Source organism: Paenibacillus sedimenti (assembly GCF_014534655.1).
Lineage (GTDB): Bacteria > Bacillota > Bacilli > Paenibacillales > NBRC-103111 > Paenibacillus_E > Paenibacillus_E sedimenti.
Genome location: NZ_JACVVD010000006.1, coordinates 230,687 through 288,357 on the forward strand (window position 1 = coordinate 230,687; position 57,671 = coordinate 288,357).

The 57,671-nt window shown below is 49.1% G+C and carries 56 protein-coding genes and 1 pseudogene (2 of these 57 running past the window's edge); 19 read left to right on the forward strand and 38 right to left on the reverse strand.

Features of this window, described 5'->3' with window-relative positions; all coding sequences use genetic code 11:
• The 4 genes in view from ICC18_RS18495 to ICC18_RS18510 are tightly spaced (at most 36 nt apart) and all read right to left on the reverse strand, a layout consistent with a single transcriptional unit that may run on beyond the window.
• Positions 1–153 carry the beginning of an ABC transporter permease gene (locus ICC18_RS18495; RefSeq protein ID WP_188175915.1) on the reverse strand. The gene continues 2,586 nt to the left of window position 1, outside the view, so the window shows 153 of its 2,739 coding nt (coding positions 1–153); the start codon lies at positions 151–153; its stop codon lies off the left edge, out of view.
• Entirely contained in the window at positions 150–890 is a 741-nt protein-coding gene (locus ICC18_RS18500) for an ABC transporter ATP-binding protein (protein ID WP_188175916.1), read from the reverse strand. The genes ICC18_RS18495 and ICC18_RS18500 overlap by 4 nt, the downstream gene beginning before the upstream one ends.
• 36 nt (positions 891–926) lie before the next feature.
• Positions 927–1,940 (reverse strand): sensor histidine kinase, encoded by a 1,014-nt coding sequence (locus tag ICC18_RS18505; protein ID WP_188175917.1) that lies wholly within the window; start codon positions 1,938–1,940, stop codon positions 927–929.
• Positions 1,937–2,665, reverse strand: a complete 729-nt coding sequence (locus ICC18_RS18510; protein ID WP_188175918.1) for a response regulator transcription factor — start codon at positions 2,663–2,665, stop codon at positions 1,937–1,939. The genes ICC18_RS18505 and ICC18_RS18510 overlap by 4 nt, the downstream gene beginning before the upstream one ends.
• Positions 2,666–2,868: 203 nt before the next feature.
• Between ICC18_RS18510 and ICC18_RS18515 the strand changes: the two genes are divergently transcribed.
• The gene (locus ICC18_RS18515) at positions 2,869–3,432 is read left to right on the forward strand and encodes a hypothetical protein (protein WP_188175919.1); all 564 of its coding nucleotides are present in this window, start codon (positions 2,869–2,871) and stop codon (positions 3,430–3,432) included.
• A 112-nt stretch (positions 3,433–3,544) separates the two neighbouring features.
• Positions 3,545–4,282 (forward strand): superoxide dismutase family protein, encoded by a 738-nt coding sequence (locus ICC18_RS18520; protein ID WP_188175920.1) that lies wholly within the window; start codon positions 3,545–3,547, stop codon positions 4,280–4,282.
• A gap of 120 nt (positions 4,283–4,402) precedes the next feature.
• Here the strand turns inward: ICC18_RS18520 and ICC18_RS18525 are convergent, their stop codons facing one another.
• Complete coding sequence (locus tag ICC18_RS18525) at positions 4,403–4,780, reverse strand: PH domain-containing protein (RefSeq protein WP_188175921.1); 378 nt, start codon at positions 4,778–4,780, stop codon at positions 4,403–4,405.
• Positions 4,781–4,837: 57 nt separating this feature from the next.
• Positions 4,838–5,962: an amidohydrolase family protein gene (locus ICC18_RS18530; protein WP_223192681.1), complete on the reverse strand. Its 1,125-nt coding sequence runs from the start codon at positions 5,960–5,962 to the stop codon at positions 4,838–4,840.
• 163 nt (positions 5,963–6,125) lie between these two features.
• Here ICC18_RS18530 and ICC18_RS18535 point away from each other — a divergent pair, with 163 nt between their 5' ends.
• Positions 6,126–7,184, forward strand: a complete 1,059-nt coding sequence (locus ICC18_RS18535; protein ID WP_188175923.1) for a YncE family protein — start codon at positions 6,126–6,128, stop codon at positions 7,182–7,184.
• Between the two features lie 19 nt (positions 7,185–7,203).
• Here ICC18_RS18535 and ICC18_RS18540 read toward each other — a convergent pair whose 3' ends face one another.
• A complete protein-coding gene (locus ICC18_RS18540; RefSeq protein WP_188175924.1) occupies positions 7,204–7,587 on the reverse strand; it encodes a winged helix-turn-helix transcriptional regulator in 384 nt (127 codons plus the stop codon).
• 120 nt (positions 7,588–7,707) lie between these two features.
• Between ICC18_RS18540 and ICC18_RS34355 the strand changes: the two genes are divergently transcribed.
• Positions 7,708–7,839, forward strand: a complete 132-nt coding sequence (locus ICC18_RS34355; protein ID WP_262495878.1) for a hypothetical protein — start codon at positions 7,708–7,710, stop codon at positions 7,837–7,839.
• 30 nt (positions 7,840–7,869) lie between these two features.
• Here ICC18_RS34355 and ICC18_RS18545 read toward each other — a convergent pair whose 3' ends face one another.
• From ICC18_RS18545 to ICC18_RS18580, 8 genes are all read right to left on the reverse strand, one after another.
• Entirely contained in the window at positions 7,870–8,658 is a 789-nt protein-coding gene (locus ICC18_RS18545) for a hypothetical protein (protein ID WP_188175925.1), read from the reverse strand.
• Positions 8,659–8,703: 45 nt separating this feature from the next.
• The gene (locus tag ICC18_RS18550; protein ID WP_188175926.1) at positions 8,704–9,621 is read right to left on the reverse strand and encodes an FTR1 family iron permease; all 918 of its coding nucleotides are present in this window, start codon (positions 9,619–9,621) and stop codon (positions 8,704–8,706) included.
• Positions 9,622–9,707: 86 nt separating this feature from the next.
• On the reverse strand, positions 9,708–11,189 hold the full coding sequence (locus ICC18_RS18555; RefSeq protein WP_188175927.1) for a copper amine oxidase N-terminal domain-containing protein: 1,482 nt from the start codon (positions 11,187–11,189) through the stop codon (positions 9,708–9,710).
• A gap of 49 nt (positions 11,190–11,238) precedes the next feature.
• Positions 11,239–12,279: a hypothetical protein gene (locus tag ICC18_RS18560; RefSeq protein ID WP_188175928.1), complete on the reverse strand. Its 1,041-nt coding sequence runs from the start codon at positions 12,277–12,279 to the stop codon at positions 11,239–11,241.
• Positions 12,280–12,393: 114 nt separating this feature from the next.
• On the reverse strand, positions 12,394–13,947 hold the full coding sequence (locus ICC18_RS18565) for a nucleoporin-interacting protein (protein ID WP_188175929.1): 1,554 nt from the start codon (positions 13,945–13,947) through the stop codon (positions 12,394–12,396).
• On the reverse strand, positions 13,937–14,704 hold the full coding sequence (locus tag ICC18_RS18570; protein ID WP_188175930.1) for a glycosyltransferase family 2 protein: 768 nt from the start codon (positions 14,702–14,704) through the stop codon (positions 13,937–13,939). Before ICC18_RS18570 ends, ICC18_RS18565 begins: the two co-directional genes overlap by 11 nt.
• Positions 14,697–16,157, reverse strand: a complete 1,461-nt coding sequence (locus ICC18_RS18575; protein ID WP_188175931.1) for an alkaline phosphatase family protein — start codon at positions 16,155–16,157, stop codon at positions 14,697–14,699. Before ICC18_RS18575 ends, ICC18_RS18570 begins: the two co-directional genes overlap by 8 nt.
• 7 nt (positions 16,158–16,164) lie before the next feature.
• Positions 16,165–17,136 carry a lysylphosphatidylglycerol synthase transmembrane domain-containing protein gene (locus ICC18_RS18580; protein ID WP_188175932.1) on the reverse strand — a complete coding sequence of 324 codons (972 nt, stop codon included), beginning with the start codon at positions 17,134–17,136 and terminating at the stop codon, positions 16,165–16,167.
• Between the two features lie 245 nt (positions 17,137–17,381).
• On the opposite strand from ICC18_RS18580, the gene ICC18_RS18585 reads away from it, so the two are divergent.
• Positions 17,382–18,092: a TetR/AcrR family transcriptional regulator gene (locus ICC18_RS18585; RefSeq protein ID WP_312029556.1), complete on the forward strand. Its 711-nt coding sequence runs from the start codon at positions 17,382–17,384 to the stop codon at positions 18,090–18,092.
• Positions 18,093–18,095: 3 nt separating this feature from the next.
• Here the strand turns inward: ICC18_RS18585 and ICC18_RS18590 are convergent, their stop codons facing one another.
• Positions 18,096–18,314: a helix-turn-helix domain-containing protein gene (locus ICC18_RS18590; RefSeq protein ID WP_188175933.1), complete on the reverse strand. Its 219-nt coding sequence runs from the start codon at positions 18,312–18,314 to the stop codon at positions 18,096–18,098.
• Positions 18,315–18,905: 591 nt separating this feature from the next.
• Between ICC18_RS18590 and ICC18_RS18595 the strand changes: the two genes are divergently transcribed.
• From ICC18_RS18595 to ICC18_RS18610, 4 genes and pseudogenes are all read left to right on the forward strand, one after another.
• Complete coding sequence (locus tag ICC18_RS18595; protein ID WP_188175934.1) at positions 18,906–19,415, forward strand: MerR family transcriptional regulator; 510 nt, start codon at positions 18,906–18,908, stop codon at positions 19,413–19,415.
• Complete coding sequence (locus tag ICC18_RS18600; RefSeq protein WP_188175935.1) at positions 19,408–19,848, forward strand: SRPBCC family protein; 441 nt, start codon at positions 19,408–19,410, stop codon at positions 19,846–19,848. Before ICC18_RS18595 ends, ICC18_RS18600 begins: the two co-directional genes overlap by 8 nt.
• Positions 19,849–19,964: 116 nt before the next feature.
• Complete coding sequence (locus ICC18_RS18605; RefSeq protein WP_188175936.1) at positions 19,965–20,438, forward strand: SRPBCC family protein; 474 nt, start codon at positions 19,965–19,967, stop codon at positions 20,436–20,438.
• Between the two features lie 119 nt (positions 20,439–20,557).
• Positions 20,558–20,707, forward strand: a pseudogene (locus tag ICC18_RS18610) (IS5/IS1182 family transposase); the annotation flags it as partial.
• A gap of 195 nt (positions 20,708–20,902) precedes the next feature.
• Here ICC18_RS18610 and ICC18_RS18615 read toward each other — a convergent pair.
• The 3 genes from ICC18_RS18615 to ICC18_RS18625 form a co-directional block, all read right to left on the reverse strand.
• Positions 20,903–23,467 carry a LamG-like jellyroll fold domain-containing protein gene (locus tag ICC18_RS18615; protein ID WP_188175937.1) on the reverse strand — a complete coding sequence of 855 codons (2,565 nt, stop codon included), beginning with the start codon at positions 23,465–23,467 and terminating at the stop codon, positions 20,903–20,905.
• 249 nt (positions 23,468–23,716) lie between these two features.
• Complete coding sequence (locus ICC18_RS18620; protein ID WP_188175938.1) at positions 23,717–24,661, reverse strand: DMT family transporter; 945 nt, start codon at positions 24,659–24,661, stop codon at positions 23,717–23,719.
• A 163-nt stretch (positions 24,662–24,824) separates the two neighbouring features.
• Entirely contained in the window at positions 24,825–25,361 is a 537-nt protein-coding gene (locus tag ICC18_RS18625; RefSeq protein WP_188175939.1) for a C40 family peptidase, read from the reverse strand.
• 336 nt (positions 25,362–25,697) lie between these two features.
• Here ICC18_RS18625 and ICC18_RS18630 point away from each other — a divergent pair, with 336 nt between their 5' ends.
• Together ICC18_RS18630 and ICC18_RS18635 are read left to right on the forward strand one after the other, a co-directional pair.
• Complete coding sequence (locus tag ICC18_RS18630) at positions 25,698–26,357, forward strand: SIMPL domain-containing protein (RefSeq protein WP_188175940.1); 660 nt, start codon at positions 25,698–25,700, stop codon at positions 26,355–26,357.
• Between the two features lie 1,050 nt (positions 26,358–27,407).
• Positions 27,408–28,019 (forward strand): flavin reductase family protein, encoded by a 612-nt coding sequence (locus ICC18_RS18635; RefSeq protein ID WP_188175941.1) that lies wholly within the window; start codon positions 27,408–27,410, stop codon positions 28,017–28,019.
• Positions 28,020–28,202: 183 nt separating this feature from the next.
• On the opposite strand, the gene desA is transcribed toward ICC18_RS18635, so the two are convergent.
• A complete protein-coding gene (desA, locus tag ICC18_RS18640) occupies positions 28,203–29,246 on the reverse strand; it encodes a Delta(5) desaturase DesA (protein WP_188175942.1) in 1,044 nt (347 codons plus the stop codon).
• 376 nt (positions 29,247–29,622) lie between these two features.
• On the opposite strand from desA, the gene ICC18_RS18645 reads away from it, so the two are divergent.
• The 3 genes from ICC18_RS18645 (at position 29,623) to ICC18_RS18655 (ending at position 31,764) form a co-directional block, all read left to right on the forward strand.
• Positions 29,623–30,483 carry a DUF421 domain-containing protein gene (locus ICC18_RS18645; protein WP_188175943.1) on the forward strand — a complete coding sequence of 287 codons (861 nt, stop codon included), beginning with the start codon at positions 29,623–29,625 and terminating at the stop codon, positions 30,481–30,483.
• Positions 30,484–30,560: 77 nt separating this feature from the next.
• Positions 30,561–31,079 (forward strand): YhcN/YlaJ family sporulation lipoprotein, encoded by a 519-nt coding sequence (locus ICC18_RS18650; protein ID WP_188175944.1) that lies wholly within the window; start codon positions 30,561–30,563, stop codon positions 31,077–31,079.
• 106 nt (positions 31,080–31,185) lie between these two features.
• Positions 31,186–31,764 carry a YitT family protein gene (locus tag ICC18_RS18655; RefSeq protein WP_188175945.1) on the forward strand — a complete coding sequence of 193 codons (579 nt, stop codon included), beginning with the start codon at positions 31,186–31,188 and terminating at the stop codon, positions 31,762–31,764.
• An 85-nt stretch (positions 31,765–31,849) separates the two neighbouring features.
• Here ICC18_RS18655 and ICC18_RS18660 read toward each other — a convergent pair whose 3' ends face one another.
• Positions 31,850–32,146: a hypothetical protein gene (locus tag ICC18_RS18660; RefSeq protein WP_188175946.1), complete on the reverse strand. Its 297-nt coding sequence runs from the start codon at positions 32,144–32,146 to the stop codon at positions 31,850–31,852.
• Between the two features lie 114 nt (positions 32,147–32,260).
• On the opposite strand from ICC18_RS18660, the gene ICC18_RS18665 reads away from it, so the two are divergent.
• Entirely contained in the window at positions 32,261–33,223 is a 963-nt protein-coding gene (locus ICC18_RS18665) for a helix-turn-helix transcriptional regulator (RefSeq protein ID WP_188175947.1), read from the forward strand.
• A 10-nt stretch (positions 33,224–33,233) separates the two neighbouring features.
• Positions 33,234–33,479 carry a TfoX/Sxy family DNA transformation protein gene (locus tag ICC18_RS18670; RefSeq protein WP_188175948.1) on the forward strand — a complete coding sequence of 82 codons (246 nt, stop codon included), beginning with the start codon at positions 33,234–33,236 and terminating at the stop codon, positions 33,477–33,479.
• Between the two features lie 316 nt (positions 33,480–33,795).
• Here ICC18_RS18670 and ICC18_RS18675 read toward each other — a convergent pair whose 3' ends face one another.
• The 8 genes from ICC18_RS18675 to ICC18_RS18710 form a co-directional block, all read right to left on the reverse strand.
• Positions 33,796–34,923, reverse strand: a complete 1,128-nt coding sequence (locus tag ICC18_RS18675; protein WP_188175949.1) for a glycoside hydrolase family 88 protein — start codon at positions 34,921–34,923, stop codon at positions 33,796–33,798.
• A 628-nt stretch (positions 34,924–35,551) separates the two neighbouring features.
• Positions 35,552–37,438, reverse strand: a complete 1,887-nt coding sequence (locus ICC18_RS18680) for a heparinase II/III domain-containing protein (protein ID WP_188175950.1) — start codon at positions 37,436–37,438, stop codon at positions 35,552–35,554.
• Positions 37,439–37,441: 3 nt separating this feature from the next.
• Positions 37,442–39,463 carry a beta-galactosidase gene (locus ICC18_RS18685; protein ID WP_188176057.1) on the reverse strand — a complete coding sequence of 674 codons (2,022 nt, stop codon included), beginning with the start codon at positions 39,461–39,463 and terminating at the stop codon, positions 37,442–37,444.
• 72 nt (positions 39,464–39,535) lie between these two features.
• Positions 39,536–40,912: an ABC transporter substrate-binding protein gene (locus ICC18_RS18690; protein ID WP_188175951.1), complete on the reverse strand. Its 1,377-nt coding sequence runs from the start codon at positions 40,910–40,912 to the stop codon at positions 39,536–39,538.
• A 264-nt stretch (positions 40,913–41,176) separates the two neighbouring features.
• Positions 41,177–42,811: a response regulator transcription factor gene (locus tag ICC18_RS18695; RefSeq protein ID WP_188175952.1), complete on the reverse strand. Its 1,635-nt coding sequence runs from the start codon at positions 42,809–42,811 to the stop codon at positions 41,177–41,179.
• Complete coding sequence (locus tag ICC18_RS18700; protein ID WP_223192682.1) at positions 42,804–44,630, reverse strand: sensor histidine kinase; 1,827 nt, start codon at positions 44,628–44,630, stop codon at positions 42,804–42,806. Before ICC18_RS18700 ends, ICC18_RS18695 begins: the two co-directional genes overlap by 8 nt.
• 124 nt (positions 44,631–44,754) lie before the next feature.
• Positions 44,755–45,588, reverse strand: coding sequence for a carbohydrate ABC transporter permease (locus ICC18_RS18705; protein ID WP_188175953.1), 834 nt, complete (start codon positions 45,586–45,588; stop codon positions 44,755–44,757).
• A gap of 17 nt (positions 45,589–45,605) precedes the next feature.
• The gene (locus tag ICC18_RS18710) at positions 45,606–46,529 is read right to left on the reverse strand and encodes a carbohydrate ABC transporter permease (protein ID WP_188176059.1); all 924 of its coding nucleotides are present in this window, start codon (positions 46,527–46,529) and stop codon (positions 45,606–45,608) included.
• Positions 46,530–46,732: 203 nt separating this feature from the next.
• Between ICC18_RS18710 and ICC18_RS18715 the strand changes: the two genes are divergently transcribed.
• Both ICC18_RS18715 and ICC18_RS18720 read left to right on the forward strand, forming a co-directional pair.
• A complete protein-coding gene (locus tag ICC18_RS18715) occupies positions 46,733–48,643 on the forward strand; it encodes a DUF2264 domain-containing protein (RefSeq protein WP_188175954.1) in 1,911 nt (636 codons plus the stop codon).
• 239 nt (positions 48,644–48,882) lie between these two features.
• The gene (locus ICC18_RS18720) at positions 48,883–49,281 is read left to right on the forward strand and encodes a PilZ domain-containing protein (protein WP_188175955.1); all 399 of its coding nucleotides are present in this window, start codon (positions 48,883–48,885) and stop codon (positions 49,279–49,281) included.
• Positions 49,282–49,296: 15 nt separating this feature from the next.
• Here ICC18_RS18720 and ICC18_RS18725 read toward each other — a convergent pair whose 3' ends face one another.
• The 4 genes from ICC18_RS18725 to ICC18_RS18740 all read right to left on the reverse strand — a co-directional run bounded on the left by ICC18_RS18725 (position 49,297) and on the right by ICC18_RS18740 (position 52,722).
• Positions 49,297–49,629: a hypothetical protein gene (locus ICC18_RS18725; protein ID WP_188175956.1), complete on the reverse strand. Its 333-nt coding sequence runs from the start codon at positions 49,627–49,629 to the stop codon at positions 49,297–49,299.
• A gap of 229 nt (positions 49,630–49,858) precedes the next feature.
• Positions 49,859–50,734, reverse strand: a complete 876-nt coding sequence (locus ICC18_RS18730; RefSeq protein ID WP_188176060.1) for a sugar phosphate isomerase/epimerase family protein — start codon at positions 50,732–50,734, stop codon at positions 49,859–49,861.
• Between the two features lie 37 nt (positions 50,735–50,771).
• Positions 50,772–51,629 (reverse strand): sugar phosphate isomerase/epimerase family protein, encoded by an 858-nt coding sequence (locus ICC18_RS18735; RefSeq protein ID WP_188175957.1) that lies wholly within the window; start codon positions 51,627–51,629, stop codon positions 50,772–50,774.
• 28 nt (positions 51,630–51,657) lie between these two features.
• Positions 51,658–52,722: a Gfo/Idh/MocA family protein gene (locus ICC18_RS18740; RefSeq protein WP_188175958.1), complete on the reverse strand. Its 1,065-nt coding sequence runs from the start codon at positions 52,720–52,722 to the stop codon at positions 51,658–51,660.
• A gap of 94 nt (positions 52,723–52,816) precedes the next feature.
• On the opposite strand from ICC18_RS18740, the gene ICC18_RS18745 reads away from it, so the two are divergent.
• Positions 52,817–53,671, forward strand: a complete 855-nt coding sequence (locus ICC18_RS18745; protein WP_223192683.1) for an AraC family transcriptional regulator — start codon at positions 52,817–52,819, stop codon at positions 53,669–53,671.
• 296 nt (positions 53,672–53,967) lie between these two features.
• Here ICC18_RS18745 and ICC18_RS18750 read toward each other — a convergent pair whose 3' ends face one another.
• The 5 genes from ICC18_RS18750 to ICC18_RS18770 all read right to left on the reverse strand — a co-directional run.
• Positions 53,968–54,582: a flavin reductase family protein gene (locus tag ICC18_RS18750; RefSeq protein WP_188175959.1), complete on the reverse strand. Its 615-nt coding sequence runs from the start codon at positions 54,580–54,582 to the stop codon at positions 53,968–53,970.
• Positions 54,583–54,629: 47 nt separating this feature from the next.
• Positions 54,630–55,238: an alpha/beta hydrolase gene (locus tag ICC18_RS18755; protein ID WP_188175960.1), complete on the reverse strand. Its 609-nt coding sequence runs from the start codon at positions 55,236–55,238 to the stop codon at positions 54,630–54,632.
• Positions 55,235–56,185 (reverse strand): ring-cleaving dioxygenase, encoded by a 951-nt coding sequence (locus ICC18_RS18760; protein WP_188175961.1) that lies wholly within the window; start codon positions 56,183–56,185, stop codon positions 55,235–55,237. The genes ICC18_RS18755 and ICC18_RS18760 overlap by 4 nt, the downstream gene beginning before the upstream one ends.
• Positions 56,186–56,335: 150 nt before the next feature.
• The gene (locus ICC18_RS18765; RefSeq protein WP_188175962.1) at positions 56,336–56,791 is read right to left on the reverse strand and encodes a MarR family winged helix-turn-helix transcriptional regulator; all 456 of its coding nucleotides are present in this window, start codon (positions 56,789–56,791) and stop codon (positions 56,336–56,338) included.
• Between the two features lie 144 nt (positions 56,792–56,935).
• On the reverse strand, positions 56,936–57,671 hold the 3' portion of the coding sequence (locus tag ICC18_RS18770; protein ID WP_188175963.1) for a polysaccharide deacetylase family protein. It continues 182 nt past the right edge of the window; 736 of the gene's 918 nt are visible here — the last part of the coding sequence; the start codon falls outside the window, past its right edge; its stop codon occupies positions 56,936–56,938.

A 57,671-nucleotide genomic window follows, 5' to 3' on the forward strand; every position in this document is an offset into this window, starting at 1 on the left:
GACGGAAAGCCCCAACACGGTAAGCACTGTGCCGGTTTTGTTCTGCAGCAGATTGCGAATCGCCATCCTGCGAATATGCGGATAGCGTGTTCCAATAAACAACGCATAGAGAATCAGCAGCATCAACGGAATATTCAGCAGCAAGTACATCATCCGTCACTGTTCCTCCCCCGATCGGATATCCCGCCTTTTCGCATCGAATGCCGTTCCGAAATGAGATGTCCGCTGTCCATAAACAGAGTGCGGTGCGCATAGCCGGCTACATCCGGATTATGCGTGACGATAACGAACGTAATTCCTTCCGTACGGTTCAAATGATCGATCAGATCCATCACCATCTCCGTTGTCTTACTATCCAATGCTCCCGTCGGCTCATCTGCGAAAACAACCTTCGGCTTGTTGACTATGGCCCTCGCCAATGCGACTCTCTGCTGCTGCCCGCTGGAAAGCTCAGCGGGGCGGTGACGCTCCCGTTCCCGTAAGCCTACCTGTGTCAGTGCATCCAAGGCGCGCGCTCTTGCGATTTCAGGTCGCACGCCGCGACATAGAAGCGGCAGCTCCACATTTTCCGCAGCGCTAAGCATCGGCACCAAATTATAGAATTGGAATATAAACCCTGTATACTCCGCTCGGAACGCGTCTCGCTCGCGTTCTTTCATCCGATGCGGATCCATGCCTTCAAGCAGCACGCTGCCTTTGGTTGCGGAGTCTATCCCCGACAGGCAATTGAGAAGCGACGTTTTCCCGCAGCCGGAAGGTCCCATTATGGCTACAATTTCACCTCTTGCAAGCTCAAAGGATACGCCTCTTACCGCTTCAACGGCATGGATCCCTGTACCGTAGACCTTCCACAAATCGCTGACTTTCATATGCGCTGCTGTGCCATTCATACTGTTCTCCCTTCCAACATGCACCTATACCCGTGATCAAGCATCGGGAAATATCGGCAGCCTCAGCATAAATTCCGTGCCGCGCCCCATCTCGCTGCTGACACTCAGCCGCCCTCCGTGCGCTTCAACAAATTGCTTGGCGATCGCGAGGCCAAGACCCGTACCGCCGTCAGAGCGGCTGCGCGAATCATCGACGCGGTAAAACCTATGGAAAATATATGGAAGCTTATCCGGCGGAATTCCGCTTCCGTTATCTTCAATTTCTACGCGGATATGCCCGTCCGACTCTTTTTGAAAGCGAATCATCACCCGACCATGTTCGGGCGTATAGCGAATTGCGTTGCCGATCAGGTTAATCAGCACCTGCTTGACTCTGGAAGGATCGCAATAAACTTCGCAATCGTTTCCTTCGGCGTAATCCAAAGCAATTCGCTTATCCTCGGCCTCCATCGAAAATATATCGACGACTTCGCTCAATAGAGCGCGAAAATGAATCCATGAACGATCGATCGCCAGCCGTCCGGCTTCCGCCAAATTAAGCTGCTGCAGCTCCTGAATCAACCGCGTCATCCGCTTCGTCTCGTCGAGCAGTGGAACGAGGTTGTCACGCTTCAGCTCTTCAGCTCCCGCCAGCATCGTTTCCATATGGCCTCGCAATATGGCGACCGGCGTACGAAGCTCGTGCGCTGCATCGGATACTAGCCGATTACGGGCCTCGTCGCCTCTGACTCGCTCTCCGATCATCTGATTGATAAACGCCGCTAGTTGGGCGATTTCATCATAGCCCTTCACACGGATTTCCCGAAAGTCGGTGCGGTTCGTCGCAACCTTCGCTTGCGCAAGCAGCGCCGACATTCGACCGGCAATCAGTTGACCTGCCAGAAGCGATATGAAGCAGACAAGGAGCATGAGGAATGCCCCCGCCGCGATGTATACGATCCGGGCGGAAGAATTGTCTTGCGCCATACCGTAGCCGAAGGCAAAAGCAGCAACAGCAGAAACGATCGATACTCCGCCGATCCAGAGCGCTATTTTCAAAGATAGGGTCATAGCACGTCCCCGAATTTGTACCCGACACCGTGTACGGTCACAATGAAAACAGGGTTTGAGAAGTCGTTTTCGATTTTTTTGCGGATGTTACGGATATGCGTATCAATGGAGCGCTCGTACCCGGCGTATTCTTCACCGAGAGCGATCTCCAGCAAATCCAGCCGACTGTAAACCCTGCCCGGCGACTGCGCCAACGTCTTCAAAATTTTAAATTCCGTCGGAGTCATCATCACAGCCTCCCCTTGCAGTCTAACGGCGTGCTTCGTGAGATGAATCGTCAAAGCGCCTCGCTTCAGAATCTCATTATCACTCCGCGCATTGTCCACGGATGTGGTGCTCACGCTTACTCTTCTAAGTATGACACGGATGCGTGCTTCCAGCTCCCGGATTGAGAAAGGCTTCGTTATATAGTCGTCGGCGCCTAATTCCAACCCAATCAGCTTATCAACCTCATCGGATTTGGCTGTGAGGAATATGACGGGCACTTGTGAGAACGTGCGCAATCTGCGGCATGTTTCTAAACCGTTAATGCCTGGCATCATCCAATCGAGCAGCACCAAATCAATGTCAGGGGAACGCTCAAGCAGCTGCAAGGCCTCGAATCCATTGGAAGCCTCATGAACGCGATACCCTTCTTTCCGTAAATAGCTCGCGATAAACGATATGATTTTCTCCTCGTCGTCTACGATAAGGACGGTCCGGTCTTCCCCGCCATGAAGCAGCATTTGCTCTCCTTCTTTCCGAATATAGATCTAACTCTAATTAAGACCATTATACATCCTTCTTTTCAAGAAATTATGAAGGTTTTGGATAAATCTATGGAATTTCTCCACGGATTCTCGTTAATTTATATGTTTCTCAGCGATATAATCGGTGACATCAAATAAACAATAGCAGCCCGGCAGGGGCAGCTTGAGAGGAATGAATCATGAAAACAGCGGGAATTCGTGCTTTGGGGATCAAATTAGGAATAGGTTTTATAGCCGCTTTGGGTACAGGTTTACTAACGGGGATACTGCTTAGAGTCATCATGAGAGTCGTGGCGTTGCTGATTGACAGGCTTCCCGGTTTTTCATTCGGAGGAACGATGTTTGTGATTTTTACGGGGGTGGTGTTTTTTTTGGCGAACAGCTTGATCTTTACACTGATTAACAACTGGCTGCCAAAATGGTGGCTCCCTAAAGGTTTGTTATACGGAAGCATCAATTTGCTTGTTTATGGCATCCCCTTATTTCTGTTTAATCCGGAAGGAGCATTATTCGGCCCTCAAGCCCCACTCGCGATAGCGATGTTTTCTTTGTTGTTCCTTGCAAGCGGAGCAACGCTGGCGTTAGGTGCCAATCGCTTGGAAGTATGGGTGCGGCATAACGAAGCGAAGCGAGGCGTCTATATGTTGGTCAGCTTCTTCCTTTTTATCGTTCCGGCTATTCTACTCCTTGGCACTATTGTCGTTGATATGGTCCGTAAAACAATTCTGAGTATATGGCTTTAATAAATTTACTTAGAAACTCACCATTTTCTTCACAATTTCTCATGAAAATATTAACATCTCTACTTTAGGATTGGTGAAGTGAAATCAGATATTGGAAAGGATGATTTAAATTATGGCACGTAAAACGTTCTCGTCCAAAACAGTAGCAGCCGCTTTTCTTGGAGGTGCCCTCTTCTTCTCGGGCATTTCGTACGCTGCGACATCCACTCATCTCGAGGTAAGCCTTGACAGGCTAAACTTCTTTATTGAAGGCCAAGACAAAACATCGGCGGACGGCAAGTTCGACAACGGATCGTCGAAGGTGCCTGAATCGATCGTATACGATGGCACGACCTACATTCCGCTTCGTATGGCTGCCAATATGATCGGCCAGCCTATCTTTTGGGACGGCTTATCCCGGTCGATATCGATGGGCAATCCCTATGTCGTCCTCTATGACGCCAAGGGCAACCGGATCGGCCATGCCGTGCTTTCTCCTATTAATGGCGCTGTGAAGATGACATTGTCCGTTTCCAATCTGACGCCCGGCAAGCATGGGATTCACATTCACGAAAAGGCGTTTGGAGGCTTCGATTTCAAGACTGCCGGCGGCCATTTCAATCCCGAGAACAAAAAGCACGGGCACGCCAATCCCGAAGGCCACCACGTCGGAGATATCGAGAATCTTGATGTAGGCGAGAACGGCAAAGCTGAACTTACCTATGACATCGAAGGCGCCTCATTAGACCCAAATAGCAAATATTCGATTCTCGGCCGGTCAATCATCATCCATGCAAAAGAAGACGACGGCAAAACGGATCCGTCAGGTGATTCCGGCGACCGTATCGCAGGCGGCATTATTCCCCAATAAGCTTCATATGGCAGTTCTCCTGCATATCCCCCATAATCCCCTTCCCCCGCATAAAATTCAAAAGAAATCCGAGCAACGCTCGGATTTCTTCAGTCTGTTTAGCACTTACTCTGGAAGACTTCACTTCAATACATACTCCGCCAACACGCTTTGCAGCTCGTAAATATTCAAGCTTTTGTTGAATTTCTTCTCAATCGGCGTATGCGTGCCGCTGATCCAGATCTTCATCTCTGCGTCCAGATCGAAGGTCCCCGCCGTCTCGATACTGAAGTGGGTAATGCTTTTATAAGGAATCGAATGAAGCTCCATTTTCTTGCCGGATAGCCCTTGCTTATCCACTAGAATGAGCCTTTTGTTCGTAAAAATAAACAGATCGCGGATGAGCTTATACGCTTTCTCGATCGATTCCGTCTTAGCCAGCACATGGGCAAACTCCTTATTCACATCAGCCAAATTGAGCTCCGAGGCGTTCCCCATTAAACCGTCAAATAATCCCATTTGTATCTCCTCCTTCATGATGTCATTGTAACTGAGGTCAAGCGCTCCCGTCGACGTTTACTTGCTTTTCCCCCAAAGAATCAGCCCGGCCTCAAGTTTCGACAGCTTGGAAACATCGCGGGATGGATCCTGCTTCAGAATGGCCTCTTTCTGTGTCCTGGTCGCCGGCGCGCTCCGGATGATCGCATCCAGATTGTCATAAGCGATTTTGCGAGCCAAGTTTGGATCATTGAGCGCATCCATGACGCGGTACATCGCCTCGATCGCCGCTTCCTCACTCTTCACACCGTAGCCGGAATCGGAACTGAGCATGAAACGGTCTGGAAACTGCTTCATTACGGGAATGAAATCCTCCAGTTTGTTGGAGCTTGCGGGGTCCAAAACGGTAAAGCCTGCGAAGAAATCCGCATAGAGATTCGAATACTTCTCCAGTAATTTCTTCACATTTTCAGGGGAGTTGAAGGCATTGGCATGTCCGAAAATGAAGATCGTTTTGGGATGCGCATCGAGGGCTTCCTCCAATTTATCTATTACAGCACCATTCGGAGGGTCGATATGCAATAAAATTGGAGCCTTATATTCCGCACAAATGTCATAAATCTTCGGCAAGAATCCATCCATTGGATCATTCGCTTTCCATTCCACCCTGGAGACCACAGGAGAAAACGTCGAAGCGGCGGCAATTTCTCCGAGTCCAAAATAGCCTTTTTCCAAATTCGTTCTTACAACGTCAAGGCTAGATTTATCATGCAAATCGAAGCCTGAGAAATACGGCGTGAAAAAATCCGGCCTGTCCACATAAGCGTTCCATGCGGTTGCATCCGTCGCAATCGCGCTGCGCTCCGAGACATCGCCGAATAAGACGACTCGGTCCATGGCGTCACGCTTCCATGTATCCATCATCCGGTTGTAAGCGCCACCGCTCGCATCATGGTTGTGCGCGTCGGCAAGCGGAAGAGATCCGTACTGCCGGAGCAAGTCGGCAAAGCTCTTCTGCCCATTGACCGTCGAGACGGGGGACGAAGAGGCAATAGCCGCTGCAGTCGCAGGTGCCTCCAATGCTTCCGCAGTCTTGCCTGTTGTTTCTTTTACGTCTGAACTTTGGAGCAGCCAGATGCCTGCTGCGGTTGCTATAAGAATAACAATTGATAGATTGATTGTAATCGTTTTCATTTTAGACATGACAACGAACTTCCCCCTCTTCATTTTCGGGATACTGTAAAATTATACCACGCGAAAGACCCGCCCGACTACCGATAGTATCCATATGGCGGTTCCGAGAGTTCCCAACCATGCGGGTTACCCATACATTGGTAAAAGCTGCTATGGAAAGGAGACTTCTCCCATGACCTCAAAGAAGCAACACTCTGTACAACTCAAGGCGAGGCAAGCGAAGCCCAAAGTTGTTACGATTGTACCTGTATCAGGGGTGGTTGGCGATATTAAGGCGAACCCGGTGACCAACCAAGTTTATTTTGTTCATAATGAAGATGAAGTCGGTATCCTCGATGGGAAAAAGAACAAAATCATAAGTAACGTGAAGGTAGGCGGGGGGGCGGTCTTTCTAGCCGTGAATACGCGTACGAATCGCGTCTATTCGACTAATTTCCGAGATGCTACCGTCTCGGTCATTGATGGAAAGACCCACCGCAGAATAAAGACGATTCAGGTTGGTAAGCATCCCTTCGGCATCGGGATCCATCTGGGAAGCAACCGGATTTATGTCGCAAATACGAGCGGCTCGATAACCATCATAAGCGGCATTTCCAATCGCGTCTTGAAGACGCTGCGGGTCGGCGGTTCACCGACGCTTCTGGGCATCAATGAGCGTACGAACCGGATCTATGTCACCAATACGGAAAGTGATGCCGTTCATGTCATCGACGGGAAGAGCCAAAAGGTCATCACGACCATCAAAGTGGGGCGAAATCCCATCATTACACCTAGTGTTAATGCAGAGACCAATCGGATATATGTTGCGAACAATTTAAGCCGCTACTTGTCACTTATCAATGGAAGCAATAATCACAAAAGCGTGCCCATTCTGCTCGGGCGGGTGCAAAGTAATGTAGCTGTCAATCCTGCAACGAATCGCATCTATGTCACCAGTGCTCAGGTTGAAGGTCGCGGTAAGCTGTTCGTCATCAGCGGGCTCTCCAACAAAGTGCTGAAGACACTGAAGATCCCGACCTTCACGGAAATTGCAGTCAATCCCCAAACGAACCATTATTTCGTCAGTGATTCTGAAAGCAACGACCTGTTCGTCTACAGCGGAAGCACCAACGCGCGTATCGCCACGCTTCGTACCGGGAAGTCGGCGGGCAACATGACACTGAATACCCGAACTAATCGACTTTATGTGGGCAATGAGGATTCCATAACGGTCGTTCAGGACCGTAAATGAGAAGAAACCCATTACCTGATTAGTTGGTAATGGGTTTACTTTTGGGTAACGCCGCGTCGCGAACATGATTTCTGTACATTTCGCCCCATTGCTTCATGCTGAGAATAATGGGCTTAAGCGTTGCCCCGAACTCGGTTAACGAATATTCCACCTTCGGCGGCACCTGCTGATACACTTCGCGGTGAACGATGCCGTCATTCTCCAGCTCCCGCAGCTGCAGCGTTAGCATTCGCTGCGTAATGTTCGGACAGATCCGGCGGAATTCGTTGAAACGCTTCGTGCCGTCAATCAAATGGTACAGCAATATGCCCTTCCACTTCCCGCCAATCACATCCAGCGTAAATTCGACAGGGCAGCCCTCCCCTGTGGGAGATGGGCCAAATCTGCCTTCACGTCTTTTCAATCCAATCACCTCTTTGTAGTATACTTTTTGATACTATATATCAAATTAGTGTGTATATGTTGATTTGATTTTAACATAACTTCTTTTCGCAATCGAGCCTGACTTTACGCAGAAAAACCGTTGCAAACGATCTTGCGTTTGGAAACGAAATCCGCCTTGCAGGGGCGGGTATTCGGAACTTTAGAAATCGGTATGTATACGCTTGGCATTCTCGCTTTTTTCTACGCGAAGTCAATTCGTCAATACGAATAAAACAAAAAAGTTCCCGTAGGTTGGGAACTTCTAAGCTTTGTTACAGCTATCGCCGGACATCGCTCTGGCGCGGAAATCGCAGTTTCTCTTATCGACGGATTTCATTAAATCCACGTTGACGCCCTTCTCTTCTGCCAGACCAATGAGAGCGCTCACATCCTTCGGCAAGCATTTGCCGGCATAGCCGCGCTTCTCCTCATAGACAAACGTGTGGCTTCTGCCGATTCTCGGATCCTCCAGCCATACTTCCCGCAGCTCGTTATAATCGATTCCGTGTGCGCCAGCGATATCAAAGAACTCATTACAAAACGTAACCTTGAGCGCCAGGAAGCAATTCTCCATATACTTGGCGAGCTCCGCTGTCTTCGCATCGGTTATCCTGATTCTGACTTCGGCATTATACACCTGTTGGTACGCACCGATGACAAGGCGGACATCCTCCGCAGCTCCGCCAAACGTAAGCCATGTCCGATAATGCAGATCAGCAAACGGGTGGTCCACAGTTTCACCGTAATACTCCGGCTGAAACACGATACGCTTGCCCGTTGCTTCCTTCTGCTGGTCCGTGAACCCTACTGGAACCGTCGAGCGGATGACGATCACTTTGGCTGCCAGCCAGGCGATAACTTCCTCGACAATGGATGTATCGCACGTACCGTCCTGGCGCGGAGGCGTCGGTACACAGACGAATACGACATCGCTTTCGTTGACCACGGCTTTGCTTCCTATTTGCATGGGCTCATCGTAAATCGCTGCGCTCGGAAAAAGCGCATGTATCGCTTTACCGACATGGCCGTAACCAATTATCCCTACTCTCATCTTAGCATCTCGCCCCTCGTTGTCCGCATAAGCAACCCATCTATCCTACGCCTCCACCTTAGCTTCGGCCTCACGCTCATGGCGCTTCTTCTGCACACCAAGCAAAATAAACACCAAGAAGTAGTATCCCCAATAACCGAGGAATTCCTCCAACGAAGGATTCTGCGTGTAACCCAGAAACGCTTTGAAAAAGATACCGACCTGCCCGTTAATGAGCGGCGCCTGACCCGTATCGCGGAGATATTGGACGGCATCGATCGGATGCTCGGCCATAAGGCCGGTCATATTGTAAATTTCACCGATTTCATTGCCTGCTGTCCGGTATAAGCTGCCTAGTATGCCCAAGTCCTGCATAATGCCAATCGCCTGAACGAACAAACCGGCAGAAATCATCATAAGAAAGACAGCCGTTACCCTGAAGAATGTACGCAATCTGACTTTCCTCGTTCCTTTAAAGAACAAGATACCGATAATCATAGCTAAAATCAGCCCACCGAGCGCTCCCCAGCTTTGCAGCGCTTTCTGGATATCGCCGCCAGTAATGGCAGCGAAGAAAAACACGGTCTCCACGCCTTCGCGCACGACGACGAGGAAGGAGTGGACGACCATATTCACGGCGCCGCCGATGGTCAGAATGTGTGCGATTTTACTTTGAACCTTCCCCTGCAGCTCGCTGCTTTGTCTTCCCATGAACATGATCATATGCGTCAGCAAGCCGGATGAGATGAGCATGATGCCGATTTTCAAATAATTTTGACTGCCCATGGCGGCAAAGCCGGTAAGCAAAATCTGGAACACCAGCGCCAAGCCATAACTGGCAAGCAGCGCTAAGAATACCCCAACCCATACCCACTTATGCCAGCGCGTCGCTTCAATGCGGGTTAAATATGTAAGGATAACGCCAACGATGAGAATGGCCTCAAGCGCTTCGCGAAACGTAATCAAGAATGCCTGTAAATCCAATCTTCTCTCCCCTTTCCCTGTCTAGCCTATGACGCCGAAAAACACCTGCGCCTGCCAGGCACAAGTGTCTTACGGCTTCGTATGAATTAACGAAGAATGATGATCTCGCCATCTTGGAAAAATACGCGTTTGCCGAACAGCTCAGCCACGGCGCGCAGCGGGATGAACGAGCTGCCGTTCACGATTACGACCGGTTGATCCAGCTTCACTTTCGCGTTAACTTCGCCGTTTTGCACAACTTGGTCGGAACCGAGCGTAATTTCTGTTTTCTTGCCGTCTTTAACGATTACGACTGTTTTAGTAGCATCTACCCAATCAACTTGAGCTTGAACAGCCTGTGCGATGACACGAACCGGCACCAGTGTGCGGCCGCTTACTTCATTGATGAATGGGGCATTTTCCGCTGTGAATGCAGCGCCATCCACTTGATAGTCCTTGCTCCCAATTTTCAGGCTGGAGCCGTCTTTTACAACCTGATGCTTAAGCACTTGGAATCCGTACAGCTTCGCTGCAGCAAGATCGGAGCTATCGACTGCAGTTGTGAACTTTTGCGCCGACTCAACCGCTGCGGCAAACTTTTCTTTACCCAGGAATACTTCTTGGGCAGCCAGGAACATGTTGCCTTCCATCGCGTAACCGCGCGCGCCTTGCAGGTCGCCGGCTTCAAGCTTTGTGAACGCTTGGTTCACATATTCGGATACTTTACCGATCAATGTGCGGTGCAGTGCTGCTTGAATTTCTTCTTTTTTGATTTTACTTGCATCTCCTGATGCAAATGCGTCTTTCACAAAGTTAGCATCGGCAATGCTGCCGCCTCTCAAATAAGTGTAAACCGGCATGAAGAGGAAGTAACCCTCTGTAATGGCTGCAGGCTGATCTGCCGCTGGCTTAGTTGCAACGCTTTCCGCATATGTAAATGTGGCAAGTGTGTAAGTTTTAATCAGCGTCTTATCGAGCACTTGACGATGAACGTTAAAATCATTCAAATTACCGTCGTTAATATCTTTCTGAATTTGTTCGATCGTTCCTTTCAGGACCGGAACCATGTTCAGACTATATTTCGTGTCGCGTTTCTCTACAGTTGCCTGCAGTGCGCCTTCATAGATTTGGACTACTTTATCAAAAGCCGTTTTCGCGCCTACTTTATCGCCTTTGGTCATTGCAGGGCGCACTTGGTTGTTCATCAAATCACGCACAGCGAAATAGAAGTACCATTGCAAGCCTTTATCGATCGCTTGTTTCGCTTGAGCTACGCTCAAATCGCCTTTGATCGCACTGTTCAAGACAAGCGTAATGTTGGTATCGATCTTAGGGTCGTCTGCTTTAATCGTAGTATCGATGCGTTTAATATCGGTTTGGAATTTATCAACATATAATTTCTGAACATCTGTCAGTACGGTTTTATCTGTAAATAGTGCCTTAATATCAGCAAATGCTTTGACTCTTGCGGCTACTTCCTGATCTTCAGTAATTTGGAATTTGCTTTCCGCAAAGGCGGCGGAAGTCAATGTAACAACGCTCGATAATGTTAACGAAACACTTAGTGCAACAGCTAATAATTTACGCATCTTCAAGTATCCCTCTTTCAAATTTGAATTGGTTGGTATGTTCAAGACTTTAAATCCACTTTTTCTTCCGGGCAAACCATACACCGCCCCCGAGCACTACGATGACAGCTCCGATAACCGCAATGCTGACGAGCGGATTCGTCTTGTCTGTGCGCTGCATGGGAGCATGAGCTGCCGCTTCCTTAGCGGGCTCTGCCTTCGCGGCTTCGCTTCCGGCAGGCGTTTCAGCAGGCTTAGCTGATGCTTCAGCGGCTGGGGTCGCCTGGGCCGTATCCGTAGTCGGCGCCGGGGTGCTGCTTGCCGCTGCGCTTGCAGAAGACTCAGGCGCCAACGTCCCTGTCGCCGTTACAGCCGCATCAGGCTGCTTGGACTCGGCAGGCTTGGCCTCTTGGCCTTTGCTCGCTGGAGTTTGCTGCTCCGGCTTTGACGATACTGCAGCTTCCGCTTTAGGGGTTTCCTGCGGTTTCGCAGTTGGCGCCGGTTCGCTAGGAGCAGCAGTTTTAACTGCCGCTTTATAAGGGAACAGCGGTTTTACCTTGTTGTAAATAAAGTTGACCTTTTCTTTGAAAACTTCCGGCTGCACTTCTTTCTTCCCTACACCGAACAGTCCAGGATTACCCAACGCATCGAGTGCAACATCGAAAGCTTTGTTGATGTCGTCCGAACCCGATCCGATGTAAGGCTGAAGCGTATCGAAGGTCGCCTTGGCCTTAGCAAGCAGCAGCTTCGCCTGGGCGTAATCGTCAAGGCCCTTGGAGGCATACGTGAACCGCCGCTCCAAGTTCATCACGAGCACGGCTTTGAAATTAGACACCACCGCTTTATTGTCTTTTGCTTGAAAATTGGTGTCCAGCGTAACAGCAACCTCTTCGCCGAAGTGTGCGGCGATCTCTGCTCTTCGCACCTTGTAAGCCTCTTGTGCAGCGTTCCAATCGTTCGCGCCATCTCCTAAACTAGTCTGCACCAGTTTGAACGTTTCCGCGACATCTTCCGTGTTGGCGTCGCCATAGGAGTAGGCTAACGCCGAGGACGGTATGACGATCAACGCCGCTAGAACTAACATCAGGCTAGTTAGAAGCCATTTTTTCATGTTTTCACCCCTGTATGACGAAATCAACCAAGTAGTCATTGATAATGATAATCATTGTCTATAATATTTGTCAACCACTATTTACCTGATTGTCGAGACAAATTAAAGGTTTGCCTAACGAATCCATTCGTACAAAGTAATCTCCGCGTATACCGGGTCGAACAGGAGAGCGGACTTGAACTCAGCCATCTTTTTAACGTGATCACGAATCGGTTTGCCTTGATCCTCGAATCCCTGGACAACATGGTCTGTGAGCAGCACACGCCGACCCGGCTCCGCTTGCGCAATCGCCAAAAAATACCCGTATGTATAGATTCGTTGATGATCGTATGCCGCTCCCAAGTATTGCAGCACTCTGGTTTCCTCCCAGGTAAATAAGACAAGAGGCTCATGCTGCGAGCTTACATATCGGTGAAGCTGATAGACCGCCGGCTCCTCGCCTGCTTGCTGCTTCTGCAGCTGCGCTCCGTATACGAATTGTATGCTAATGAGAACAATCAACAATATGTTGATTAGTCCGGAAGCTATCCGCCTAAGTTGCGGCTGAACAGTACGCCTCTCGCTGCTCAATGCCTCTGCCGTCCGAACGGCAGCCACGTAGAGAATAAGCAGCAGCGGTGCGACTACGGGAACGACATGACGAGGTTTCTCAATATTTTGTCCGAATAAAGCCCACAAAGCATATAATAAGGCGCAGCCTGCAAGCCATAACATGAATTTCTGGTTCGTACTCCAATGATACCCACGGGTAAGCAGAGGACGCCATGCAAATGAGGCCAATGGGGCCAATGCTACAAGCGATAGCAGCGCTCCAATGACCGCTGAGCCGCCCGTAAGCGATGACTCGAACAGATTAAGTCCTAGAAGCCTAACCAACCGCTCGCCGAGCGGCATCGGGATGGACACGACTCCGCCGCCCCACTCCGAGAAATGGCCCGCCACAAAAGCAAAAGACAACTTCCAGAAACCGGACAAGGTGCCTTCGGATAAAATCAATCCAGCTACCCAAATCAGCTGGAACAGCACCGTCATCGCCGCCGAGAAGCCTAACCGACCCCAGCGACGCAGCCGGCCGCCCTCCTGTTCTATGATGGCCATCCAGAGCGGAAGCAGCGCCAGCCCGAATGGAAAAAACGATAGCCGAGTTCCCATCAGTAATCCGAACATGAACAGTGCAAGCATATGACGAGGAAGCGAAATCGGACGATCCATCGCATAGCGAACACTCCATAGATACCACCAGAGCAAGGCCATTCCTGCGCACTCGGACATCGGCCTTGCGGCCATCAGCCAAAGATAGGGACTTGTCAGAACGAGTGCAGGCAGCAGCAAGCTCTTGACTCCCCCGCTCGTGCAGCGGTGTGCCAAAAGCGCCATCGGAACCGCCGAGCTTAGCGCCATGGCGGAGTTGAATATAGCCAAAGCTTGGACGGGATCGTTCACCCAGCGATGGAAAAGCCAGCCGCCCAATATGAAATAGGGATAGCCCGGAAAATGCGGCTGCATCGCCAGCAAATCATACCGCTGAAGCGCCAATGCAAAATCAACCTCGTCCCACGTACGAGCGAAGGGACTGGCGTAGAACACGCTGAGGCACGTTGCTGCCACCATCACAGCTATTGCGAACAACGCAGTGGTAGCAGAGGCGGAGGCGGCTTTACGCCTCATAGACCTGCTTCCTTTCATCATGAGGCTCATGAACAACGACCGCTTCATGCTTGCGTCTGGAGACAGGACTTCTCATCTCTTTGTAGATCGCAGGGAGAACTGAAGTTACGTACTGCCTGAACTTGATGAAAGACTGCCCCTTCGTACGGACTTGATAAGAAATCGGAATTTCCGCAAGCCGGAAGCCCTGCCTAACCAAATTCAACGTAAGAACCTGGGCATAGTTATAATCGTGGACAATATGGGCATGCTCCATCGCTTCGCGAGAGAATCCCCTCATGCCGGATTGACCGTCATAAATCCATCTGCGCAACAGTATAGCCTGCAGCAGGGTAAACACATAGTTGCCCAATCTGCGGTGCAGCTTCATGCCTCGTATCTGCCCTTTGAACCGCGAGCCGAACGTATAATCCGCGCGTCCCTCTATGATAGGAGCAAGTACGTCTGGAATCTGCTCAGGCGGGTACTCGTTATCGGCATCAATCATGATGCCAATGTCGGCCCCCAGCAGGCAGCACTGTTGAAGCCCTTCCCGCACAGCGGCACCAAGACCCTTATTGCGAGGGAAAGAAACGATATGGTCAGCTCCCCCTACCCTGGCAACTTGGACGGTTGCATCTGTAGAGCCGTCATCGATGACCAGCACCTCTACCGTATAATGCGAGTGAAAAACACGCGGAACCCGGGCAATGACGCCGCCGATGTTATCTTCTTCATTATGAGCGGGCATGAAGACGATGATTTTTTTCTTAGTCATGGTGTTTGATCGCCTCCGTTAATACAGGTCCACGGCTGTGGCTTGGGAAAGGTGCACCGAGCAGGTACGCCAATGTTGGCGCCATGGATACGAGCGAGTGTTTCTCGTCGATCCGAAGTCCCTGCTGAATCGTCGGACCGTGCAGGAAGAATGGAACATACCGTTCGCCCTCGTCCAGATGCCCATGTCCCCCGATGCCGTCTGCCTGCCCATGATCGGCGCAGATGATCAGCGTCGTATTGTCCATCATGCCTTTTCGCTCCAGCCAGCCTACGAATTCCTCAATCAGCCGGTCCGCTTCTGCAATTTTTTGCGTGTAATCGTCGTATAATACGCCTCGGCTATGACCCGTTTGATCGACACCAATCAATTGAGCAACCAGCAGATCCGGATTTTGCTCCTCCATAATTTTCTTCGCGCGCTCGATGATATTGCGGTCAGCCACATCGTTGTGCATCACCGCTGTCACGCTCTCGACGTCATCCCCCATCGAATCGATCAAATGCGCAATGCCAAGCAGCCGGCCTTTCTTGCCAACTTTGCGCAGCGAATCAAAAATGCTCTCTACCCGGATACCCAGCTTCCAAACCATATTGGAGCGAATGCCGTGCTCCCGCGGATAAGTACCTGTAAACATGGAGGAGAAGCAGACAACCGTGCGCGCCGGATATACGGTTTCCATCTGAGCGTACTCCGTTCCTTCGGCTCTCAGCTTTTTCATGAATGGTGCATCAGCCTCTTCGAACCGCTCTTTGCGCATCCCGTCAACGACAATGACAATCACTTTCTTGTTCAGCGCCGCTCCTCCAGTTTTCACATTGCTCGAATCACGCGTGAAGGATGGAATTTCGGCAGGCTTCCAATCGAACAGGTTCCTGTGGAGAATGAAGCTGTAGAGCAATAATCCCGCGGCAAAAAGCAACCCGTTCACGACATCCGGCGAAGCCTCATGATCAAATTCCCCGTAAAAATGGTTCCATACGAAAAGCAGCAGCAAAAACTTCGGCATCTGCTCCTGCGCATTGCCGCTTGTCGAATCGCTGTTCTTCAACACTAGCTTCCAGAATCGGGTGAAGTTCCACCACGAGGTGCCGATTCTCAGATGATAGTAGAACGTACCCCAGAAATAAATCGTAAAGAAATAAAATAACCCCAATGCCAGCAAGTAAAGCGTTAAATCGGGACGATCCCAGATAAGCAGGGCAGCAATAAGCGGCAGCCACAAATAATTGCGAAGAAATAAAGGATAATCGTAACAGTAATAGATGACGAATAATGGTAACGTAACGAGAAGTCCGAGCCCTGCGGAGCTCCAAAAGCCGACATCGGACCAATCGCCGATATGATAAAGCAAGAAGACGCCGGCCACAAAAATAGGCGTGAACGGTTTGCCTTCATTCAGCATGTTCCAACAGCGTGCGGCTACAATTTCAAATGAAGAAGCCTTTTTCATTAATTATCTATCCTTCCGAACCTTGTAATTTGTGTTCTTCTTTAACCGGTTTGCCTGGAAAAACGGACTTTACCCAGCTTTTGACCTCCAGCCAACCAAGCGGCATGCGCAGAAGCGAGTAAGCTCCGAGCGTATAAGCGAAAAGGAATTTGAACGTATGGGACACGATCGCCGCCCGGTACGCATCCTTTCCCTCGATGCCCAGCAGGACGAGCGAACCGCTCATCGTACTCTCATAGGTTCCAATACCGCCGGGAGTAATATGAAAGATTTGCCCGGCGATCGTCATACTGTTGGCCCAGACAAGAGATAGCCCGCTAAGCTGCAGGGTGAATATGTGAGCAATAGCGTAAATGACGCCCGCCTCCAGCACCCAGCTTAACGTAACAAGGCCTACAATCAATAGTCCTTTGGACGATAACATTTTCATATGAAAATAAGCGGCGTGCTTCAATAGAAATGGGATTTTTTGAATGGCTGGGACATATCGGGCAATTGCTAGAAGCAAGGTACCGATGGCCAGAAGGGAAATCCATACCCAAGAGCCCGGTAACCCTAGACTGATAATGCCTATGCCTCCGATCGCACCCAGCACAAGCATATCTAGGAGCCGCATGACCGCAACGGAATGCAGCGCTTCATCCCACGATTTGCCTGAATGCTTCATGAACAGCCCCGTACGAACCGCGTCTCCTGCCTTCACAGGGAGCAGATGGTTAACCAATAAGCTGTAACTAATGGCATGGAAGTAAATACCGAATTTCGCTTTCGTTCCTATATATATTCGCCAAGCTGCCGCCTTCAGCAAGAACGAGAGCAAGTAAACGGTGAACATGAACGCCAACCATATGGGCCTATCGGCTAAAAGCCGCACATCGTGCAGCCATTCAGCCCCATCAAACCACCGCCAGGTCAAATAGACAGAAGTGATGACCAATAAGAGCGCCGTTAAGCGGATGAGCTGTTTTTTTGTCAACATCACTGCTTTGACCTTCCTCATTTAAGTGTATCGATATTCATGCGTGTGATTTCTATAAGTGATAATGAGAATTAATATCAACGTAAGTATAGGTGCTTTTAGAGGGTACGTCAACGAATTTATACCTATTCGGACCCCCAAATGACCTGGCTGGTATCCGAATGATAGGATGCGTTTACACGGGTAGAGCGATAAGGCAAAAGCCTCTGCCCGTGGTTGATCAATCAGGCGGAGGCTTTTATGGATTGAAGCCGAACATTCTGTCTTCTGCTGGCGGTAAACAGCAAGAAATAACCCAGCGTGATGAGCGCACAGATGAAGATATCGACACCGATCAGCACCTGATAATTGTTAAAGAAATGATGCAAAAAGGAGAAAACACCCGCAAGCATATCATTGCAAAATCTGCTGAGCTTTTTAACCAGCACGGTTACTCAGGCTCATCCCTGTCTGATATTACGGAGCGAACAGGCATTAAAAAAGGCGGCATCTATCGCCACTTTGCCAGTAAGGATGAGATTGCGCTCGAAGCTTATAACTACGCGGCCAGTATTGTTGGCGGTCAGTTCACGCAAGCGGTTGCCGCGCAAGAAACGGCGATGAATAAGTTGTTGGCTTATTTTCGCGTATACGAGCGGGTTGTGGAAGCACCACCATTTGTCGGAGGATGCCCGCTGCTGAACATGGCGATTGAAAGCGACGACGGCCATCCCGGCTTACGCCAAAGAGCCCAGCAGGGCTTAGCCCGCACGCTGGACTCGATGAAAGCGATTATTCATGAAGGTGTTCAAAATGGAGAGTTCAAAGCTGATCTTAACGTTGACGCGCTTGCTACTTTCGCATTTGCCACCTTGGAAGGCGGCATTATGATGAGCAAGCTCGAAGGCGACAACCGGCATATGCAGATGAACATCGAGAGCTTCACCGCTTATTTGAAGCAGGTTTGTCTGAAGTAACGTTTATTGCGATGAGTTATGCCCCGCCAAGGCGAGCAGCTCTGCCCGGTCCCGGACCTTCAGCGCTGCAGCCAGAGCGAGCACAACATCTTCGGAGGGGTTAATCCTCCCATTCTCAATGGCATTCAGGATGGAGTAGCTGACCCCCGCTTTTTCCCCAAGCTTACGCAGCGTGAGATCCTGCTGCTGCCGCAGCTCTTTCAGTTTATGTCTAAATTCCACTTGGCTTGGCCTCCCCTTTTTACTAGAAGTGTACGCATACACTTATAAGATCCGTAAAAGATCCGTAACTTTCTGATCGTAGCTATTTTAGCATACTGAACATTTTCTTCCATTGTCCATTTGCAAAATGATGTCATAAATGACAAGAACTTTATCTCATTCCCGCGCCAGCAGGCTTTTCATTCAAAAAAACACTGCCATTTTTGGAGGGAACTGAAAAAGTCCGATATTTCTAGATTCTAAAATAATAAAATTAAAACGAGCCTCTAGAATCACTTCTAAGGCTCGTTTTGCGTGTAGGGAGACATATTTGAACCCTCTAAATTCATGGTTTTTTCAAAAACACTACTTCTTCAGTGCCCTATCATCTGGCCGGCTGCCTTCTTGCTTGATTGATTGAACTATCGTTTCCCTTTATTTTCAAAGCCTTATCGGTACGGGCTATGTTTTATTTTACTCAACTGCAGACGTTCGGAGTTTTTCTGTTAATGAAACAATCACTTTTAGTTTAAAAAACTTGACCCTTACGTTACGTAACGGTGTATAGTGAATATACCGGTAAACAACTGGCGCCCGAGAAAGGGGATGATCATGCAACGAGAGTGGAAGGTTGGAGAACTTGCGAAATTAACGGGTCTAACGATTCGCACTTTACGATTTTACGATCAAATCGGTTTGTTTTCGCCATCCGGCTATTCTAATTCCGGTTACAGGCTCTATACGGAAACGGACATTTCGCGTCTGCAGCAAATTCTGTCCTTGAAGGAGTTAGGGCTGTCTCTGGAGCAAATTAAAGCCGTTATGGCAGGTGATCAGCTCAGCCTGTTAGACACTGTATCCCTTCAAATAGCACGGCTGAAAGAAAACATTCGTATGCAACAGAAGCTTTTGCACGAGCTCGAGAATGTATCAAGCCGGATGCACAGAAACGAACCGTTGACAGTTGAATATTTCACAAAAATCATGCTGACAATGAGGATGAATCATGAGAAGTATTTTGACGAGAAGAAGTCGAGCTGGAATCTCCATCTCGACCAACTCGGCGCATATTTAGACGAACATCCGGGAGAACCCGGCCAAGGAGGATTCGACCATGAATGAACCATCTGCCAAACATACCACTTTCGTCATCGAAAGGAACTATAAGCATTCGACTTCTCGGGTATTCGCCGCTTGGGCGGGCCAGGCCGCCAAAGCCGTCTGGTTCCCGAAAGCCGACGAGTTCGATTTCCGCGTAGGAGGACGAGAGTACAGCCGTGGAGGTCCGCCGGGAGGCCCTGTCTTCACTTTCGACGCCTGCTATCAGGAGATCGTTCCGGATAGACGCATTGTCTACTCGTACACGCTGGACATGGAAGAAACGCGGTTATCCGTCTCCGTGACGACGGTGGAGTTCAAACCAGAGGGCGGCGGCACACGGTTGGTCTACACAGAGCAGGGTGTTTTTCTGGATGGCCATGATAAGCCCGAACTGCGGGAACATGGAACGAAACTATTATTGGACAAGCTCGGCGACGCTCTGGACGGGCAATGAAAGTTGCGGAGAGATTGCAAATCAATTGGGGCTAAGCCAGCCGTAAGCTTCCAAACATCCTCGCATACTTAGCGATATAGGTTTCAACAAGTCAAATTAATTTTGGAGGGATGGACATGAACCAAAACAATGCAACAAACAAAATGACAACGCAAGTAGGTGAACGCGAGATTGTGATCATCCGCGTATTTGATACTCCGCGCGATCTTGTGTTTGATGCTTGGACGAAAGAGGAGCACCTGTCGAAGTGGTGGGGACCTCGAGGATTTACGACGACTTTTCAGAAGTTTGATATGAAACCGGGCGGTACATGGCAGTTTATTATGCACGGTCCTGATGGCGTTGATTATCCCAACACCAACGTCTTTGTCGAGGTTGTTAAACCCGAGCGAATCGTCTTCAAACATGATGTGTTTCCCCATTTTCTGGCGACAGCAGTCTTTGAGGAACTGGATGGCAAGACCAAACTCACTTATAGCACAGTTTTTGAAGAAAATGCCGATGTATTCGATAAGGTGAAAACATATGCCGTCCCAGGTGGCGAACAGACCATGGATCGTCTTGAGGAGCATCTGGCAAGTATGTCATAAAAGTAAGAGCCAGCCTCGTATTGATACCCCCGGTAATAGCCCGCTATTTATTTCGCGAGGATGAGATCGTATCGTTTTGAGGTTGGGCACCTTCAGGGTGACCCTTAGGGGATTGCTAACGCTACAAAATTGAAGCAAAGAACAGCGAACTTAAGCACAGGCACGGGTATGATGTAGCCACATCCTCGGGTCTATTAGGGATGGAGCTCCAAGGTGCTATGACCGTATTTACGGTTAATCTAAAACGAATATTGAAGCTAATGAAGTAAGAAACTAAATAGATAGACTAGCCTAGAGAGTGGAAAGACGACCCTAACCCCAAAAACTGGGATTAAAGGTCGTCTTTTTATCTGTACCTCTTAGCTGATTCGAAAAACTACAAGTTCTTCATTGGCCTCCATTTTTAGGCAGTGTTTTTTAAATGATTATAATCAAGATATTCTTTTCCGTCTTTATTATAATGACTATTGGTCTGTCTGAGCTAAGTTAGTAACTTGTGAAGGAGTTAAGGCGCCTTCATAAATGCGCAATTCGTCCATTAAGCCTTTGAATGGTGTATCCCACCAGTTGACTCCTAAACTGAAGCTGGCATTGGTAGTAGTAAAAATATTTGAGAAGTTTGTTCCTGTAAACTTTGGAACACCGTTGACATAAACAATAATCGTACCGTTATCAACAGAAAAAGCCAAATGCGTCCACTCGCCAGTTTTGACGGTTAAACCTGTAGGCGCATCATACCATCTTGTACTGCCTGACCAGATCATAGTGTTTCCGCCTGCCGGCCCATTCGGAACAAGGCTTACCCAGTTATTAGGGTCTGCGGCTCCAAAGAAAGTGGTGGTATACATAGTTAATTGTTCAGGTTTTAACCAAAGCGACACAGAGTACTTATTGCTAGAGATTAGTCCATTTGGCAACCGTATACCAGAGTCTCCATTAAACGCTGCAGCTTTACCATTCTTACCGTCAACATAAGTAATTGTTCCGCCTGTATTATTAATTCTGTCCCCGGTTTCAGTTCCCGCACCAAAATTACCTATAAGATCATTCAGGTCATTTTCAAATGAATATTGAGCAACTAACTCTGCCTCTTGGTAGGGTAGTACAGTAATATGAAAGACTTTTGTGGCTTTTACATCTCCTTTAGAGATGGTAGCAGTAAGAGTAGCATTCACAGAATTAGAACCAGCCTCCGGTCGATTAATTACACCTGTATCAGATACAACGTTAGGATTTGATGTCTGCCATGAGATTTGAGTATTTCGAGTACCTTCTGAAGGAAGTGTCAGATTGGAAATGACTTTCTCTATGTCACCAAGATTCAAATCATTTACAACATCGGCTACAATTTCTTCATCCGTTTTATCAAGCAGTTTACTTCCCCACACAGATACACCTTCATTTGACAATGCAGTAAAGCTCATCACATAACTTTCTGAAGTTGGATCCCATTGACGTACGAAAACTCCGTCATAGGTAATGCCATCTACTTTTATTTCTGCTTGGTTATGGCTAGTTTTGGCCCATGTACCAGTCACTTCACCAGAAATCGTATTATCCTTATTTAAACGGATGAATACAGATTTTTTAATTTCTGCACCATAATCTTTTTCTTGGTTAATAAATTTATATTCCCCAATTAGGTCTTGTCTGTTAACCTTCTCAATCGTTTCACCGGCATAGCGGTACGGTGCAACCACTGGCCAGCCATTTTTATTCATGAACATTTGATGAACCCGGACCTCATGAAACTCACCTGTTTGCGGGAAGCGGCTATGGAAAACCAAAAACTGCTGCCCTGTTTCAGAATCTAAGAAAACTGAATTATGTCCAGGAGAAAGATAACCTACGCCAATTCCTGTACCGGGATCCCCCGCTTTTCTTTCAAACAAGAAGTTACCCATAATTTTATTTCCATAAGGAGAATGATCAACATTGCCTGGTAAAACCGCATCTTGTCCTTTTGCATCTACATAAGGACCATCCGGGCTTGTTGATCGGAATTGTCTCATATTATAGCCGCCGTCAGCGCCTAACCAGCCATACGTTACATATAGATAATAATAGCCAGTATTCTTATCATAGACAACGTAAGGACCTTCACCTGATTTACCATATCCGCCTGCAATTTTTGTTCCAAAATATCGATCGACAAGTCGGCCATCAGATGTCGTCCCATCTTCACCTGGATAAATTGCTTTACCTGATCTTTCATCGATTTCAAGGACATAAATTCCACCGGACCATGAACCATATGTCATCCATAGCTTGCCATCCTTGTCATAAAACAAATTAGCATCGATTGCATTTGGAAAAGTTCTATTAGCATAAGATCCATTACTATTAAACCAACTGGAACTTGGACCTTCTAAGGTACCGTTATCAATAAGAGTTTGGATATTTGTATTCGTGTATTTTTTATTAACATTACTATTGGCATCATACGCTTCTTCTCTCGTAAAACCGGAATATATAACGGTATCAACATACTTATATGGTCCTTCTATATCTTTAGATACTGCATAACCAATAGCGGAACGGATATAAGTAGATGATGCACTATAATAAATCATATAAGAACCCTTTGATCCGTCCTCATTGATATAGTTTTCATTCCAGAAAACATCTGGAGCCCAAACAGCAAAACCGCCTTTACTATCAGAATCATTTTCACCGGCCCATGCAAAAGAACCAGCTAGATTTTTTGATAAATCACCATATAACTTATTTTCAGGTGTTGTATATCCATTGGTGAAAGTCTTCCAATTTATTAAGTCCGTTGACTTGGCAGCCTCAATATGAGAGCCGAACACGTAATATGTATCCCCATTTTTTACGATTGAGGGATCATGGACAGATACATTTTGAAAATCAGGCGCTTCGCCTTGGTAATCAACGTGTGGTTTATTACTATTTTCGCTAGGCTGACTGGCGGAATTGTCTGTACCATTACCAAAAGCAGAACTTGGTATCATTAATAAAAGCATTAAGAATACAAGTGTAAATTTTCTTACCAAACTTTTACTCATTTAGATGTTCTCCTCTCTCTTTGAAAAAAAATTAAATTCACGTCTAATACTCTTTAAAACTATGAATCCCTCCTATTGTTGGATTTACTTACAGGTCATAAAGCGCTTACAAATTACAGAAAAATTAATAATTAATATAATTATTAATAAATTAATAATACTATAAATTAAAATAATCCTCGCGGGTATATCCTCATAGGTATATTGTCCTATTTTTGACAATTGATAAAGTTTGAATGTACGGGGATGCTAGAAAGTCGTAGAAGGAGCTGCTGATTTACTTGACCCCTTAAGATTCCGAAAATCGGAGATTAACAGGATTCCCATAAAAACAAAGCCTACTCCCGCAACATGGGCGAACGAGAATGGCTCATGCAGCACCGCATAGGAAAGCAAAAGCGTACTGACCGGAATACATCCCGTGTATACGGCTGCCGTACTGGCCGGTAGATTCGATACCCCGCGGAACCATAAAATATAACCGCCGACAGTGACGAAAATACCATAATACAGCAGAAGTCCGATTTCCCCTCCCCCTACTTGATCGAAGTCGAACTGCCAAGCCTCCACAATCGAAAACGGCAAAAACATCAGAAAAGAAAAAAATGTGATATAGGTCGTTCCGAGCAAGGGGGAAACGCCGCTTGATGTCTTTTTCCGCAATATGGTCAGCATCGCCTCCCCGATCACAGCCAACAAGATCAGCAGAATACCTATGTAGGAGTCATTGGATTGCGCCACGGATGCCGACATCAGCCAACCGGGTGCCTGGATGACTACTATTCCGAACAGTGAACAGCCGATGCCGAGTGTTAGGCGTGCCGTCAGTTTTTCCTTTAATATGGCGAATGATAGCAGCGCAATTGCCGCGGGAGTCAAGCTGGTTACGATGCCGCTTTCGGCAGCGGAAGCGTATCTTAAACCGTATAGCATGAGCACGCGAAAAAGAAACATGCCAAGAAACGCCTGCAGAAGCAGGATGAGTGCATCCCTCTTCCCTACCTTGATCAAACTCTTACGGTTCGCGAGCAGCAAGATCGGGATTAAAAGCACCAGGGCGATCGCCAAACTGGCCGTTTGCGATAAAAAGACGGGCAGCTGCATGGTCATCAGCTTGCCGGCCACAACGGAGCTGCCTATGAGAATAGCGGCCATGGTTAATTCTAAATAAGCGTAGTAACGATGTTTCATCATGTCAAAAGTTTCACCTCTTATGCATTTGTTGATGTAAACTGTAACAAATGCAAAGTGGTTTGCGAAAGATCCGTTTATGACACGTTTTTATGGTACCACTTAATACCAAAAAGACCCCTGAACCCATATCATCCTCAAGGATATGGAACACGGGGCCCTTTGTTTACAAACGACGTCCTGTAATGAAACGATCTTTCCAGTATCCGGAGTACATATCCCTGACGACGACACCGGAGCTGGCTGTGTTGCTGATGAATTTGCCATTGCCGATATAGATGCCGACATGATTAATACGGCCTGGTTTGCTTACACTAAACATAACCAGATCGCCTTTACTCAAATTTGATTTACTCGAAATGCGAGTGCCCATTTTAGCCTGCGCTTTTGAGCCCCAAGGTATCGAGATCCCATTTTGTTTAAAAACCATCTGTGTAAAAGCAGAGCAATCGAGAATTAAACGCCGCGTATCTCTTACGCCAAATGCATATCTGACTTTGCCTTTATAGGATTCGGCTGTACGGATGATCCGGTCGGCCCGGCTCGAACTTGTTGCACTATAAGCAGCTGTTGCATCAGCGGAAATCGTATCGGCATGAGCGGATTGCGGATTGAATAACATACTTCCTGAAGTCAATAAGGAAAGGCTAAGGCTTATCCCCACTAACGATTTGCCAAGGCGGCTCTTCTTCATAAAAGTCATGATTGGATTTCCTCCTTATGGATCGTATTGTTAGGCGTTGCACCTGATATTACGTTAACATATATCAGATTTCCTAATATTTACCGGTGATGGAAGAAAGCCAAGCCCTGCCTAGCATATTCAGGAATTCTTAGAATTTGATGAGAATTGTCTGAGAATTCTAACCTTGACAGCGAAAACGAATAAAGAAGCAGCCCCCTGGCCGGTCTTCTGTTTGAACAGTTAAGGTATGATGTTTAGTTTTTATAGGTTGTATGCAGACGACAAGGAATATTAGCAGTCGAACATAAATAACATTGTTTTATAGTCCATACGCAAAGAAAGGGTTGTTGGCATATGTATTATCCCGGACCCATGTATCCGTCTCCTTTTAACCAAAACCGGCACATCATTGAGGTCACAGGAGAAGGGACAGTTTCGGCAGCTCCCGACAAATCCACTATCGTACTAGGCGCAGTAACAGAAGATGTTAGTCTCAGCAAAGCTCAAGCTGAAAATGCAAAAATTTTGTCCAATATCATCGATGCCTTGGTAAAACTAACCATTCCAAAAGAACATATTCAAACTGTCACTTACAGAATCGACATCCGGTTTGATTATGAAGAAGGGAAACAAATCTTAAAAGGCTATCAAGTCACCCACCTGCTACAAGTCACAATAGATAAAATAGAACTAACAGGCCTTGTTGTCGATACGGCTGTTTCCCAAGGTGCAAATTCGATCTCAAATATTCAATTTATATCGGCACACCCGGAAACCCATTATAATCATGCCCTCACATTAGCCATTAAAAATGCCGAAAATAAAGCCTTTACCATAGCCAAAACTTTGGGTGTTACGCTGATTCATAATCCGCTTCAAATTCAGGAAGAATCGCACGCGCCAGAGCCAATTCCTTATCAGACTGGAGTTTATGTAAAGAGTGCGGCCACTCCGATCGAGCCGGGCGAATTGAAAATTTCTGCTGCCCTAAAGGCTAAGTACTCTTACTTTTGAATACAGCAATAAAAATAAGCTTAATCGGAGCAGCAGGTGTGCTGTCTGATTAAGCTTATTTCTCATATCATTTCCTTCTTTGAATATCGAAATTCTCTCTAATAGAAACCGGGTGCTTTTGTACGGTACGCTCTGTTTACCGTTCCGTCTTTCGGCTTTTTTCCAGGAAGTCCGGGTCTGTTGCCGGTACTCCCGCTTGGGCCCAATTCGCTACCGGATTCTCTTTAAGAATCACGTCACTTTATCCGGCGGGAGGTTCAATAGATTGACCGTCGTATCTGTCAAAGCTTTCATCCAGTTCTGTTTGGTTTGCTGATCGAAACCTTCCCATGCTTCTACTTGAGCGTTCGTAGAAAGCTTCTGCCTTTACCGACTTGAACGCGCCGATTCACCTGTTCCGCCACTTGTGCATTTACCTCCATCTATGGGCCCCCTCATTTGATTCTTCGTCGAAGTTATAGCTACATCGTTCCTTCCTGAAGCGCTTGCAACAATGGAATACCTTTTCACTTGTTTGTGCTTTTTGGCTAGGAAAACGGGCGGGGGATGCCGGTGGCTGGTTGTCGGGACCGGATGCCCATGGAGGGAATAACCAGGTGAGTGCCTAGGGCGGGATACAGTTGCGGGATGCCGGGGCGGATACAGTTGCGGTATCTCGGGTGCTGCATCTGCGGGCATCAATTGCGCGGACTAGGGCCGGCTCATACGGAAACTGCTTTAATAGCGTCGAGCGTTCGCAAATAAAGACTCTAAAGACGATAAAAATGAGTGGAAAACACGAACTTGATCTAATTGAGAATAAAGTACCCTATATAACGAACATGGTTCGTAAATTATGGAATATAGTTCTCTCGAGCTGTATTTGGGCGGTTCCAGCGAAAATAACGAATAACCATGAGAAACAGCGACCTTTGTTCTTTGTTCGGGTTCGGTGTCGGGTTCGGTGTCGGGTTCGGCGCGGGTTCGGCTTCAAAAGACAACCGACCTCATCCATCATTCGATCCCGATCGAATATGTAGGCCTGTATACTCGCTATGAGGTGATTAAACCATGAATCAACAACAATTCCGCATACGCGAAGTCCAGCCCAGTATCCTATATTTCGGGACGCCAGTCGTCCTGTTATCAACGCTGAACGAAGATGAAACGACCAATCTGACCCCCATGTCCTCGGCATGGGCACTTGGTCAGCGCATTGTGCTTGGACTTGGCGCCGGCGGCAAAGCGCTGATGAACTTGCAACGCTGGGAAGAATGCGTCATAAACCTGCCCGATCCTTCGCTCTGGCAGCACGTCGAGCGGCTTGCCCCACTCACGGGCTGCGATCCTGTTCCGGTTGCGAAGCAGGGCCAGTACAAGCATGAAAAGGACAAGTTCAGCGCCGCCGGACTTTCTCCGCTCCCTTCAATGACCGTTAAGCCGCAGCGCATCGCGGAATGCCCCTTACAGATTGAGGCAAGAGTGCTGCATATCCAAATGGCTTCCGAGGACGCTTCATTTGCCATTATTGAGACAGGAGCGCTCAAGGTTCATGCGTATGAACCTATCGTCCTTGGCGACCGCCATATCGATCCATCCGCCTGGAGTCCGCTCATCTACAATTTCCGCCACTATTTCGGTTTAGGCGGAGAGCTTGGGAAGACGTTTAGGTCGGAGACATAACTAATGTGAAAATGCAAAGAAGGGCTGACTCCTAAGCAGCTAAGCTACCGCGTCCAGCCCTTTTGGTTTTGATGAGACCGTCGAACCATAACGCCCTTTTGGGACGTTATACTTAGCCGCCATTCAGCCGAAATGAAAAAGCTGCCCCCAAAGTAGACAAGCTACTAAGGCGACAGCTTTTTTTCATGAATCAGCTTTTATGGAGATGGCTGGCTTCTTCACTGAAGCAAAACGTTTGAGATTTTTGAGATCTTTGAACCCAATGAACTTTTTCGTTTCCTCGTTCCAGATCTGGAACTTTAGGGATTGCAGGCTAGTCCATAACGTTATCGTCTGTACATCACGTAGTACCGCATTTTTATTATGAACCTTTTCCAGGTAATAGTTGGGAACACGAGGACTTAGATGATGAATGTGGTGAAAGCCGATATTTCCCGTGATCCAGTGGAGGATTCTCGGCAGCTTGTAGAACGAGCTTCCATGCATGGCTGCTTTCACATAATCCCATTCTTCTTCATTCTCATAATACGTTTCCTCGAATTGATGCTGCACATAGAAAAGCCAGATTCCCGCCATGCCCGAAACCAGGAAAATCGGTCCGTGAACCAACAGGAAGGATTGCCAGCCGATCGCCCAGCACAGCAATGCTATCGTTCCCGCGATACTTAAATTGGTGATATACGTATTCATGCGCTCTTTGACCGAAGCACGCTTGCGGTTAAACCGGTAATCGATCAGGAAAATGTAGATCGGGCCGATGAGAAACATGACTGCGGGATTGCGATACAATCGATAATACAATCTGCGCGGCAGCGATGACGACATATATTCTTCCACGGTTAGCGTCCAAATATCCCCTACGCCTCTACGGTCCAAGTTCCCGCTGGAAGCGTGATGAACAGAATGCGTATATCGCCATTGATGGTAAGGGACGAATGTCAGTATGCCGGTGATGGTCCCTACAAGCTCGTTCGCTATTTTGTTTTTGAAAAAAGATTTGTGACAGCAATCATGAAATATAATAAAAATCCGTACCAGGAATCCGCCTGCGACAATCGTCAGAGGAAGAGTCAACCAGAAAGAGATTGAAAGACTCAGATAAGCGAAATACCAGAGTAGGAAAAATGGTACCAGTGTATTAATCATTTGCCACACACTGTGCTTCATATGTGGTCTTTCGTAAGGCGCGACGTCGGAACGCCACCCGCCTTTTTCCTCATAAGTCATTCTTATAATACTCCCTCTTCCGATACAAGTCGGATCTTATTTGCAGTTATCTTGATGTATTACGCCGCAATAATGAAAAGGTTCCCACGGCACTTTATACGAGATCACGACCTTCTCATCATACGGGCGAATTCTCTTTTTGTAAAATGAAATATAAGTCATTTTAATAGAATAATTCTTAGACGTTCTCCAGAGCGGTTAGTCCTTCAAATGAGCAAACGTTCATTAATAAATGCCGGGCAGCATCTTCCGGATCGGTATAACGAAAAACAACACTAGCAAATAAGGGGTTTAAGACCTTTATTTCATACCATTAAATCTCCGTTCAATCGTCAATAATCTATATAGTCAATAAACGAAATGGAGGTTTAGGCCTATGCCCGATTGGCTAGAAATTGGATTACGAACATTATTTGCAGTGGTTACTCTTTTTTTAATGACCAAGCTTTTAGGCAAAAGGCAAGTATCCGAGCTATCTTTTTTCGAATACATTACCGGCATTACCATCGGCAGTCTTGCAGCATACATTTCGCTGGATATGGAGGCGACTTGGTATTTGGGTCTAGTCTCATTGTCCGTCTGGGTACTTGTCTCATTAGGCATTGAGTTTTTGCAGCTTAAAAGCAAAACGGCACGAGATTGGATTGACGGCAAAGGAACGATACTTATTAAAGATGGTAAAGTTCTTGAAGATAATTTGAAAAAAGAAAGACTTACCTCCGATGAATTGTTAGAAAAGTTGCGTTCGAAGAATGTATTCCAAGCAGCCAATGTCGAGTTTGCGGTTATGGAACCAAGTGGAGATATCAATGTACTTGTCAAAAAAGAATATCTACCTTTAACTCCTGCCCATCTGGGCATTAAAGTCGGACAGATGCATGAACCGCAGACAGTCATTATGGATGGAAATCAGATGGACGAGCCGCTCGCGGCTATCGGACTTAATCGGGAATGGCTCCATACTGAACTGGATAAGCTGGGGGTTACTGTCGAGAATGTGTATTTGGGACAAGTCGATTCTTACGGGCAATTGTATGTGGATCTATTCGATGACAAGATTAAGGTTCCCGAACCCCAACAAAAAGCGTCTTTATTGGCTCAATTAAAGAAATGTGAAGCTGATTTGGAGATGTTTGGACTCTCTACGAAAAATGAAAAATCAAAGCAACTATATGAAAAATGCTCAAAAGAGCTTGAAAACGTGATTGCGAACGTTAAACCATTACTTGCTCGTTAGGAAAAGCGAAAAATGTGAATTGAATATGACCGTAATTAGCATACTAAAATCATATTGATTGGAGGTGTTAGAGGAAGATGTTTTCGAAAAAGCGTAAGATAAAAGGAACTGCCTTGTTATTCTCTGCATGTATGATGATTGCTACAGGATGTACGGTGAATAATGCAAATGATGATCAGGTAAGGCAACAAGGAACACAACAAGGAACTCATATTCAGCAGGATCGAAATCAAGATCAAGACCAAGCGAATGGAAACAACGATAATCGTGTTCAAGTCGCACAACAAGCAGCAGACAAACTTACTCAGCTTAACGGAATCAGGCAGGCGAATGTTCTTGTCACTAGACGAAACGCCTATGTGGCAGCAGGGGTGGACACCAATCAGACTCAGCTTACTCCGGATCTGGAGAATCAAATCGCCCAGCAAGTCAAATCAACCGACCCGAATATCCAAAATGTATACGTATCTACGAATCCCGAATTTGTTGATCGTGTCAATACTTATGTCGCGGATGTAGGGCAAGGAAGACCTGTTGCCGGTTTTTTTGAGCAATTTAATGATATGGTCCAACGTATTTTTCCTAATGCGAGATAATCTTTTGGACGTAAAAAAGAATCCCGACTTCGAAATAAGACAAGTTGGGATTCTTTTCCTTTTATGAGCATATAAATCAGACATGCCTTTCTAGGAGCTGGTTTATTTGTTTTCGGTACATAAAATAGCTGCTATCGTAATTGGTAGTTTATGTATCTCAATCGGTATCAATTTTTTTCTGATGCCTTTTGAGATTTTGGATGGCGGCGTAATTGGTGTAGCGCTAATAATCAACTATTTATTCGGAACCAAAGTGAGTCTTGTCATGTTCTTATGCAGTATCCCTATCTTTACACTAGCATGGTTTTATTACCGCGATATGCTCTACAACAGCGTTCATGGGTTATTGATTTCGTCTTTCATCATAGATTTATTGGAGAAGTTCCAGGATATATTTCTTTTTTATGTGAAAATGTCCCCATTTTTCAGTGCTCTTATTGGGGGATTTATCGTAGGCACCGGTATTGGCATCATGTTAAAATATAAAACCAGCACAGGCGGAACCGACCTGCTCGCCCAATTTCTAACGAAAATCATTCCCCTCAATGTCGGCATTCTTATTTTTATTATTGATGGATTGATCGTTAGTCTTGGAGGATTACTGCTATCAGCAGATACATTCCTTCTATCCATCATCACGATAACAGCAGGAGGGATAGCGACAAGTTTGTGTACGATGGAGTGACCTTTATTCGCCGAAAGGCCGATAGGGCCTTTCGACGTTGCTGATCGGTATCCAATCCAATGGATATAAACTGTCCTTGATTAGATTATACAACTTGCTTCACCATATGCATTTGAATGGTGGATTCATCAATCAGGGCCATGGCTTCAACCATAAAGGTCTCTTGCATGATTTTGGCTTCCCCTTGTTTAGCTGCTTCCGGGCTTTCCCATTCAACTATTTCTACCCAGACGCCCTTCTCTGTATTGAAGAAAACCTCACGCTTTACGAAACCCGTTACCTCGTTAAGCGCCTTTTGCAACTGGTTAACATGCCCCATAAAGGTTTCCGTACTCACCTCCTGCTTCAATCGATACGACACCACTTCCATACATAACTTCATGTTCATTCATCTCCTTGTTTGATTAGGATTAAGTCACTTACAAGCTCACTTTAACACCGAATGTAGACAATTCTTGTCACCTTTCTATGCTATAGTTAGCATGAGGTGAAGCTGATGAACAAAACTCAAAGGCTTATTGAACTGCTGCTTACGATGAATACGCGACAAAAGTTTACGCTTAAAGAGCTTGCAGAAAGGTTCGGCGTCACCAGAAGGACGGTTCTGCGCGATCTTGACGAGCTTAGCGCTCTGGGGGTACCTCTTTATGCGGAACTTGGCGTTCATGGAGGATACCGAATATTAAAAGAGCGGACGCTGCCTCCCATTTCATTTTCAGAAAAAGAAGCCGTTGCTCTCTTCTTTGCAAGTCAATCGCTCCAATTTTATCGCGCCTTACCTATGGAGTCGGACTGGCAGTCAGCGCTTGCGAAGTTTTATCACGTTTTACCGGACGACGTCAAAGAGAGAATCGACAAGCTCCAACGTCGGCTATTATTCTGGGTTCCGGCTCAGACCTGGGAAACGGCTCATTTACCTGCCTTGCTTGAAGGCGCCATTGAACAGAGAGTACTTCGCATCTCTTACGAATCGGAAACTGGACGCAGGGAAAGAAACATACAACTAATAGGCCTCTATGCCATGAACGGAAAATGGTACTGCCCTGCTTACGATTTTCGCAGCAGTGAGTATCGCTTGTTTCGGGCGGATCGGATCCTGTCGGTTACAGACAGCCCGGACCAAACGATGAGGAAGAATCACGATAAGCTGCTTATCGCCGATTGGTTCAGTAAGGATCAGGAGCGAGAGGAGAATGTAGCGGAATTTGAGTTGAAAGTCCAGTTAACGCGACGTGGTGTGCTCCTATGCAGTAATGATGCTTGGCTTGGCAGTGGACTGACCGTGAAGGAAGACGGAAGCGGATACATAAGCAGAAGGATTTCTTCCGGATATATGACTTGGGCGGCCTCATTTTTTGTCAGTTGCAGGGGGGATGCGATCGTGGAGGAGCCGCAGGAACTAAGAAGGATGATCCGGGATCAGCTTCGCGAACTGATAACCATTTATGAAGAGGAGTGAGTTTGCCGATATGAAGAAATCGATGAACCTCAAAAATATCGGGGCGAAAACGGAGCCCTGGTTACGCGAAATCGGCGTTAACGGCTATGATGATTTGAACCGCATCGGATCCGTTGAAGCTTACAGGAGATTGAAATCTCTTTATCCGGATAAAATCAGCTTACTCGCTCTTTATGCTCTAGAAGCTGCGCTTTGGGACATTCACTGGCTGGAACTTGCACCCGAAATCAAAGAGCAATTAAAGCGAGAAATTTGAAAGGTTTCGTCTAGACCTTCGGCCCAACCGTTAGTCACCCTATCTGCCGCCTGCCCGACCGCCCAGTGTAAATTGTAAGTGAGTTTGTTCACTACGGCTCCAATCAGATGCGCCATTGGAATTTGCCCAATAAAATCACCCAATAATGCTGGTTCCACCGGCAAAATTGGCGAGTTGACTGCATAAATTCCAATGTTCTGTCGTAATCGCGGCGCAAATGGCCAATTTTACTGTACATTTTCCAATGGCTGGGCCCACTAAATAATCAAGGGGTATCCTTCCAGGTTTAACGACCCTCGAGGATACCCCTTGGTGACTACCAGAAAAGCTCGCCATGTCCCAGCAGACGGGACAAGCCTTCCACAAAATAATAATCCCCGTAGATCAGCGGGACGTCGATGTTCTTGCCCTCGGGATAATGGCTTGTGCCGTGCAGGATCAAGCCTTCTTCCGTCTCGGAATCCCACGCGCCGTAGTTCGCATAAAGCGAGTGCAGGATGCGCTCTCCCGCCTGGCGGTAGAGGGACGCTTCCTGCCCGCTCACCTGCTCGGCGAGCAGCAGCAGGCCGCAGGCGGCACAAGCGCCTGCGGACGAGTCGCGGTATGCCGGGATGCCTTCCGGCAGACGGAAATCCCAATGCGGGACGGCGTCGTCCGGCAAATTGGCCATGAAAAAATGCGCTGCGCGCTTGGCGGCATGCAGGTATCGCTCATCACCCGTGTGATGATGGCTTAGCGCCATGCCGTAGATCGCCCACGCCGTGCCGCGGGACCAGGCGGACTCAGGGGCGAAGCCCTGGCCGCCGTTCACTTCGAGCTTCTCGCCGGTGTGCGGATCGAAGATCACGATATGATTGACGGAGCCATCCGGACGGATGAAGTGCTCCGCCGCCATATCGGCATGCCGAACGGCGATGTGCTTGTACCGCGGGTCTCCGGTTACCTTGGAGGCCCAGTGGAGCAGCGGCAGGTTCATCATGCAGTCGATGATGGCCCAGCCGGAGTTGTCTTCACCTTCGCGCCAAGGGTTCCAGGCGCGGATGTAATTGCCCTGCACGTTGAACCGTGCAGCCAGCAGGTTCGCCGCGAGCAGGCCGCGGCGCTTAGAGTCTTCCGCGCCGAGCAGCTTATAGCGCGCGACGCTTGTTAGTGTCCACATGAAGCCGATATCATGATCCAGCTTGTAGTAATCGGCGATGACCTGATCGAGCTGCTGCTCGCAGGACTCTGCCAGCTGCTTCAATGCCTCGTCCTTCGTGTCCCTATACAAGAGCCATAACAATCCCGGCCAGAACCCGGCCGTCCACCAATATGCAGGCTCCAGCTTGTACGTCCCTCCCACGCTCGCATGCGGGAAGCCGTCACCGATCCGCTTGCTTGTTCTTCCAACTTTGGCGACAGTTTTCTCCCAGGCTTGCTGCGCCCAATCTTTTTCTAAATTCATCTCTGCCACTTCCTATTTGATTTAATTGTACTTTCTCTCGAAGGCCACGACGCCAACAAACGTGAATCCCACGCGCATTATGGGGCTGAATAACGACCTAACCTTGTTGTGCGCTGCTTAGCCGTTCGCCGAACATTGATCTGAAGCCGAACGCGGCACGGATGCGCGTGATATCGCTGCATAACGGCGGTCTTGTCCGAACAACCGAACAAAGAACTCTGATTGCGTATGTTTGGTCGCTATTTTCGTTGCGGAAACAAAGAACAAAGGACGCTGATTGCGTATGCTTGGTCGCTATTTTTGTTCCGAATCATAAAAATACGGCTCTAGAGAACAAAATTCCATAATTTACGAACGATGTTCGTTATTTTTGGTACTTTGTTCTTAATTCCATTCTGTACGTGTTTCTCCCTCAATTCAGCGCCTCTTAAGTCGTAATTTACGAACGATTGACGCTGATTAGTCTGACTTCGGTTCCAACTCCAACCAGCATACTAAGAATAGTGAATCTGGGTCTCCAACGCGTGCAAATCCCGGTCGCGCTCATTGGAATGCTACATGGTGATCGAACCCCATTGTATACTTCGAGCACCGTCTAACATGGGTCAGGCCCAATCATATTGTCCTATCAATCGCTAAATGTAAAAGTAAATACTGCCTCTACGCTCAGAGACTGTCCTTTCACAGGCAGCTGCTTAGAGCTGAAATCCAAGGCATAACACTCCACTTGCTTGCCAAAATGGTCGATATGCAGCAGCTTCTCAACGCGCCAACCCAGCTTATCCGGATCATAATCGATATAAAGCGCCACAGCAGCTTCGGCATCGGTTCCTATCCGAACGCGCCCGTCCTCCGCCTGTTCAGGTCGATGCCAGCTCATAAAACGTTCGCTAATCGCGTCAGGAGCTTCCGAGAATTCAAAAGTATCGATAAGTTCAAGATAGGGAAGCTCTGATTTGTTCCATATGAACCGTCTTCGCAAAATTTGAAGCGTCTCTTCCGCATAAGCGCTGGAAAATTCAATATGAAAAACATCTCGCTCGCCAGTTGAGCTGTAATCCATTAACTCCGCACGTGCCTGGGCGCCCGCCCGTTGATACCGCCCATTAACCACCGGCACCGAGTGCCCTTGCGCACCGTTGCACAATATATCGTAGCGCCCGGCGCCAAAATATTCCCGTGTATATTGTCCGCTACCCAAATCGGTTAAAAGCGCCTCGCCGCCCGCATACAACATGAATTGCCCGATATCGTTATGATTATGCGGCTCATCGTTATGCCCGCCTTTGGCGGCAAATACATAGCTGCCTTCGCCATCAGTGCGCACTTGCCGGGAAACAAGCCACTGCGCATCCGGTAAATAGTACGTAGCCGATGTCCACCCTGCCCCGCTTCCCGCCTCTTCGCCAAGCCACAGCAAATTGCGCACTGCCGGCGCCCACCGGCTGCAGTGGTCATCATTGAAACCGGCTCGCAGCGAGGCTTCCGGCATTTCCACTTCGGGGTACAAGCGCTTCAAATAGCTGCTGAGCCCCATGAAAATACCCGCTTCTCCGAGAGAATCGGAGAAATTCACTACGTGCCTGCCATCCATGAAGCATTTCTGCTGGAACAAGGCGATCTCACGCACCTTGTCGTCGGCAAACCAATCCACCGCGCCACCCGTGCGGCGCTTAATCAGATCGGCAGCGTAGACGAAGAAGCCGAACCCGTACTGCCAGTACATGTAGCCTTCGGTACATGCACCGTCAGCTTCGAAGCCGCGCAGGTAAGAAGCCAGCGCGGGGAACGCTCGCCCCAGCACGGCAGCGAGCTCCTCTTCATCCGGCAGCGTGTAGATCGCTGCCGCCGCAATCGAGCCGCCGCAAACGGAGGCCCAGTTGTGCGTAGCCGTCTCCCAACCGAAGGGAGACTGCGTTGCAAACGGCCGCAGTACGCGGCGCAGCACTTCGGCCCGGATGCGCGCGCGCAGCAGCAGAGGCAGCGCATCCCCGTGGAGTGCTGCAATCTCGCTTAGCGCGAACGCCGTCTCGGCAGCGAACAAATCAATCGTCAGTGCGTCAGTCTCTGCGTTCCTCAGCGTGCCCTCGGCCACCAGCATCTCCGGCCCATGCAAAATATGTGCCGGTAAACACCACGTGTATTCATCGAGGATCGACCAGATTACTTCCCGCAAAGCCTCCGTATATACTTCGCTCTCAGGCTCTAGCCACGCCATCAACCCAAACGCGGTCAACCGCTTTCGCCTCCGGAAATAAACCCGCTCGTACTCGCTGCGCGAGCCCGTCTCCGCAAAAAGACGGAAGAGCAAATAGGTCAGCTCCGGCATGCTTTCCTGTAGCAAAACTTCCGCTTCTTGGCGAATCTCTGCAACCAATGTCCGACTTTCATCTGAATCTATCAGCCTCTTCCGAACCTGTTCCGGATCGGAATCGCCGAACAACAGCCCTGAAGGACTCAGCTTCACGTCAGACAGCCTCAGCTGAAGCTCAGCGGCGTTCATCGCCTCGTTCATGCCTCACACCTCTTCCAAAATGAGAACTCCGTAGGCCTCCACTTCCACGGCTCCAGCCGGAGCAATCTCTCTCTTACTTAAAAGATCGCGATACTTCCTATCCACATATACGTTAGCCTTGTCCTTGTTATGATTAAGCACGAATGTAAACGTACGACTACCCTTATGCCGCTGCGTCAGCTCAACTCCGCTATCTGCGCGGAATGGAGCGGCAACCCCGCTCTGCTCGCAGAGCGTCCGGCACAAATCCGCGACGAACCGCTCCTCCGCGTCGGCCGCCACATAGTACGCCTTGCCTTGGCCAAAGGCGTTCTCCGTCAAAACCGGCATGCCTGCGTAGAAATCGTCGCCGTATACCGCAAGCGGCTTAGCGCTCTCCACATGCAGCAGATCGCAAAGCAGACCGCACGCGTACTCGCCCGCAAGATGCCCAAACCCGGGAGCCGCCATGACGATGCGGTTCTTCATCTCCGGCGGCAGACTGTCGATCTCCTCGACCCATATACCGAGAAGGTCGCGAAGCTCCCCGGGATAGCCGCCTAGGGTGACAAGGTCGTTCTCGTTGACGATGCCGCTGAAGAACGTCGTCACGAACGTGCCGCCTGCACGGACGAACGCCTTCACCCGGTCCGCGACGCCTGGCTTCAGCATGTAAAATACCGGCGCGGCGACAATGTCATACCCCGACAAGTCGCTGAGCGGACTGATTACATTGACGCCGACGTTCTGATCGTAGAACGCTTTGTAATACTTCTGCGCTTGCTTCGCATAATCCAGATCAACGCTAGGGCCGCTCGTAATTTCGACCGCGTTCCACGTGTCGATGTCGAACAGCAGCGCCACCTTGGATGCCAACCGCGAATCGAGCAGCGTGTCGCCCAGTTCCTTCAGCTCCGCGCCGAGCTGAGCGCATTCGCGAAACACGCGCGTATCCTCGTGACCCACATGCTCGATGACCGCGCCGTGGTACTTCTCGCAAGCTCCGAAAGACCGCCGGAGCTGGAAGAACATGACCGTGTCCGCGCCCCGCGCCACGGCCTGATAGCTCCACAGCCGCATCACGCCTGGGCGTTTCAAGCTATTGTAAGGCTGCCAGTTCTGCTGGCTCGGCGTCTGTTCCATCAGCATGAACGGCTGCCCATTCTTTAGTCCGCGCATGTAGTCGTGGCGCAGCGCGACGTTGCTCATCGGCTCGTTCATCTGCGGGTAGCTGTCCCACGAGACGACGTCCATGTGCTGCCCCCACTTGTGCAGATCAAGCCCATTGAACAGTCCCCAGATGTTCGTCGTCACCGGAATGTCCGGCGTGATCCGTTTCACTGCGTTATACTCACCCTGATAACAGGCGAGGATGGAATCGGACATGAATCTTTTATAATCTAACGTCATGCTCTGGAAGCAGCGATTATCGCCATTCAGATTCGTAGGCGGCACGATGTCTGCCCAATCGTAAACGGTATGCCCCCAGAAACTCATATTCCATTGCTTATTTAATTCTTCAATCGTCCCGTATTTTTCCTGCAACCACACGCGAAACTCAGCCGCACATTGACCGCAATAACAATGAGGCCCATACTCATTGCCAATATGCCAGATCAGCAGCGAGGGATGCTCGTGGTAGCGCTCAGCCAACTTGGCAGCCAGCCGCACCGAAAACTCACGATACACCTTGCTGTTTGGACAAAAGTTCACCCGCGATCCGTGCGTCCGCTTGCGCCCGTCGATATCGACAGGCAGCACTTCCGGGTATTTACGCGACATCCATGCCGGCTGCGCTGCAGTTGAAGTAGCCAAACAGGCGTAAATCCCATTCGCGGCAATTAAATCAAGGATTTTATCGAGCCATTCGAATGTATACTCGTCCTCCGATGGCTGCAGCTTAGCCCAGCTGAACACGGGTAACGTAACTACGTTAATGCCCGCTTTTTGAAACAGCTCCATATCTTCATGCCAAATCTGCTCCGGCCACTGATCCGGATTATAGTCTCCGCCATACCAGATGGTCGGAAGTTTGGTATTGATCATCATTCAATCCCGCTTTCTCCCAGATTGAGAAATAGAGAGAACCGGAGTCCTCTCTATGCCCTTTAAGCTTTATTATTTTTTAGCGCCGTCAATAAGCTTTTGCGCGCGCTCTTGCGTGTTTTTAACCATAGTATCAAGGTTTTGTTTATCCAGAATCAGCTTCTCGTACTCTTCGTTGATAACTTTGTACACATCCGCTTGGTAAGAAGTCGGAGGAACCAGCTTGGACGCTTTGGCATTCGTGAGCACTGCGATCAAAGAGGCTTTGTCGACTTTCTCAGGGTTTTTGGTGCCTTTCAGAATCGTATCCACGATAGCCGTGAGCTGATCGTTCTTTACTTTCGACCAAGATGGTACGTACTTGCCTTGAACAAGCATGCCGTCAGTAGTCAGGTAACGAACGAAGTTGTATGCTTCTTGCGGGTGTTTCGCTTTAGCGGAAACCGCGTAGAAGTCTGTTGTCACCATGGAGTAGCCGCCTTGGTCGGACGCGCTGTTTTTAGGGAATGGAGCGACAGCTACATCGAATTTAAGCGGATATTGCTCGGTACCGCCAAGCTCGGAGTTCATCCAGCTTCCGATTACAACCATACTTGCGCTTTGGTTGAAAAATTGCGGACGGTAGTGCAGCTTTTGTGAAATCATATCTGCGTAAGGCGTAGAAGATTTATCAACTTTCTCCATGCTATAGCGCATCTCAATCGATTTGCGGAACAGCGGGCTGCTTAAGTTGGACGTGCCGTCCGTTTTCAAGTAATCCGCGCCATCCGCCTGATTCGCCATTTGCAGACGGGCAAACTCTAACCAACCGCCGCCTTGAGGACCATGGAAGTAAGTGCCGTAACGCTTAGCAGCGCCTTCGCCTTTGGTCAGCTTTTTCGCATAATCCTGGAATTGATCCCAAGTCCACTCTTTCGGAACTTCAAGACCCGCTTCTTTCAAATGATCTTTATTCAGCATTACGTACCAAGGGTTGAACTTGCCGGGAAGCGCATAGTACTTGCCGTTCAGCTGCGTATCCACTTTATATTCTTCCGGCTCTTTAAAGCCTTCTTTGGCAATGAAATCGTCCAGAGGTGCCACCATGCCAAGTGCTACGCGCTGTGCGTACGCGCCTGCTTCACTGAACATCATAACGTCCATATCTTCGCCGGATGCTGCGGAAAGGTCCAGCTTTTTGAAATATTCCTGCGTGTCGCCTTTTTCGCTTAGATTAACGAGATCAACCTTAACGTTCGGATATTTTCCTTGGAAACCTTCAATGATCTTGCTCCAGTTCTGCTGTGATTCACTGCCGTAAGCGTAGAACTTGATGGTGACCGGATCTTTCTTCGCCGCAGCAGTACCTGCCGGTGCCGTCGTCGCTTCGGGTTTAGCGCCTCCGCAGCCAGCCAACAAACCGATCGTCACAGCTCCGCATACAAGTCCTGTGAGTAGTTTTCTTTTCATATATGCCCCTCCGTTTTTTGTTTTCTAAAGCGCTTTCTCTATGAACAACCTCATTATAGCAAGAGGTCCAAACGAAAGGATGACGCGATCTTGACCACATTCGACGTTATTTTTACCACATAAGAATTTATTTAAGTTTCCGATGGGTCGGAAAACGAAATTCTTATTGGCGAATAAACCTTCCCCAAATTGGGGTCCCCGCAAAGTATTCGGAATTTGCATCGAAGCATCACTTCACTTTGTGGGGTAGGGTAGAGGTTTATCTCACTTTTCGGCGCGTTGTTCTCTTGTTTCCGATAATCCGCGGTATTCTTGCGGCGTGACGCCTGCGACCGTTTTGAACATTTTGATAAAATAGCTATGATTATCATACCCAAGCGACTCGCAGATCTTGGCGACGGACAAATTGGTCTGATCCAAAAGCTCCTTGGCCCGCTCCACTTTCATGCGGTTGACGTATTCGATGAACGTCTCGCCTGTCTCCTTTTTAAACAAACGGCTGAAATAACTCGGGTTCAAAAAGAGCTGCTCCGCCACTTCATCCAGAGAGATCTTCTTGTTCAAATGGAGTGAGACATACTGGCACGCATCCAGCACTTCAGGCCGCTTGCTCAGCACCTTCACTTCTCCGGCAACGACAAAGAACGACGTGAAGAAATGAACCATCCACTCGCCCATCTCCTCCAGCGTGTCCATTTCGAGCAGTTCCCTGTGCAAAATTTCGACGGAAAAATGATTCCGGAACAGCTGCATGCTCTTCAGCTTGAGCTTTAAATCCAGCACAAGCTTCAGAATCCAGTCCTTGACCGTCTCGGGCGGGAACCGTTGATCGTTCAGGTATGCGACCCAGTGACTGACCATGGGCTGAACCTTGTCCGGGTTGCCCTCGATCAGCATCTCGCGCAAAGCGCTGACCGCCTCGTCGTAGACGGCGAACAGATCCTTGCCGGAGTAAGTCACTGCTTCTTTTTTCTCGATCGTTTTGGCCTTCATATAGAAGCGCTGTCCGTAAGCGCCCAGAATTTCGTTCAACTCTTGCTTTAATTCCGAAGGCGTCGTACAGATCCGTCCGATGATAAAAGAAATTCGGATCTTGAGCGTTTTCTCCACCATCGCTTGAAGCTTCATAAGAAGTGGAATCGCCAGATCGTAAGGATTCGTCTTGATCCCGCTGACCGATGGAATGAAAATGAACGAGCGCAGTACGTCGTAGGCAAAATGAACCGCCCCCGGCTCCTCGCCGCGCAGCACTTCCTCCATAATGTTGTTGAGCGCGAAGCGCAGCACATCATCACTCACAAAGCGTTGTCTCGCGAGCCGCTGACCGTCGATATAACAAGCCACGGGCAGGCAGCTCCGTCCCTTGAGCCCGAGTCCGAAGGACTCCGCCTCCTTCATCCAAGCTTCCGCGCTCAGCACGGGTTCATGAATCGTCGCTCGGAGGAAGCTTTCCTTATGGTGCTCCCGATTGCGGTCTACGAGTTGCCGCAGCTCATTCTGCCTGCTCAGCGTGCTGCTCTCCTCGTCGAGACTTGTCCGGAACTGCAGCAGCAGCTTTTCCAGATCCTCAGGATCCAGCGTATCCTTAAGCAAATAATCCTGCACATTGAGCTTCATCGCTTGCTGTGCAAATTGAAACTCGCTGTGGCAAGAAAGAATCGCGACGCGAATGCGCGGATGCTTTTCCTTCAGCTCGCGAATGAGCTCCAGCCCGTTCATGCGCGGCATCCCGATATCCGTGACGACGATATCCGGCATGTCGTGATTCGCGGCTTCAAGCGCAACCGCACCGTTTTCATATAACCCCGTCACTTCCATACCGAGCTTATTCCAGTCAATGGCGCCGGACAATAGCTCCAGTACCGGGTAATCATCGTCTACAAGCATGACTTTATACATCTTCATGCACCTCCTCTTGCTCTTGCATTTGCTTAGGAATGATTAGCGTAACTGCGGTTCCCGCTCCTATTTCGCTATCGACCTGCATAAGGAACGCATCGCCGAACGTCATGCGCATCCGTTCATTCACATTCTGAAGTCCGATGCTGGAAAAGCCTTTCTTCTTCTCAGGCTCTGCAAGAAGCATTTCGTCCGTATGCATGGCAAGCTTGCTGCGAAGCCGCTCCAAGGTTGCCTGATCCATCCCTTGGCCGCTGTCCCGGATACAAATACGGATATGGTCAGCTTCGGCGTGCGCATTCAATTGAATCGTCCCCGCCTGTTGATTCAAGCCATGAATAAGCGCATTCTCAATGATCGGCTGAAGGAAAAACCGCGGCACCTGCTCCAGAAATACATCGTTATCAATGTCGATCTCTAGATCGACCTTATCTTTTTGCCGCATATTCATCAGTTTCATATAGTCAATAACGGTATCCACCTCATCATGTAGGGGGATGTTGCCTTGATCTTGAATCGTCATACGCAGCAGCTTCGAGAGTGAAGCGATCATCTCTGCACTTTCCCGGTCTCCTTTGCCCAGCACCTTCATCCGAATGGAGTTCAGTACATTGAAGAGGAAATGCGGATTAATCTGCGCCTGCAGCATATCCAGCTCCGCCTTACGCTTGCGCGCTTGCGTCCGCGTCACTTCAATAATCATGTCCGAGATCCGATCCAGCATCTGGTCGAACGATTTGCCGAGTCGGCCGATCTCGTCCTGGCCGCGAATCGAGCTGCGCAAATGCAGCTCTCCTTTTTGCACCGAAGTCGCGACTTTGTCGAGCTTGAGCAATGGCTTCGTAAAGGCACGAATCGCCACCATTAACAGGATGAAAAAAAGGATGAACGAAATGAGCTGGAAGGTGAACACATTTTCGAAAATCGAATTAATCTTGGAAACAGCAGTGCTATAAGGGATTAACGAGACGAGCTTCCAGCCGTTCACCGCTAGAACTCGCTTGGAGATCAAATAATTCTTGCCGTCAATCTGAACAATATTGTCTTCCTGCTTATTTAATTGTTTCAAATAAGGGAAACTCGTGCCGATTTGGTTGATATCCGCATGGGAGATAATTTGGTCGTTCCCGTCGAGCAGCATGACTTCTTGCCCTTGGACGGCCGACACTTCCCGGAAATAATTGCCGATCTGCCTTTCCATAATGGTTACGACAATAACCCCGGTTCGACTACGGCTATCCAACTGCCGGACGGCAGTGAGTTGATAGGGACTTGTCGCCTTATCCCGGCGAAACTCGGTTGGCGTGACACCTACCCAATACGAATCAAGGCCCTGAAAACCTTGTACCTTCGTGATCCAAGGCTTAGTTATCAGAAGCACCGGGTCGAAATCATCATCTTTACGGTAGTTCATAAAATACGTGCCATTACTCAAAAGGATGGTTAGATAACTCGGTTCTCCAGCTGCCGTTACGCTTTCAATCTTGGTCATGATGTCAGCCCGAGCTTTGTATTCCTCATACGCAGGATTGGCTGTACCCCAGTCACCGGATATGAACTGCTTAAACGTCTGGCCGATGCCGGACTGCTCCACCTGGAAGTAATTCATCAGATATAACATGTGTTTCAGTGTATTCGTCACATGACCGTCCACCAGCTGCAATGTCTGCTGCGCGTTGGATACGGCCTGATCTTTTACCGCGTCACGCGTTAAATAGTTATATACGACCAGCGTCACTAACGTTGGAATGAGAATACAAACAATCGAGGCGGCTATCAGCTTGCCGCGAAATGAGGTCATGGATAATTTGCTTTTCAACTGAAGTCAGCCTCCCTTCTACCGCTTAAATGATACGCCAAAAGAGGAAGAAACAGCGTCTCCCTCTTCTTATCATTATAGTATATATGCGGTCGATTGGATAACGGCAGCGGGATGCCACTTATTACCCTTTAACGCCACCCGTTGCAATGCCTTCAATGACACTCTTCTGTCCGATTAGGAAAATGATCAAAAGCGGAACAATCGCGGAGACCGCGCCCGCCATGATCAGGGAGTAGAATTCCCCGTTCAGGGATGCGAACTTCTGTATCGCCAGCGGGATCGTGTACAATTTATCGGTACGCAAGAAAATGAGTGGGTTTTGGTAGTCGTTCCATGTCCAAATAAAACGCAGAATCGCATACGTCGCCACCGCGGGGCGAACCAGCGGGAACGCAATTTTCCAGAAGATGGTCCAGTGGCCGGCGCCATCGATTTTGGCCGATTCAATGAATTCGTTGTGAATGCCCATGAAAAATTGGCGCAGCATGAAGGTCCCCAGAACGCTGAAGCAGCCAAGAAGGATAAGACCAAAGTGATTATCGAACAAGCCGATGTTCCGATACAAAATAAACTGCGGGATCAAAATCGCTTGAGACGGCACCATGTAAGTAGCAAGAACGATCAAGAACAGCCATTTGCCTGCTGGAAAATCGATTTTGGAAAAGCCATAGGCTGCCAATGCAGAAACTATACATGAGATAAACGTTGTAATAACGGATACTTTAATAGAGTTCAAATAGTAGAGATAAAAGGCTGCTTTCCCGAACCACACCGTTTTGTAATTGGCAATCGCGTTCCATTGCGTTGGAATCCATTCAATCGGATATTTAAATACATCTGTTTCCACTTTGAATGATGTCGATACCATCCAGAAAAAAGGAAGAAGGAATAACAGCGAAATGATGAACAAGACGATGGTTGCGATGATCTTGGATAGCTTTAATGGTTCCTTCATTTGTGTATCCCCCTTTATTAATAATTAACCCATTTTTTCTGGCCGAACCATTGCAGAACCGTAATAGCTAAAACAAGGGCGAACAAAACAACAGCCATAGATGAAGCATAACCAACACGCAAATTAATGAATGCTGTGTCATACAAGTTCCAAACAATCATGCTTGTAGAGTTTAATGGTCCGCCTGACGTTGTAACGGCAATCAGATCAAACACTTTGAACGTAGAAATAATCCCTGTAACGAGTAAGAAGAACGATGTTGGCGATAGGATCGGGAACGTAATACGGGTAAATCGAACCCAGGCGCCAGCACCGTCGATTTCGGCAGCTTCATAGAGATCTTTGGGAATCGATTGTAAGCCGGCCAAGTAAATAATCATGTTAAAACCGATGGAAACCCACACTGAAATCATCATGACCGATGATAAAGCAAAGGAAGGATCAGCGAGCCATTTCGGCGGATTCTGAATCCCGATCGACATCAGGAACTGATTGACAGGACCTGCAGAGGGATGGAACAGAACCATCCATACGATGGCTACAGCAACTGTGCTGGAAATGTAAGGCATGAAGAAAGCGACTTTAAAAAAGCTTTTCCAGTAGACGTATTTGTTAATCAAAATAGCCAGAACAAGTGAGATTATCATGTAAACTGGCACGGTGAGCAAGAAAATCATGTTGTTGCTCAAGGATTTGATGAAAACATCGTCGTTGAACAGCTTCGTAAAGTTATCCGCCCCCACCCACTTTAATCCCTTTAGGCCTGCTACGAAGTTCCAATCAGCGAAACTAAGAACGAACGTAGCGATGATCGGCAGCAAGGTTAATATGGTGACTCCGATCAGCATCGGGGATACGAAGAGAAATCCGGCGAGGCTTTCCTGCCGGCGCAGCGCTCCTTTTTTATGTCGAACTTTAGCTTTCGTAAGCGTTTGTGTCATTGTATTCACGGCTTCTTCACCTCATAATCGTGATGTTTGTGCTACTGTATGGACTCATTATAGAGAAACGGCGATGCAGAACCATAACGTTATTTTGATTTTTCCGTCTCCTATTTTGACTACTTGGCCAAATCGCGATACATCCTGCCTGACTTTCCGTATAATCGGGTCATAGCCTATGAAGACATGGAGGTCTACTTACGATGACAAAAGGTTGGGAGCTGCCGATTACCCGCAATCCGCTGCGGGATAAAGAAGATTTGGCTCGCGCATTCGCCGAGCTGACGGATCCGCTGAAACCCCATTACAGCAAGGGCTCTGCCCGATTGTACATTGGAAATACGGGAACCAGCTATACGGATGAAGTCGCGGGGTTTGAGGGATTTTCACGCATTTTGTGGGGGCTTGCTCCTCTGCTCGCAGGCGGAGGCGACAGTGACCTGTGGGATGTATATATAGAAGGGATCAAAAACGGGACTAACCCCTCCCATGAAGAATATTGGGGAGACGTGAATCATTACGACCAACGGCTGGTGGAAATGGCTGCCTTCGGTTTAACGATGGCTTTGGTGCCGGGACAGCTTCGGGAGAGGCTCAGTGATCAGGAGCTTGGAAGGCTGGTGGATTGGCTGAGCCAGATCAACGATCATCATCTGTATGACTGCAACTGGCTGTTCTTCCGCGTGATGGTGCAGCTGGGCTTCAAAAAAGCCGGATTGGCTTACAGCCGGGAGCTGATCGAGGAAATTCTTGTTCAAATCGAGCGCTTTTATCTCGAAGACGGCTGGTATGCCGATGGCGTAGGCGGCCATAGTGACTACTACGTGCCTTTTGCTATTCATTATTATGCGTTAATCTATGCCGTGTTTATGGAAGAAGAGGATCCGGAGAGAACGATGATTTATAGAGAACGGGCTGCCCTTTTTGCCCAGCAGTTTATTCACTGGTTCGCCGAAGACGGCAGCTCGCTGCCTTATGGCCGGAGCTTGGCGTACCGCTTCTCTCAGTCGGCATTCTGGAGTGCGCTCGTCTTTGCAGGCGTGGAGCCCTTCCCGCTCGGCGTGATGAAGGGGCTTGTCCTGCGGAATCTGCGCTGGTGGTTTGCGCAGCCGATCTTTCAGGCTGACGGCGTGTTGACCATCGGGTACGCGTACCCGAATCTGGTCATGGCCGAGAACTATAACTCGCCCGGCTCGCCGTACTGGGCGATGAAAACATTCCTGCTGCTCGCGCTGCCGGACGAGCATCCGTTCTGGGCGGCGGAGGAGCTGCCGCTGCTTCAGCTGGATGAGGTGGCGGTACAGAAAGCGCCGCACCTTGTCATGTGCAGACAACCTTTGGCGGGGATAGAGGGCGAATCAGGGACTAGGGCGAGAACGCCGCATGTGCTCGCCTTTAACTCAGGGCATCCGGCGACGAACGAGCATACGCACACCTCGGCCAAGTACGAGAAGTTCGTCTACTCGACCTTCTTCGGCTTTAGCGTCCCCCGCGCCGAGTGGGGACTGGCACAGGGCGCCTTCGATTCGATGCTGGCGCTGAGCGAAGGCGACAATCTGTACCGCGTCAAGCGCTCCAGCGTCGAGACACGGATCGAGGAAGGCGTCGTCTACGCGCGCTGGAAGCCGTGGGCCAACGTGGACGTGCAGACGTGGCTGGTGCCCGGCACGCCTTGGCATATCCGCGTGCACCGCATCGACACGGCTCGAAGATTGGATGCCGCCGAGGGCGGCTTCGCCCTCGGCATCGACAGCGGCCGCCAGCCGACCGGCACGCTCGAGACGCGCCATGCGGAGCAGGCCGTCGCGGCGGTCAACGCGCTGGGCGCGAGCGGCATCAAGTGCGTGTTAGGCGGAGGCTCGGTCGAGCTGATCCAGCCGAACGCCAACACGAACTTGATGCATCCCCGCACGGTGATTCCGACCGTGCGGACGTCGATCCAGCCAGGCGTGGCGTGGCTGGTCAACGGTGTGTTCGGCGAGCCGGCGGTTCGCGGCGACGCCATGTGGCGAGCAGCCGCTTGGGAGGCTGCTCCCGTTGCGGAAGCGAGCGCGGGCGAGCTTCGCGTGTATGCGCAGGCGGGCGGCGAGCTTTTGTTCCGCCGCGCGTTATAAATAAACAGCCGCCCGAGGGTTTCTTATCCTCGGGCGGCTGTTTGTATTAGTATGCGCGCGAATCCTGCTGCAGCTCCTGCATGAACTGTCTCGATTTAGCGTCTAGAGCGTCGTTATTAGCGAACGGTGTCCTTGTTCCCTTTTTGAAGCTCGAATAGACAAATAGTTCCAAAACTCCCCCGACACCTTTCGCGATACTCCGCGACCTTTATACCATACTATTAATTCAAAAGAATTTTATGGGTAAAGGCGGTAAAGGCAAATTGGAGAAGAGGCGTTTTTTTCGTTCTATATTTAGAAATACAAAAATTGCAGAGTTCAGCATTTACAGTTATGGTGATCGGATCATCAATTCAAAGCCTGCCCTCATACAAGTCATCGATATAAGTGCGAGTGGCATGAAACTTCAATCTACCATTACATTGCCGATCGATCCGAAAATCATATACAAGATTACAATCGAATTGCTGGATAAAACATATACACTTTATGGTTATGTGGTCTTCCAACGACAAATGAACGAAGGCAATTATTATCATGGATTAAACTTCGTTTATGTTAGTGAGGATCAGGAAGCAGAGCTTGTAAGAGTCATCAATCGTATGGAAATCAAACATCGAATGATGGAAAAAAAATGAACCCTCTACTCCGGTCTACATTTGCTTAGTTTTCGGAGCTGTCTTCTTTTTAATAAATCGTCTATCTATATATATAGCTGCAAGTACAGACAATCCGCCGATGACAAGCGGCAGGCCGAAAGCTTCGATGGAAAAGGGTTTCCCCTCCAGACTCAAATGGTTAGCCCGATATTCCAGTCGTTTCACAGCGAACTTAGCGGTTTGAATATCCTCCTGCTTCGACAAATCTTCGATTGGAGCTTCCATGACGTATCTTTCCGGCGTATCGCTATGCATGAATAAAAGCTTGGCTCCATTACCTTTTTCGTTCCACTCCCTTACGGCTTCTTTTTGCCTGTATACCCGCAACGATCATCTTATCCATTTTCGGAGCATCCGACATCGAATATCTGGCGAGCAGGTTCAGGTGATGCTTGGTGTTCTCGACCAACGGCGGGTCTATCTCGGCCTGCAGGCTGAGATTCCGCGGTATTTTTTCCAATGAGGATGAATGAAAAAAGAGCCGCCCCCGTTATCAATGAGATAACTATCGGGACAGCCCATTCTTCTGAATCACGGACGAAACTTCGTCCACAGCTTATTTATATTGATTAATAAAAGCGATGGCTTTCGCGATATCTTCCTCCGGCTGCTCGCCGACTTCCCGTTCGATCGTCAGGTAACCGGTATAGCCGATATCGTTCAAAGCCTGGAAGTAACGGGCGAAATCGACGTACCCCTCTCCCAAAGCCAGCTCACGGTACGTCGGTCCCGATGCTGCGGCTTCGGCGATACGTTCGTGGCTCATAGGCTCGTAGCCGAGTGCACCGTACACTTCGCGCGGATCGACCTGGCGCAACCGGATGCCGTCCTTCACATGCGTGTGGACGATGTAATCCTTCAAGGTGTACACGCCTTGAACCGGATCATCGCCGGTCACCATGACCATGTTGGCCGGATCGAAGTTGACGGAAACACCGTCCGTGCTGAGCGAATCCAGGAATTGCTTCAGATGAGCCGCGGTTTCCGGACCTGTTTCGACGGCGAAGTAGGCGCCCATGCTCTTCGCATACACGCCGAGCTTCTCGCATGCGCGCTGCATCTCGCCATAGATCGGATCGTTCTCATCGTTTGGGACAACGCCGATATGCGTCGTCACAACCTTCGTGCCCAGTTCCACGGCCAGATCAAGTATGCGCTTGGACTTCTCGATCTTTTGCGGATTGGCCCGCTCATCTTGAAAGCCGTGGCCGCCAAGGTCGCCGCACAGGGCAGAGATTTGCAGCCCGAGTGAATCGATGTAAGCCTTCAGCTCTTTACGCGCCGATGGCGATAGATTCGCCGGATCCATCTCGCCTTGGACCGCATAGATCTGCACGCCGTCCGCGCCCAGCTCCTTCGATTTCTTCAATCCTTCATGCAAACCTAGACGCAAACTGTCCACCATAATGCCGATAGGGTTCACTATTTTCATCATCCAACGCCTCCTTGATATGAGATCGGGCGGGCGATCAAGCCTCTGCCCACAGCCTTCTGAGGTTGTCCAGACCGATTCTTGTACCGGTTTTGCATTCTTCCATACCTTCGAACTCGAGAGAAATGTAGCCGTCATAACCGGAGCCTTTAACAACACGAATCACTTCTCGCATATCGATATCCCCTTGGCCGATGATCGCGCCGCGCAAGTAGTTGCCGCTCGTGGATTTGAACCAGCCTTCTCCCGGATTCAAATAAGACGGACGGCGGTAAAAGTCTTTGAAATGCACCATGGATGCGTATGGTAAGTTATTCTTCACGGCAGCAACGGGATCCTCGTCGACGCACAAAAAATTACCGATATCCAGCGTCGTCCGGAAGTTCGGCCGATCGACGGCTTGAACGAGCGTCTGCACCCGGTCGCTGGCCTGCACGAAATACCCGTGATTCTCGACACTGGTCACGATGCCGTATTGCGCGGCATGATCGGCAATTTGCCGGCATGCCTCTACCAACCGGTCCAGCTCCCGGTGGAAGCAGTGGATCGACGTGTCATCGCTGCGCGCGACGTCGTGCCGCATCCGCTTGACGCCCAGCCTTGCCGCGAGATCCACCTCTTCCTTCACGCGCGCTATCTCTTGCAAGTAAGCTTCTTCCGTATCGGTCGCGAAGTTCGCCCCGATCGCGTAATTCGATACGTTGATTCCCCGCGACTGTGCCTTCTCGCGAATTGCATCGGCCAGCTCAGGCTTACCCGCCAGTTCGAAACCGACCGGCACGATCTCGACATGCTCGCCGCCTTGATCGGCGATCCAATCGATCACGCCGAGAATATCCATTTCCCCGGATTGCAACGCACGATATAAACTATATGAACTAACGCCAAGTTTCATCCTTATCGCCCCGCTTCCCTCTCATGAACTACAACTGAATCTCGATTCCTTTGGCTGCCGATTCATAAATGCCGCACAGCATTTTCATCATCTCAAGCCCGTCTTCCACCGGACTAATCGGCTCAGCCCCCGATCGGCAGCAGGATACAAAATGGCTAATCTCGTGGTAGAAAGCCTCATGGACGTTCAGCGATTTATTGTCCGTTTGAGGTGTGATATTCAAGATCGTATCATGCTTCTCCGTTACAAAAGTTAACTCCGGCTCCAGCTCAACGCCGCCCTTATCGCCATATAGCTTCACAGAGATCTCATCCTTCTTGGCATGCAGCGTGAAGCTGACATCCACGAGCAGCGAAGCCCCGTTCTCGAAGCGGATCAGCGCGTTCGCCATATCCTCAACCCCGTTAACAGTCGGATCGTAGTCCGCCGCTTTGTAAAAAGACAAATTGCGGATATGCGCCCGGTTGCCCAGCTTCTTGTAGGTGTTGCCGCTAACGGAAACCGGTTTTGGCCGCCCCATCATGTACCAGCATAGATCAATGACATGCACTCCGATATCGATCAGCGGGCCGCCGCCGGAACGTTCGGGATCGGCGAACCAGCCCCCAGGATTGCCGAGCCTGCGAATGCAGGAAGCCTTCGCATAATAAACCTCACCCAATTCTCCGTTGTTAATAAACCGCTTCACAAGCTGGGCATTCGCGTCGTAGCGGCGCACAAAACCAACCTGCAGCGTTTTGCCCGTTTCCCTTACCGCCTCTTGAATTAGAAGCGCTTCCTCTACAGTACGGCACAATGGTTTCTCAACCAGCACATGCTTCCCTGCGCGCAACGCCGCTATGCTGATCTCCGCGTGGGTATTGTTCCACGTACAGATGCTGACCGCATCCAGCTCCGGGTTAGCCAGCATTTCCTTATAATCCGTGTATACATGCGGAATGCCATACTGCTGCGCCTTATTCTCCGCACGAGTTTGATTCATGTCGCAAATAGCGTATAGCTCAGCTTCTTCTACTTTTTGATAGCCCTGCAAATGCAGATCGGATATCGAACCCAAACCGATGATGCCAATTTTCGTTTTCTTTACGCTCATGAACGTCCCAACCTCCTAAGCATGTTTGCGGTCTTGCCTGCTCGCATTATACAATCAGATTAACACGACCATCACGGGAGGTAGAATGCTTGTCATGACCACCTACATGGATTATACGATCAGTTCTAAACCGATACGCATCATCGATCGCTCAACGGATAAAAGCAAGCTAAGCGTGAAATCCCTCGCGATCATCACGGTCGGTCATCTGCCGAATCGCAAGCTCTACCGGCGTAAGGCTTCCTTCAAGCAATATGCGATTGTATACATCGCAGGAGGTTCCGGCACCTATCGGGTGGGCGGCGGCGAGAAGCAGGCGGTTGGGACAGGCAGCTTCTTTCTCTTCTACCCCAATGCCTCTTTCGACTACGGTCCTGCCCGTGACGAGACGTGGGACGAATTTTATTTTACGATCGAAGGATCGCGCATCCAGGAATGGCTCGATACCTGGTTGACCGATCTCGGTCAGGTACGGCAAGTCAGTCCCGATGATGCGCAGCAAAGCAAAATCGACCGCATCTTCGCGCTCATGGAAAGCGGTGATCCCGGTAATCTGGATCGTGCGGCTTTACTGCTGGAATCCTTTCTGTATGAGCTTGTGCTGAACAGCCAGTCACGGCTGCGAATATCGTCCGCCGACCCTGTAGCGAAGCTGCTGGATGACATCTCAGCGTCGATTAATCAGCCTTTTGACGCGACTGACGTCTGCGAACGGCATCATATTTCTTTATCCACGCTGCGCCGGATGATTCACAAAGCGACCGGCTACTCGCTTCATGAGTACATACACCGTCTCAAAATCTCTGAAGCCAAAAACATGCTGCTCAATACCCATCAATCCGTTAAAGAAACCGCGGCTTCTCTCGGATTTAAGGACGTTTTCTACTTCTCGCGTTTATTTAAAAAATACGTAGGCGTCTCGCCCCAGCACTTTCGGACTAACGTATAGAGCAAACCAAAGAATACAGGTCGCAAATAGAGCACCTATTGTTCGATAATCCAATGAAGAATAGTTATTTTCCGCTTCGTGCGAACAATAGTCGTTAAATAAAGAATCATATTCTTTACTTAAAGAAACTTATTCTCTAAACGATTGCAAGGATTGAACTCCTCGCTTATAGCGACAATCGGGTACTTTATTTGCGTACAATTGACGCTAACGAAAATGGATGAAGGAAGCAGGTTGCCCCCAATAAACAATAGCCCGTTTCACCACGATGTGGCGATACGGGCTATTGCTTTTCGTTACTCAGGACGATCTATTGCAAAAATCTCTCCTAACTTGGCATAGGAGTTGCCCGCCAGCCGGCTAACGGGCTTGAGCCCGACGGCATCGATATGTCCGCCGCTGTCATATAAAGCTTCTGCGATATGAAACTGTACGACACGGCCAATTAAAAGATCCGCTGCGGGAGAACCCTCTGTTCCGCCAAGCGGGATCGCTTGATCGAGAACGCATTCCATCCGGATACTCGCCTCGGCAATTCCGGGAACAGCGATCTTGTCGCTCGTCACGGGGGTGAGCCCGGCGAGACTGACTTCACTTTCACCCGGTGGCAAATTAGCTGCGGTCTGATTGATCTCGTTAATGTAAGATTCATCGGAGATATGAACGACGAAAGCGCCGGTTTCTATCGCGTTCCTTGACGTATCTTTGCGCTCTCCCTGCTTCCTCTGTACCGAAATCGCGACCATCGGGGGGTTCGCCGTAACAATCGTAAAGTAGCTATAAGGAGCTGCGTTCAGTACACCCTCCTTGGAGAGCGTCGTCACGAATGCGATTGGCCTAGGAATAATGCTCCCGATCAAAAACTTATAATTCTCCCTCTCACTTTGGCTTGTGGGATCAATCGAGATCATAGCAAGTTCCTCTCCTTTCTGATGCCCTGCCTTTACTGCAGCTTCGTTCACGCGATATTCTGTTTATACCATTCGGCTGCTGCGCCTACTTCCGTATGCGTCAGTTGATGTCCGGCCCGCTCCCAGTGGACGGCAACCGATGCGCCTGCATCGCCGAGCAGCTTCTGCAGCTCTTCGGTCTCCCGCGGGGAGCAAATCGGGTCATTCTGACCTGCTCCGATGAATACCGGCACGCCGGTCAGATCCGGCAGCTTCACCCCGCGCCGCGGCACCATCGGATGGTGCAGGATCGCGCCTCGCAACGCTCCGGGATGATGGAACAAGAGACTTCCGGCGATGTTGGCGCCGTTGGAATAACCGATGGCTATGAGGTTATTCCGATCGAATCCATAATCCGCCGCGGCCTGATCGAGGAAATCGTTCAGTTCTTGGGTACGATAGATGAGATCCTCTTCGTCAAACACGCCCTCAGCCAGCCGACGGAAAAATCGCGGCATGCCGTTTTCCAGCACGTTACCCCTCACGCTAAGCACCGAGGAAGTCGGTGCGACCGCCTGAGCCAGCGGCAGCAGGTCATGTTCCGTACCTCCCGTACCGTGGAACAGTACGATGACCGGGGCATTCAGATCAGTCCCCTTGGTAAATAAATGTCTCATTGTTTATCCCCCTCCAATACCCGAACTTGAATTGGCGGCAAATTCGCCTCAATTTGCGAACGATGCTCTTCAAACCATTCCGGAAGCATCAGCTTCTCCCCAAGCGAATCCGGCTGCTCATCACGGGCAAACCCTGGCGGATCCGTTGCGATCTCAAATAAAATTCCGCCTTCTTCCCGGAAATATAGCGCATTAAAGTACTGACGATCGACGATCGGCGTAGGCTGGAAGCCGCTGTTTATAACATGGCTTCTCCACAGCGCATGCTCCGCATCATCTTTGGCACGCCATGCGATATGATGCACGGTACCCGCTCCACCGGCGCCATAAGGCATCGGCGTTACATTGATATCGATGATGTTGCCGATATCGGCTGTCGATTTAAAGCGGGCATAGGCACCTTCTTGCCCTACTTTCTGAAGACCCATCACATGCTCCAGTAGATGAGCCGTTTTCTCTGGGGCCGTGCTGTAGAGAACCGCACCGCCAAAACCTTTGATCGCCTTATCGGCCGGAACGCCGCCGAAAGACCATTTGCTAGGCTGGCCCTCTTCGCGCTCAACGATTTCAAGTTTCAAACCGTCGCGATCCTCAAATTGCAGATAGGTCTCCGAAAATCTCATCACTTTTTCAAAGGCAATGTTGAAATGTTTCAGGCGATCTTCCCAGAATGCCAAGCTTCCAGACGGAACAACATAAGAGGTAATGCCGACCTGGCCTCCGCCGATGCGGCCTTTACGCGAATTAGCCCACGGGAAAAAGGTAATGATCGTACCCGGGCTTCCTTGCTCGTCGCCGAAGTACAGATGATAGACTTCCGGTGCGTCGAAGTTGATTGTCTTTTTGACAAGTCGAAGACCGAGTAAGCCAGCATAAAAATCGACTGTTTCCTGTGCATTGCGGACAAAAGCAGTAATGTGATGAATACCGGTAGTTTGTTGTGTCATGTTAACCATCTCCTTATTTATAGTGATTTTGATGAAAATGTATTATAGCTGACAAATTCTCATTTTAGGCATCCCTCCATATTGATAATCTTAAAATTAAGATATTTGACAAGCGATTAAGCAGCCGCTCCTTCGATAAAGAGTTGTGCACTACTTAAAGCCGTCCTGCGCGTACTTGCCTAGCTTTTTGAGCAGTTGGCTGCACGCTCGCTTCTCTTCGTTCGTAAGTCCTGCCATTGCCTGATGGATCACTTCCGCATGCCCCGGAAATACTTCTTCGATGAATTGCTTTCCTTTATCCGTGATCTCCGCATAAATGAGACGTCGATCTTCGGTCGAAGTTCTTCGCAGCACGAATTGCTTCTTCTCCAGCTTATCGACGACATACGTAATGTTGCCGCTGCTCATGAGCACCTTGCCGCCAATCTGTTGAATAGGCTGTGCCCCTTTGTGGTACAGTAATTCGAGAACGCCGAATTCCGTCCGATTCAGCCCATGCTGCCGAATATCGCGATCCGCGTGAGCGTTGACCCATTGACCCGCTCTGGAAAGTGCGATGTAGAGATCAAGTGAATCGTCTTTCGAATTTGTTGTACGATCACTCATTGTGATCACCTCGTTTCTCGCCTTGGTGAAATCTTAATTTGTATTATCTTAAATTTAAGATATATCATTTGCAGGTAATTGTCAAGCGGTTTTCTTGAATTAAAAAATAGCCGGGAAATGGGCTTTAGAGTATGCCTATCCCCCCTACTTTCTTAGCAGCTCCCACGCCAACGCCCAAGCGGAACGTATTCTCGATACACGTCCGTGCTCTTGAAGGTAGCGGTAATCGGTTAGTACAACCCCTGCGTCTTTTAACGCATACGCGAAGTCGTCGTCCAGCATGAGCCGATACTCCCACACCCGCTTCTCCCAATGGGGAATATGGCTCTGCGTAAAGGGATCGGCTACCCCTGGATGAATATAGGTCTCCACAATGCCATCCGGCAAATTGTACATTTTGGCAATCATCATCTTCTTAAAGCTTTCATAAGTCTCCCCTTCCTCCACGGCGAAAGGATGCGACAACAAATAGTCGGGAATCGTGACGCCGAGCGCACCGGCAAGCGCAGACGCCTTGGCGACAGTCCGTTCCACGCCGGGGATTGAAGATAGCAAAGGATCCGCAGGATGCACCTTACGGAACAGCCGAAAAGGCAGTCCCCATTTCACGCACTTCCTTAGTACGTGGGGGATATGGCTGCGTCCCGTGGCCATTCCGTACAAGCTGCCCATATGATTGTCCGCATGCGTAATGGGGAATCCATAACGGATTACCTTCTCATACTGCGCTTCAAGCTCTTGCAGCACAGCCCTCGTATCGGCATTACGTTCAAATGCTTCTACCGTAGGGTGCATATAACCACGGTCATCATGCAAGCTGGCGTGATCCGTTAGACTTTTCCAGCGCAGCACTTTAAATTCGCTCGTCAAGGTCAGATGC

Bases quoted from the DNA above. Each gene is read 5' to 3' on its own strand.
- ICC18_RS18625 (WP_188175939.1), bottom strand. From the start codon at position 25,361: ATGACTTTTATGAAGAAGAGCCGCCTTGGCAAATCGTTAGTGGGGATA.
- ICC18_RS18740 (WP_188175958.1), bottom strand. From the start codon at position 52,722: ATGAGCGTAAAGAAAACGAAAATTGGCATCATCGGTTTGGGTTCGATA.
- ICC18_RS18505 (WP_188175917.1), bottom strand. From the start codon at position 1,940: ATGACCCTATCTTTGAAAATAGCGCTCTGGATCGGCGGAGTATCGATC.
- ICC18_RS18665 (WP_188175947.1), top strand. From the start codon at position 32,261: ATGAACAAAACTCAAAGGCTTATTGAACTGCTGCTTACGATGAATACG.
- ICC18_RS18525 (WP_188175921.1), bottom strand. From the start codon at position 4,780: ATGGGATTATTTGACGGTTTAATGGGGAACGCCTCGGAGCTCAATTTG.
- ICC18_RS18745 (WP_223192683.1), top strand. From the start codon at position 52,817: ATGACCACCTACATGGATTATACGATCAGTTCTAAACCGATACGCATC.
- ICC18_RS18535 (WP_188175923.1), top strand. From the start codon at position 6,126: ATGACCTCAAAGAAGCAACACTCTGTACAACTCAAGGCGAGGCAAGCG.
- ICC18_RS18680 (WP_188175950.1), bottom strand. From the start codon at position 37,438: ATGAACGAGGCGATGAACGCCGCTGAGCTTCAGCTGAGGCTGTCTGAC.
- desA (WP_188175942.1), bottom strand. From the start codon at position 29,246: ATGACTTATGAGGAAAAAGGCGGGTGGCGTTCCGACGTCGCGCCTTAC.
- ICC18_RS18695 (WP_188175952.1), bottom strand. From the start codon at position 42,811: ATGTATAAAGTCATGCTTGTAGACGATGATTACCCGGTACTGGAGCTA.
- ICC18_RS18760 (WP_188175961.1), bottom strand. From the start codon at position 56,185: ATGACACAACAAACTACCGGTATTCATCACATTACTGCTTTTGTCCGC.
- ICC18_RS18670 (WP_188175948.1), top strand. From the start codon at position 33,234: ATGAAGAAATCGATGAACCTCAAAAATATCGGGGCGAAAACGGAGCCC.
- ICC18_RS18735 (WP_188175957.1), bottom strand. From the start codon at position 51,629: ATGAAACTTGGCGTTAGTTCATATAGTTTATATCGTGCGTTGCAATCC.
- ICC18_RS18600 (WP_188175935.1), top strand. From the start codon at position 19,408: ATGAATGAACCATCTGCCAAACATACCACTTTCGTCATCGAAAGGAAC.
- ICC18_RS18730 (WP_188176060.1), bottom strand. From the start codon at position 50,734: ATGAAAATAGTGAACCCTATCGGCATTATGGTGGACAGTTTGCGTCTA.
- ICC18_RS18660 (WP_188175946.1), bottom strand. From the start codon at position 32,146: ATGAAGTTATGTATGGAAGTGGTGTCGTATCGATTGAAGCAGGAGGTG.
- ICC18_RS18690 (WP_188175951.1), bottom strand. From the start codon at position 40,912: ATGAAAAGAAAACTACTCACAGGACTTGTATGCGGAGCTGTGACGATC.
- ICC18_RS18615 (WP_188175937.1), bottom strand. From the start codon at position 23,467: ATGAGTAAAAGTTTGGTAAGAAAATTTACACTTGTATTCTTAATGCTT.
- ICC18_RS18560 (WP_188175928.1), bottom strand. From the start codon at position 12,279: ATGAAAAAATGGCTTCTAACTAGCCTGATGTTAGTTCTAGCGGCGTTG.
- ICC18_RS18715 (WP_188175954.1), top strand. From the start codon at position 46,733: ATGACAAAAGGTTGGGAGCTGCCGATTACCCGCAATCCGCTGCGGGAT.
- ICC18_RS18565 (WP_188175929.1), bottom strand. From the start codon at position 13,947: ATGAGGCGTAAAGCCGCCTCCGCCTCTGCTACCACTGCGTTGTTCGCA.
- ICC18_RS18630 (WP_188175940.1), top strand. From the start codon at position 25,698: ATGTATTATCCCGGACCCATGTATCCGTCTCCTTTTAACCAAAACCGG.
- ICC18_RS18720 (WP_188175955.1), top strand. From the start codon at position 48,883: ATGGGTAAAGGCGGTAAAGGCAAATTGGAGAAGAGGCGTTTTTTTCGT.
- ICC18_RS18580 (WP_188175932.1), bottom strand. From the start codon at position 17,136: ATGTTGACAAAAAAACAGCTCATCCGCTTAACGGCGCTCTTATTGGTC.
- ICC18_RS18710 (WP_188176059.1), bottom strand. From the start codon at position 46,529: ATGACACAAACGCTTACGAAAGCTAAAGTTCGACATAAAAAAGGAGCG.
- ICC18_RS18500 (WP_188175916.1), bottom strand. From the start codon at position 890: ATGAATGGCACAGCAGCGCATATGAAAGTCAGCGATTTGTGGAAGGTC.
- ICC18_RS18620 (WP_188175938.1), bottom strand. From the start codon at position 24,661: ATGATGAAACATCGTTACTACGCTTATTTAGAATTAACCATGGCCGCT.
- ICC18_RS18685 (WP_188176057.1), bottom strand. From the start codon at position 39,463: ATGATCAATACCAAACTTCCGACCATCTGGTATGGCGGAGACTATAAT.
- ICC18_RS18510 (WP_188175918.1), bottom strand. From the start codon at position 2,665: ATGCTGCTTCATGGCGGGGAAGACCGGACCGTCCTTATCGTAGACGAC.
- ICC18_RS18705 (WP_188175953.1), bottom strand. From the start codon at position 45,588: ATGAAGGAACCATTAAAGCTATCCAAGATCATCGCAACCATCGTCTTG.
- ICC18_RS18645 (WP_188175943.1), top strand. From the start codon at position 29,623: ATGCCCGATTGGCTAGAAATTGGATTACGAACATTATTTGCAGTGGTT.
- ICC18_RS18605 (WP_188175936.1), top strand. From the start codon at position 19,965: ATGAACCAAAACAATGCAACAAACAAAATGACAACGCAAGTAGGTGAA.
- ICC18_RS18755 (WP_188175960.1), bottom strand. From the start codon at position 55,238: ATGAGACATTTATTTACCAAGGGGACTGATCTGAATGCCCCGGTCATC.
- ICC18_RS18750 (WP_188175959.1), bottom strand. From the start codon at position 54,582: ATGATCTCGATTGATCCCACAAGCCAAAGTGAGAGGGAGAATTATAAG.
- ICC18_RS18595 (WP_188175934.1), top strand. From the start codon at position 18,906: ATGCAACGAGAGTGGAAGGTTGGAGAACTTGCGAAATTAACGGGTCTA.
- ICC18_RS18675 (WP_188175949.1), bottom strand. From the start codon at position 34,923: ATGAATTTAGAAAAAGATTGGGCGCAGCAAGCCTGGGAGAAAACTGTC.
- ICC18_RS18520 (WP_188175920.1), top strand. From the start codon at position 3,545: ATGGCACGTAAAACGTTCTCGTCCAAAACAGTAGCAGCCGCTTTTCTT.
- ICC18_RS18575 (WP_188175931.1), bottom strand. From the start codon at position 16,157: ATGAAAAAGGCTTCTTCATTTGAAATTGTAGCCGCACGCTGTTGGAAC.
- ICC18_RS18515 (WP_188175919.1), top strand. From the start codon at position 2,869: ATGAAAACAGCGGGAATTCGTGCTTTGGGGATCAAATTAGGAATAGGT.
- ICC18_RS18635 (WP_188175941.1), top strand. From the start codon at position 27,408: ATGAATCAACAACAATTCCGCATACGCGAAGTCCAGCCCAGTATCCTA.
- ICC18_RS18570 (WP_188175930.1), bottom strand. From the start codon at position 14,704: ATGACTAAGAAAAAAATCATCGTCTTCATGCCCGCTCATAATGAAGAA.
- ICC18_RS18765 (WP_188175962.1), bottom strand. From the start codon at position 56,791: ATGAGTGATCGTACAACAAATTCGAAAGACGATTCACTTGATCTCTAC.
- ICC18_RS18650 (WP_188175944.1), top strand. From the start codon at position 30,561: ATGTTTTCGAAAAAGCGTAAGATAAAAGGAACTGCCTTGTTATTCTCT.
- ICC18_RS18530 (WP_223192681.1), bottom strand. From the start codon at position 5,962: ATGTCTAAAATGAAAACGATTACAATCAATCTATCAATTGTTATTCTT.
- ICC18_RS18545 (WP_188175925.1), bottom strand. From the start codon at position 8,658: ATGAGAGTAGGGATAATTGGTTACGGCCATGTCGGTAAAGCGATACAT.
- ICC18_RS18555 (WP_188175927.1), bottom strand. From the start codon at position 11,189: ATGCGTAAATTATTAGCTGTTGCACTAAGTGTTTCGTTAACATTATCG.